Origin of the sequence: Corynebacterium pseudogenitalium, assembly GCF_024453815.1 — a bacterium.
Classification (GTDB): domain Bacteria; phylum Actinomycetota; class Actinomycetes; order Mycobacteriales; family Mycobacteriaceae; genus Corynebacterium; species Corynebacterium pseudogenitalium.
The window spans coordinates 573,472-631,142 of record NZ_CP072934.1 but is presented as its reverse complement, the minus strand read 5'-3'; the positions used below and the strand labels follow the sequence as shown (position 1 = coordinate 631,142).

Sequence of the window (57,671 nt, the reverse complement as noted above, 5' to 3'; positions counted from 1 at the left end):
GGATGCCTACTTCACGAACACCACGAAGGCCGGACGTACTCGAAAGCGTAAAGCAGCTAAAGCTGGCTCAAAATTGGGCCGCAGCTACTCGCTAGAGGGTGTGACCGAACGCGTTAACGAGGCCCAATCAGCCCTTCTTGCGCGGCAGCTTGCAGCACTTCAAGCCAATTCAACCGATGACGACCTGGAGGCGAAATACGGCTCCAGCCTTCTCGATGACGAGGAGGAAGAAAACTATAACAACCAGGAGGTATTCAATCATGGTGTCAGTGACCGAGATGACGAAGCTAGCCCAAGCAGCGGCGAAAGGCAAGATGGACAGCGTCTTGAAGGTTCTCAGCCCACGCCTGGACAAGGCGGAGAAGGCTATCAAGACGCTGCAGGAGAAACTGAAGAGTCTGCCGGAGAATACAGGGGACATTCTCAGTTCTCTGCCCAGCGACTTCTCGACGAGGTTGACGCAAGCGGAAAGCGAATTAAGGAACGTAAAAAGCAATCTCGCCGCAAACAAGAACTACGTGAGCAGCAGTCACTTCCAAGTAACGATGATGGAAGTGCAGCAGATGATCACCGGGCTGATAAGGAACATCGAGGATCTGCCCAACGGCCTGGAGGGGGTAAAAGGGTACCTAATCGAGATAAGCGAGCAGATGTCGCGTCTGACAAGGATGCAACAGCTGGTACTCAAAGCAGCCGAAAGCCCCATCCATCTCGACAAGGATTCCAGCCAAGCAGTAGCCCAGAGCCTGAACGCTCAGATGACTTCGAGCCTGACTTCTAGCCTGGAACCGCTGGTAGAAGTAGCTGTATCTGAGGCAATGTCGAAAGAGTCCGAAAGCCTGCACAAGGCAGCAGAAGCATCTAAGAAGGCTCGCAGCGCCCTGCTCCAGGAGAAGGAGTCCAACGAAAAGCTGCTGGAGAAGATACGTGCAGAGCGCAAAAAGTACAACGACGACATGGAAAAGTCGAACACGAACTTTATTAAGGCCTGCATGTCTGCCTCGTGGATTGCAGCCAGTGTTCTCTTCGTTGCTATCGCACTCGTTGCTGTCGGAGCCTTGGGGAACGGGCTGCTAAGTATGCTCGGCATACCCGACGGCGTGTCTGCCTTGTGGGGTCACGTCCAGGAGGCCAACGGCATCGGCCCAACACTGGGCTGGTTGGCGTTAACACTTATCGTCATAGGGGTTCTTATAGCGCTTATGACCTGGATGTTGTCCCAGGCTGCGCCGGGTATTGCTCACTTAGTCGAGGAATACCGTCGCAATCACCCGAGGAAAGAAACGAACCACTAACTAGAACACGTGCACCGTAAAAAGTAAAAATCCCCACAACACAGCGTAGCGGTTAACCGCTACGCTTCTTTTATGCTCTTCCTATGCCCCAACTTTGCAACAGCACCAATAAACTGGCGCCCCGGTTATAAGTTGGGGCGCCAAGTCGATGTGCTCGAGTCGGGGGATGTTAGTGGCCGGTGCCAAGCCGGCCAGACAGGCGGTTCAGCCGGTCCTGACTGGGACCGTCGAGCCCGATAATGGACACGGTTTTGCCTCTGTCCTGGAACTTCTGCGTAATCGCGTCAAAGGTCGCGACCGTGGAGGCATCCCAGATCTCCGCCTCAGTGAGATCAATAGTGATATGACGGGCAGAATCGGTGTAATCAAAGCGATAAACCAGGTCATTGCTTGATGCCCAAAACAACTGGCCATGCACCCGGTAGGTACGAGTATCAATCTCGCCATCGCCGTCGCCGTCGATCTCGGAGACCTTTTCAATGGAAGCGATATGTGCCATCCGACGGGCGAACATGATCATCGCGGTGACCACACCCAACACCACACCAATGGCCAGGTTGCTGGTGGCTAGGGTGGCAATAATCGTCACGGCCATAACAATGGTCTCAGAGACCGGCATGAGTTTAAGGGTGCGTGGATGCACCGAGTGCCAGTCGATGGTGCCGACCGAGACCATGATCATGATTGCCACCAGCGCAGCCATCGGGATCATGCCAACGATGTCGCCCAGTGCCAGGACCAGGACCAGCAGGAACACACCGGCTAACAGGGTGGATAGGCGGGTACGTGCCCCGGATTCGCGGACGTTGATCATGGTTTGACCGATCATCGCGCAGCCACCCATGCCGCCGAAGAAACCGGAGGCAATATTAGCCACCCCCTGTCCCCAGGATTCACGAGTTTTATCGGAATGAGTGTCGGTGATGTCATCGACGAGCTTGGCGGTCATCAACGATTCCATGAGACCGACCACGGCCATGGCCAGGGCATAAGGCGCGATGATCTGCAGGGTCTCCAACGTCCACGGCACGTTCGGAATAAACAGGGACGGTAAGGTCTCCGGCATCTTGCCCATGTCCGAGACCGTCGGGACAGTCAAACCGGCGGCAATGACCAAACCGGTGAGCACGATAATCGTGACCAGCGGGGCGGGGATCACACTGGTGAGCTTGGGGAAGAAAATCATGATCACCACACCCAAGCCGACGAGTGGGTAGACTATCCAAGGCACATCAATGAGGTGTTCGAGTTGGGCGGTGAAAATCATAATGCCCAGTGCATTGACGAAACCCAGCATCACCGATCGGGGGATAAAACGCTGAAGTTTCGCCACACCGAGGGCGCCGAGCACGATTTGTAGGACACCGCCCAACAGGACGGTGGCGATGAAATAATCCATCCCGTAACCACGCGCCACAGGAGCAATGACTAGGGCAATAGCCCCGGTGGCGCCGGTGATCATTGCCGGGCGGCCACCGGTAAAGGCGATCGCAATGGCCATGACTACCGAGGAAAACAGACCCATGGCTGGGTCAACACCGGCAAGGATGGAAAAGGCAATGGCCTCAGGGATCAGCGCCAGGGATACCGCCAGTCCGGCCAGAATCTCTATACGGATACGGGCGGGGGAAGAAAATGCGTAACGGAAGGATGCGATGATCCCGGTAGGGGCATCAGCGCCGTCTGGACTCAGGAGGGGGCGGGGGGCCGCCGTGCTAGTTTCAGTCATAGATGTCCAATCTTTGAGGGGATAGGTAACTGGGCGAACGCCCGAAAGGAATCCAACCCTCTAGTAACTTTAGGTTTGGTGATGGTGGTCATGGTAGCGGGAGTTTTACTCAACCGCCAACCCAGGCACAGGAACCCGTGGGCAACATCACCGTGAAGGAGAACAGGCAATGCAAAACAGTAATTTCAAGATCGGCGAGGTCGTTGACCGGACGGGGTTGTCGATTCCCACCTTGCGTTATTATGACAACGTCGGCCTGATTACCCCATCGGGGCGTAGCCCTGGTGGGTTCAGGCTTTATAGTGAGGCTGATGTACGTCGTGTTTTGCTGGTGCGACGGATGAAACCGCTGGGGTTTACTCTGGATCAGATGCGGGAGTTCCTGGAAGCTGCGGAGATTCTTCATAGTTCAGATGGCGGGCAGGACAGTGATACCGCACAGCAGGCACGGAGTAATGCCAAGGCCACCCTTGCCGACATTCGTGAGGAGACGCGCACCCGCTACGAAAAGCTACGCAAGCAAATTGCCTACGCTGAGGAATTCCTCGATCTGGTCAACACCCTGGCACCCTAAACCGCCCCCATCCTTCGCAGGGAGAAAAAGACCATCGTATTGAATGCGCTCTGTCGAATCGCGTTCCAGATGAAGTGGACGAACGCCCGCGGCCTCTCCGGAGTGGATGGCGATAGTACAGAGGACTTCTGAAATCCGTGCAGACGACTCCTCAAAACGACACAGTCATCCAAGGTCACAAAATCGAAAATTGTCACTTAACCCCATCACTTCCAAACCGGCTTAAGTGACAAAATGCCATCGCTAAAGTCCCGATTTGAGTCCCAGGACGTGCGCCTTAAGAGAAATAACTAAAGCCCCTACCAGTGTTTCTCCTGGTAGGGGCTTGGAAGTTGGTAGCGGGGGCAGGATTCGAACCTACGACCTCTGGGTTATGAGCCCAGCGAGCTACCGAGCTGCTCCACCCCGCGTCGGGTGATGTTGAATTTTCACCTGCTGCCTTAACGGGCAACGAGTGATAACTATACGCATACCCCTTTGAAACGCCAAATCCCCTGCGCATCTCACGGATTCGCAGGGGATTCAGGCGGTCATACGGGAAGGGTTACATGCTCTGGTATTCCTTCACGGCGCGGTCCAGCTCGTCGAGCGCCTTGCCGTACTCCTCGAAGGAGCCGTTGCGTGCGCCTTCCAGGTTGCGCAGCGCGTCATTGATGTTGTTGAGGGCCTCATCCTTGTTACCGGCAGCCGCTGGTGCTGGGGTTTCGGCCTTCTCGCCATCGGCTGGTGCTTCCTCGGCAGGCTTCGTGTTGCCCTTGTCGTCGACGATGTCGATGTCCTGGGCAGCCTCAGAGTGAATGCCAACCTGCTTCAGCGCCTGGGAGATCGTCGGCGCGTAGCCAACCTGGCCGCGGTAGAACACGAGCACGCGCAGCAGCTTCGGGAAGGCCGATGCCTGGTCCTTGCGCTGCGAGTAAATCGGCTCCACGTAAAGGATCTCTCCTCCGCCGACCGGCAGGGTGAGCAGGTTACCGTTCTTCAGGTCGTTGGTGCCCTGCCACAGGGTGCGGTCGCGCGCCACCTGGTCAGAGGACATTAAGGCATCCTGCGCCTGCTTCGGGCCCTGAGTCTGCGTGTTGGTTGGCAGCACGCGGACGGTGATCTGGCCGTAGTTCTCCGGGTCGGAGGACACGGACATGTGCGCGGAGAGGAACTCGCGGTTCAGGCCACGGAACGGCGTGATCAGCTGGAAGGAAGGCTGGTTGGTCTCCGGGTCGCCAGCGACGACGTAGTACGGAGGCTGGTTGAGCTCCTTGCGGCCTTCCGGCGCGGTCGGGTCGTTCGGCACGGACCAGAAGGCGTCGTTGTTGAAGAACACGCCTGGGTCGTTCACGTGGTAGCGGGCCAGCAGTTCGCGCTGCACCTTGAACAGGTCCTCCGGATAACGCAGGTGGTCGCGCAGCGAATCGGAGATGTCGCTTGCCGGGCGCACGGTGTCCGGGAACGCACCCATCCACGCCTTGAGCACAGGGTCGTTCTCGTCGAATGCGTAGAGGTCCACCGTGCCGTCGTAGGCATCAACGGTGGCCTTGACGGAGTTGCGAATGTAGCCGACGTTGTTGTTCAGCAGACGCTGCGTAGTGCCGTCCGGGTTCAGTGCGTCCTGCGTCGTATCGGTCAGGGATTCGCGCGTTGCGTACGGCAGCTGGGACAGCGTGGTGTAGCCGTCCACGATCCACTTGATCTTGCCGTCGATCACGGCTGGGTAGGTCTTGGAGTCCGTGGTCAGCCACGGCGCGACCTTCTCAACGCGCTCGCGTGGGTCGCGGTCGTAGAGAATCTTGGACTCGGAACCAACGCGGTCGGACAGCAGGAACTTCAGCTCCTGGTACTTCGCGGAGTACGCGATGCGGTTGACCCAGTTGCCGATGTTGACGCCACCTTCGCCCTGGTAGGTGTAGGTGGAGCTGTCCGTGTCGTACTCGACGGGGCCCTGGCCGTTATCACCGACGATAGCGTAGTCTAGCCCGTCGTTCGCGGAAGCGATCACCGGGCCGTAGTAGACGCGGGGCTCGTCGACCTGGATGCCCAGCTCGTCCGCCTGGTCCTTCTCAGCAGCGATCGCGTTAGTCTGCAAATCGGAAACGGTGAAGATCGGCAGGCCACCACGGGTGGAGCCTGCGTCCTGCGCGGCCTCGTCAACGCGGTTCGCCTGCGCTGCAATGAAGCCGTTGCCGTGGGTGTACACGGTGTGGCGGTTGATCCAGTCACGCTGGTTTTCGCGCAGCGCGTTCGGGTCCATCTCACGGGCGGCGACGACGAAGTCGCGCATCTTGCCCTCAACCTCGTAACGGTCCATCGCCAGCTGGTCAGGGAAGCCGTAGAAGTTACGCAGCTGCTGGTTCTGGGTAAAGGTCGGGGAAATGATCTCCGGGTCCAGCAGGCGAATGTTGCTGATCGTGGCGGCGTCGTCCGCAACCTTATCGTTGGAGACCTTTTCCGCGCCCCAGTTGTCCTGGTACTTCACCTGCTCGTCGGTCAAGCCGAACGCGTAGCGGGTGGCCTCAATGTTGCGGGCGATGTACTCGGCTTCCTTCGACTGGCGGTTCGGCTTGACCGAGAACTGCTCCAGCAGCGCCGGCCACACACCGCCGACCACGAGGGAGGAAACGAGCATCAGCACCGCGGCCAGCACAGGAACGCGGAAGTCCTTATATACAACGGACGCGAAGAACGCCGCCGCGACAAGCACCGCGATGACCGTCAAAATCACCTTGGCCGGCAGCGAGGCGTTGACCGTGGTGTAGGACGCACCGGTGAAGATGTCGTTCTGGGAGTACAAGAGGGTGTAGCGCTCCAGCCAGTAGCTGACTGCCTTGAGCACCATCCACAGGCCGGCGGTCACGGCGAGCTGCACGCGAGCGGACGTCGAAATGTGGCCCGGCACCCCGCTGACCTTATTGCCGATGCGGATGCCGCCCAGCAAGTAGTGGCCCACCGCGCCGACGATGAAGGCGACGAGCAGCAGGAGCGAGAGGCCGTCGATAATCGCGGTGATACCCGGCAGTGCGAAGGCGTAGAACCCGAGGTCCTTGCCAAACTGCGGATCATTCACGCCGAAGGATTCCCCGTTGAACCACAGCATGAACGTGCGCCACAGGCGCTGCCCTGCCAGGCCGGAGAAGACCGCGATGACCACCGGAACCCACACCAAGAGCGTGCGAACGCCCTGCTGCAGGTTCACCTGGGTCCGCGTGTCGCCGACAACGGCTTCAAAGCTCAAGGCTTCTTTTGTACGGCCGCGCCACGCAAGCCACGCGGCGAGGTAGGTGATCAGCGCGCCGACGGCGGCGAAAATAACAAACAACACCACTCGCGCCACGATGACGCGGTTGAAGACCCCACGGAAATCAAGCTCCCCGAACCAAAGAAAATCGGTGTAGAGACCGATCAGGATCGGGATGCAAAACAGCAATACACCGAGGACACCAATGGTGATGGCAAGTCCGGAGTTCTGTTTCTTCGCGTGGGGCTGTGGTTGGCTGAGGCGGGTGGCCAAATCCTGCTCCTTCGAAATAGTCTTAGTACGCGTATTAAGGTTCTACCTTAAAAAGTGTAACGCCTGAACTGACAGAAGGGTTCCCGTGCTCAACCAACAAGCATTAAATAAGGCCATGTCCGAAGCCGTCGAGTTCGTGCACGCGGAAGGCTGGGATCAGGGCCCGACCCTCTTCGCACTCGTGCCCTCCTCCCTGCTTGTCGACGAGCTCGCCCAACTCGAGGTTGACGACGCCACTTCGCCGCTGACCCTCGTTGTCCAGGACAACCTGCCGGAAAACATTCGCCCCGGCTCGGAGGAGCTCGCGGAGTACGTGGCGCGTATCGCCTGGCCACACGCGGTGGAGGGTGCCGTGCTGGCGCAGGAGATTATGTTCCGGGACACCAGTAGCGATGACCCCTCGCCACGCCCGGCGCGCCTCTTCTCCGGTGTGCTGCGTGAGGAAGGCATCGAGCAAACCCTGCTCCAGATGCGGCTGACCGAGGAGGAGCTGGAGGAGCGCGGTATGTTCGCCCAGGACGATATCGAGCTTCGCGGTGGGCCAAACGTAGCGCCGAACGTGATTGCTGCGTTACGCTACGGGTTGGAACAAGACCCAGATGAGCTGTCCTAAGAGGGTAAAGGAGCACAACGTGGCTACATTTTCGAACGTTTGGCGTCGGCGCGTCGGTACGCCAGCGGTGCTGGCGATGGCGCTGGTGGTAGCCACCGCGTGCGGTGGCAAGGACGAGCCGTCGGAAGATCCGACCACGACGGAGGCACCGGCCTCCTCCACCACTGAGACCACGGAGTCGCCTTCGCCGTCGGAGTCTGCGTCTGAGGCTGAGTCCGCGGAGGCTACGACGGAGGGGACGACGGAGGGGACGTCAACAAGCACTACGAGCACTGCGAAGAAAGACGATAACGGCGTTGCTGAGGTCGCCAAGCAGTTCTCGACGCTCGCTCCGCCCGAGTTCTTCGAGAAGCTGGACAGCTGCACCCCGACCGGCCTCCCGGACGCGTTCGATTGCAGCAGCTCTGAGATGGGCCAGTTCCAGTTCATGGAGTCCGAGTCCGTCGCCACCACGAGTACGCAGGTGCTCACCGAGCTGCGCTCGAGCGAAGTCGTGGAAGACACCGGCCGTTTCGTGGTCGGCTGGTCCACGGTTGGCTCCTCTGCCGTGGTGACCGTCATTGATAATGACAAAGGCCAGATTATGAAGCAGCTGCTCACCATGGACCGCGAAGGCCCGCGCGAACACATCTACAAGCTCGGGCTGGCGAAGCGCCCGGAGGGCGCCACCACCCCTGCGGAGGCAACCACCTCCACCGAGTCTGAGTCCTAGCTGCAGCTGCGCACCGGCTGGCCGTGGGCGAACGCGTCCATGGCCTTCACGGCGTCATCAAGCGTTTTGACTGCCGCGACCTGCATCTCCCCGCTGTCCGTGCGCATGACTTCCGCGCAGTTGCCCTCGGGCGCGAGGAAAAGCTCGGCGCCTGCGTCGCGGGCACCGGCGATCTTGTGGGAGATGCCACCGATCGGGCCGACCTCCCCTGACTCATCAATCGTGCCGGTTCCGGCCACGAACTTCCCGCCGTTGAGCAGACCCGGCGACAACTTATCGATCACCGCCAGCGAGAACATCATCCCGGCACTCGGCCCGCCCACATCGTTGAGGTTGTAGGTCACCTGCACGCCATCGGCCGGAGCGGACGTCATCAAGATCCCCAACATGGGCACCTTCTTATCCTCCGGATTCGCGCCGAGGGTGATCTCCTCCGTGTGCGGCGCGCCGTCACGCAACACGTCGACGCTGAGCCGATCGCCAGGGGCGTGCTCGCGCACGATGCGCTGCACCTCCCGCGGCTGCGCCACGTCCTTCCCCCCGACCCTCGTGATGATGTCTGCCGCCTGCAGCGCACCGCCTGCGGCGCTGCCGTCCATCACCTCGTGAACCACCACTGTCGTCGGGCGGCCGAGGTAGTTCATCGCGGCGATCGTCGCCGCCGACTCCGAAGCAACGAATGCCTCCTGGTTGCGCTGCTTCATCTCCTCCCGGTTCGTATTCGGAGGCATGATCTGCTCCAGCGGCACAATCGTGTCATCCGTGGTGATCCAGCGGGTCAGCGCCTGCACCAGCGTCATATTGGTGCGCACAGACACCGTGGTCATGTTGAGGTTGCCCTCCGTTTTGTCGGAGTCCGCGCCCTCGATCTCAACAACGGGCACGCCCTCAACATCGCCGAGCGTGTTAAACGTCGGCCCCGGCCCCTGCGCCGCGTACGGCACGGCCAGGGAGATATCGGTGCCAGGAATATGGTCGAGGCTCAGCGCCGCGGCCAGCACCGCAAGGGGGATGGCGCCCCACACAATCGTGGCGAGGCGGCGGCTGCGCGGCTGTGCCTGTGCTTGTTCTTGCTCGGCGTTCATCACGCCCACAAATCTTAGATGTTCGCCCACAGCGTTGCGATTTTCCCGCTTGCACCCAACACAACCTGCGCACACGACTGTAGGGTGGTGCCTATGAGCAATGGATTCGGATTTACCTTCCCCAACAACGACAACGACGGTGACAACGGTGACGACGAGCGTCGCAACCAGCAGAACAACCCGTTCGCCGCGTTCGGGTTCGGGGGCAACGTTGGCGGTGGCCAAGATGGCTTGGGCGATATTTTGAACCAGTTCGGGCAGATGCTCTCCGGCATGGGCTCGACGATGAACGCCCGCACAGAGGGCGAGTCCGTGAACTTCGAAATGGCACTGCGCATGGCACGCCAGCACGTCGGCGACAAGGCTGCGGTCTCCGCGGGGGATCGCACCGCGGTTGAGGAGTCAGTACGCCTCGCCGACCTCTGGCTTGACGACGCCACTACGCTTCCTTCCGCGAACGCCCAGCCGCGCACGTGGAACGCGGACGACTGGCTGGTTGAAACCATGCCGATGTGGAAGCGCCTGGTCAACCCCGTTGCGGAGCAGATGAACCGCGCACAGCGAGACACCATGCCCGCCGAGGCCCGCGAGATGATGGGCCCGATGGTCGGCATGATGGAGCAGATGAACGCCATGAACTTCGGCGTCAAGCTCGGCCACGCCCTCGGCGACCTTGCCGAGCAAGCCCTGACCGGCTCCGACTTCGGCCTGCCCGTCGCACCCGCAGGCGTGACGGCCATTTTGCCGAAGAACGTCACCGCCGCCGCCAAGGGCCTCGAGATCCCCAGCCAGGAGGTTCTGGTCTACATTGTGGCCCGCGAGGCGGCGCGCCAGCGCCTGTTCAAGCATGTGCCGTGGCTCGTCGAGCGCCTCGTCTCCTCCGTTGAGGAGTACGCGGCAGGCCTGGAGATCGATACCTCGCAGCTCGAGGAGATGGCCCGCGGGCTGAACCTGGAAAGCGGCGACCCGCAGGCCATCCAGGAGGCGCTGCAGCAGTTGGAGGGCGCGGACCTCTCCCCGCGCGTGACCTCCCGCAACGCATCCGCCACTGCCCGCCTGGAGACGCTGCTCGCGCTCGTCGAGGGCTGGGTCGACGTTGTCACCGACGCTTCCCTGGCAGACCGTATCCCGTCGACGCCGCAGCTCGCCGAGGCGTGGAACCGTCGCCGCGCAACGGGTGGCTCCGCCGAGCGCGCGTTTGCGAACGTCGTCGGCATCGAGCTGGGCGCCCCGAAGGTCCGCGAGGCCGCCGAGCTGTGGCGCCGCGTCGAAACCGCCGTGGGCCAGGCCCGCCGCGACCAGATCTGGGACCACCCGGACTTCCTGCCGGCCCCTGAGCACCTGTCCAACCCGGCGGCGTTCATCGACACCCTGCTGGACGATTCCTCCGACGACAACTTCGACGAAGAGCTCGCGCGCCTGGAAGAGGAGCTGCGCAAGAACGACGAGGACTAGCCTTCCCCGCCGAACCGCTGGTAGGCCTCAAGGTAGCCCTTCGCGCGTTCCGCGAGGGGCGCTTTGTCTGCCCACTCCCAGAACTTCGGGCCGTGCCCCGGGATGAAGGTGTGCGTCAGCTCGTGCACGATCACCGCGTCGAGGACGTAGCCCGGCACGTGCTGCAGCCTGTCACTAATCCGAATCGTGCCCGTTGACGGGGTGCAGCTTCCCCACCGCTTCGTCTGGTTCGACACCCACCGTATCGAGCCCACCTTCGCCCGCCCCTCAAGCACCTGCGCGTTGAGCGCCTCCGCGCGGGCTTGAAGGTCGGCGTCGCTGACGTGTTGGTGGCGGGTCTTCCTCCGGATCTTCCGCAGCATCTCGGCCACCGCTTCGCGCTCCTCGCGCTCGCTGAACCGGGCTGGGATGCGTACTTCCACGACGCCGTCGATAAGCCGGGCCTGCACTGTGCGCGTGCGCCGCGGCGAGCGAATCACCCGATACTCAAACTCCGACTCCTGCATGCCGAAGATTGTATGCTGTACAACCGACACAGCTTAAGGGGCACGAGGGGGAAGCATGTGTAACCAGTCGGATACTGTCATTGCGCTGGCCATGGGGGTACAGGTACTCAGCAGGGGCCCTCACGCGCTGCAATTCGGACTCGACGCCACACGCAGCGGCATCATCGAAGTCGGCGACGCCCGCGCAGTCGCCGCGGTGCTCGACTCGCTGTCCACACCGCGGCCACTGCCCGAGGTGGTTCGGCGGCTGGCGGTTTCCATGGACGCGGATGCCGCGCGCAGCCTCATCCAGGACCTCATTGCCTACCGCGTCCTCGTCGAAGTTTCGCGCCGCGAGGTCCTCCTGCTCGGCACCTCAACGCTTGCGAACACGCTGGTAGAAACACTGCGTGCCAGCGGCATCCACGTGCGCTCCCCCGAGCCCACCCAGCCGCTCTCCCGCTTTCTTTTCGACGCCCCCTCGGCCCTCCCACTCATCATCGTCGACCAGGCACACCGCACCCGGGCGCTTGCCGCGTACACCCGGCACCGCACGGGACCTGTGATTCCGGTGCTGCAAATCGACTCCCGCGTTCTCGTCGGCCCCTACGCAATCGGTGTGGAGGGCCCGTGCCTGATCTGTCGCGAGCACTACCTCCTCGAGCGCGACCCCCAGTGGGCAGCGATCGCCGCCGCGGCCCCAGCCGGGGTGCGCAACCCGGACCCGGTCGTGGTCCAGGCAGGCGTGGTCGCCGCAGCAACGATGGCTCGGCGGGTCTGCCAACTGCCGGACCCGCCGGGCGTGTCCGCCCCGGACCCCCGCACCGGCGACACCCTGCTTGTGGACCCCTTCAACCGCACCCCACTCAAGACGCTTCGCCTGCAGCCGCACCCCGACTGCCCGCTGTGCTACTAGGTTGCCAGGCGTCTAGCGGAACTCCGCGAGTGTCTCCAGGACCTCGGCGCCGTAGCGCTCCACCTTGACTGGCCCCACCCCCGACACGGCGAGCAGCCCCTGCTCGTCCTCCGGCATGGTCTCCGCGATGGCGAGCAGGGTGGCGTCGGAAAACACCATGTAGGCGGGCTGCTTCGCCGCGCGCGACGTTTTGAGCCGCCAGCGCTTCAGCGCCTGGTAGACGTCCTCGTCGATGTCGGCGTCGCAATCCTGGTGCCGGCCGAGCGCCTTGTCCGCCGGGGCGAACAGCACGTTGCCGCACACCCGGCAGCGGCGGGTCTGCTTCAACCGCTGCGGGGTTTCCTCCGACTCAAGCTCGGGCACCAGCCCGTCCAGGAAGCGCGAGCGCGAGCGCGACTTCCTGCCGCCCTCCTGCCTGGCCAGCGCCCACGACAGCTGCAGGTGCTCCCGGGCGCGCGTCACGCCGACGTAGAAGAGCCTGCGCTCCTCCTCGATGTTCTCGTCGCCCGCCTTGATCGCGTGCGAGATCGGCAGCGTGTTTTCCACCAGGCCAACGAGGAAAACCGCGTCCCACTCCAGGCCCTTCGCCGCGTGCAAGCTGGCGAGCGTGACCCCATCAATCGCCGGTGGTTGCTTCGCCTCCGCGCGCTGACGCAGCGAACGCAGTACGTCTTCCAGGCTCGAGGCCTCCTTGGTGTGCACGATCTCCTCGATGAGGTCCACGAGTGCGCGCAGCCCCTGCCAACGCTCCCGTGCCTGGGCGCCCTCCGGCTCCGTCGGCGTCAACCCGAGCGGCGCGAACGCCGCCTTCGCCACCACCACCGGGTCATCCGGCAAGTCGTGGCGCCTGGTTGCCGCCACGAGCGCCTGCAACGCCTCGCGGATCTCGCCGCGCTGGAAGAAGCCCTCCCCACCGCGCACCTGGTAGACGATGCCCGCGTCCGCGAGCGCGGCTTCAAACGCCGCCGACTGCGCATTAATCCGGTACAGCACCGCGATCTCCTTGGCAGGTACCCCGGAATCAATCAGGCGCTGTACCGCCGCGGCGACCTCGCGGGCCTCCGTCGGCTCGTCGTCGTAGGCGTGGAACGTCGGCTGCGGTCCGGACTCCCGCATACCGATAAGCTCAAGCCTGGTGCCCGCGGCCCGGCCCGTCGCGCGCGAGATGACCGCGTTGGCCAGCTCGGTGATTTCGGGCGTCGAGCGGTAGTCGCGCTGCAACTTCACCACAGTGCCGTGCTCATAGGTGCGCGAGAAGTTCAGCAGGTAGTCCGGGGTCGCGCCGGTAAAGGAGTAAATCGTCTGGTTCGCGTCCCCCACCACCGTCAGGTCATCGCGCTGCCCCAGCCAGCCCTCCAACACGCGCTGCTGCAACGGGGTCACGTCCTGGTACTCGTCCACCACGAAGGACTGGTACTGGGAGCGGAACTCCTCCGCCACCGCGGGCGCATTCTCCAGGGCACCCGCGACGTGCAGGAGCAGGTCGTCGAAGTCGATGAGCATGCCCTCCGGGCTCGTCTTCGCCTCCTCGTACAGCCGGTAGACCTCCGCGACCTTCTTCGGATCCGTCGGCGGAGTCCGGTTCGTATCCGCGATGCGGTCCACGTAGTCCTCCGCGCCGATCACGCTCGCCTTCGCCCACTCAATCTCGCTCAGCAGATCGCGGACCATCTCCTTATCCGACTCCAGCCCGGCCGCGCGAGCTGCCCGCCCCACCAGCGGGAACTTGTTGTCCAGCAGCCGCCACGGCAGATCCCCCGCAATCTGCGGCCAGAAGTAGCGCAGCTGCCGCATCGCCGCCGAGTGGAACGTGCGCGCCTGCACGCCGCCAATGCCCATCGTGCGCAGGCGATCGCGCATCTCCCCTGCCGCACGCTGCGTAAACGTCACCGCCAGCACCCGGTTCGGGCTCACCGTGCCCTGATCAATCATGTGCGCGATGCGGTACGTAATCGTGCGCGTCTTACCCGTCCCGGCACCGGCCAGGATGCACACCGGGCCACGCGGAGCGGTCGCCGCGATCCGCTGATCCTCATCCAGCAAGCTCAGATCTACAGCCACTTACGCTCCACTCCCGTTCTCGTTGAACTCTCCTCGAGCCCATTGGTCAATCATCCGCCGCGCAATCGTCCCCGGCACCGCCAGCGTGACAGTGCCCAGCTCGTCGCGGCGCAGCCAGCGCAGCTGCGTCAGCTCCCCATCCAAGGGGCCCACAGCATCAACATCACTTGTCGACGCCACCATCCCCAACATCAGCGCACCCGACAGCGCCCACGGCTGCGACCCAACATAGCGCACCACCCCGACACGACGCCCCGTTTCCTCCCACACCTCACGCGCGAAGGCATCCTCGATGGTCTCGCCGACATCGATGTATCCCGCGATCAGCGTGAAGTAGCCCGGGCGGCGCGCATTTTCCCCCAGCAAAATCCGCTCCCCATCCGTCGACTGCACCACCCCGATCACCGACGGGTCAATGCGAGGAAACAACGGTTTCCCGCTGGCGCCACGCGCGACAACGCCGCCCTCACCCCAGGCGACTTCGCTGCCATCGCGCGGGTCGAAGCGCAGCTGGCGCTGATTGCGCAGCAGACCGAACCCGCGTGCAACCAGATAGTCGCTTGCGTGGCTGCGGCAAGTGCCGAAGCGCTCGCCCATTGCTTCAAGCTGCGCCTCGCTGACCAGCACCGCCCACACATCGTCGCCGACGTGCACCGTGTTCTCTGCGTGGGGTTGGGCGGAGTGGGCGTCGAAAAGTGTGGGCGTGTCATCAGCTCCAAGCACAAACCTGCCGGCGGCATCGAAGGCAATGAACCGCTTCATAGGCCGCCTACTCCGTCGGGCGCGTGCGCTCAGTCAGCGGGGTCGGCTGCGTCATCTGCACGAACAGCAGGCGGTCGCCGGGCTCAACCGTCTCGGCCTCCGGGGCGTCAATGCGGTAGAGCTCACCGGAGCGCACCACACCCAGCACAATGTCGGCGAGGTGACGCGGGTTCGCTCCGACCTCGTCGTCCGCGATCGGACGCTCCGCAACCGCGAAGCCCTCGTCCGGGCTGAGCAGGTCCTCCATCATCTCCACCACCGGCGGCGTGACCGTCGCAATGCCCAGCAGGCGGCCCGCCGTTTCAGAGGAGACCACCACCGAGTCCGCGCCCGACTGCATCAGCAAGTGCTGGTTCTCACTCTCACGGACGCTGGCAACGATCATGGCGCTCGGCGCCAACTCACGGACAGACAGCGTGACCAACACCGCGGTATCGTCCGAGGACGGCGCCACCACAACTGAGCGCGCACGCGCCACACCAGCGACCTTCAGCACGCTCGAGCGAGTGCCGTTGCCGTGGACGGTGACCAGGCCGCGCTTCTCGGCGTTCGACAGCACCACGGCGTCATCATCAACAACAACGATGTTGCCCGGGGCGGTACCGCCCGCGAGCAGCGCATCCACCGCGGACCTGCCCTTCGTGCCGTAGCCGATAACGATGGTGTGATTGCGCACTGTTCTCCTCCATTGCTGAATCTGTAGCGTCTTGCGGGAATCCTCCGTCAACACCGACAACGTCGTACCGACCAAGAGCATCAGGAATGCCACACGGCACGGCGTGATGACCAAGATATTCATCAGGCGCGCGCTTTGCGTCACCGGCGTGATATCGCCGTAGCCGGTCGTTGAGAGCGAAACCGCCGAATAGTACAGGGCGTCGATAAAGGTCAGTGGCTCGGTGTACCCCTCTTTGTCGAAGTAGACCACCGTCGCCACGGCCAACACCAACATGGCCGCGTAGCCGAAGCGCCTCGCCATCAACGCCCATGGAGTGGTGCGTTCCGCCGACGGAATCCGAACGACATCCAGCAGGGTGTGCACCGGTATTTCCGACGGATCCGCATCCGCACGGAACCGGTCACTCCATGACAACGCAAACGGCAGTTTCACTCCGCTATCCTTCCTCGCTACTACGGCGTGAAACTGTACCGGAAGTTGCGCCGTTTGCTGCATCTTCCAACAACTTCGTCAGCTGCTGCGCATCCGGAAGCTCCGTCGCGGTGAAGTCCTTTCCGTCGCGGACATAGAAGAACACGGCCTTCACTGGGCAGCCGTCGTTAGCGATTCGCTTCCACGCCTCCGTGTACACGGCAAGCTGCAGCTTCGCTGCCTCCATCGCCGCACCCACCGGGCGGTTGCCGGTCTTCCAGTCCACCACGACCCAGCCGTCGCCGTCTGCAAAGACCGCGTCCATGCGGCCACGCACCACCGCCTTGCCGAGCGCCAGTTCAAACGGGCACTCCACGTGCGTCGGCGTCTTCGACGCCCAGTGACTGTTCTCGAAGTTGGCTTTCAGCTTCTGCAGCGTCGACGGATCCACCTCAAACTCGCCCATGCCCGGCAGCTCGTCCTCAGTGAGCAGCGGGTGCGCACCGTAGAAATCCTCGATCCACTCGTGGAATGCGGTGCCGCGCTTCGCGTACTGGTTCGGCTTGAACGGCACCGGGCGACGTGCCCGGCGCGCGAACTGTTCCACGTCCGCCTGCATGGCCACCACGTCCGAGGCGGTCAGCTCACCGGGCAGCATGACGGGCACGTCCGGCGACTGCGCCGCCTTGTGTTCCTCGATGAGCGCGGTGGCGTCGCGCTCCCACAGCTCGTAGAGCTCGCCGGCAGCGGGCGCGATTTCGGTCTCGAGCGCATCCCTGACCAGCTCACTCGGGCGAGTGGCCTGGCTACTCGCGGCGTGCGCGGCTTCGTAAGACTGCACAGGCCACGTGCCGACGGCCACCTCCGGCTGCTGTACCGTTTTCTCTGCATCCTCGTCCTCGACCTGCTCCGGCAGCTCGAGGCCCTCGAACGCCGCGAAGTGCTCGTACGGCCCGTTCGTATTCTTTTTGCCTCCCAGAGAGATGTTCGACCCGGTAAGCAACAGCCTGTTTTCCGTACGTGTGATAGCCACGTAGAACAGGCGCGCCTGCTCCTCAGCGAGATCCTCGCCGATGTGCTTGCGCCACGCATTGGCAGCGTTCTTAAACTGCGTGCGGTGCTCTACCTCTGCGAACTCCTCGTAGATGTCTGGGTCGCCGAACGTCTCAGGCTGCAGGAATGGGATCTGGGCAAGGAAGGTCTCAATCTTTGAGCTGTAGGTGTCCTTATCCGCGTGCAACACAGCGACGGTATCCCACTCCAGGCCCTTCGCCTTGTGCACCGTCAGGATCTGCACGCGGTCCCCGCGCACGGTGACGTTACCCGGCGCAAGCCCGTCCTCCTGCTGCTTCGCCAACTCGAAGTAGTCCAGCAGCGCTTCCACGCTCGTGCCCGGGTATTCCTCGACGTAGTGCAGCAGCTGGTCCAAGTGCACCGTGCCCGCCGACGAGCGCCGCGCCAGCACCTCAACGCGAATACCGAAGACCTCGATGATGTCCGCGAACAGGTCACTGAGCCGCTTACCCAGCGAATTGCGCCGCAGCTGTCGCAGCCGTGACGCCAGCAGCTGCAGGCGCTTGTAGCCTTCCTCGCTGTAGCGCTCTGGCTCGCCCAGGTCCGCCACCGCGTCCGCCAGGCCTGCGGGCTTCGCCGACTGTATCTTCAGCGCCTCCGCCTCGAGTGCAAGCTGCGTCAGCTCCTCGATGAGGCGCTCCTCCGGGTCCGCGGGCACCAGCCTGGCTGCTTCCTCCTCCGCGGCCGGACCGTCCGCGCGGGCTTGCAGGTTCTTGGCACGCGCGGCGAGCGCCTCCATATCCGCCAGCCCGAGCCCGACTGACGGCCCACCCAGCACGCGCAGTGCCGCCTCAGAATCCTCAGGGCGGACCAACATCGTGGCCACAGCCAACGTGTCCTGCACCTCCGGGGTATCCAGCAAGCCGCCGAGCCCCACGATCTCATACGGCACACCGCGGGCCTCAAGCGCCTGGGCGATCGGCTGCGCATGCCTGTTCTTCCTGGTCAGCACCGCGGCCGAGAGCTTACCGCCCTGCTCAAACTGCTGCTGCAGCGCGTCGGCAACGAACTCAATTTCTTCCTCCTCCCGCTGGAAGAACTGCATCTCCACGTCGCCTGCCGCAGCGTCTTTGCGTGGTTCCAGGGGCGCGACGGCTCGATCTTCCCCGCTGCCAAGGATCGCGGTGGAGACCTGGTTCGCCATCTCAAGCACCTTGCTCGGGTTACGCCAGGAGATGGTGAGCTGCTTCTTCTGCGCCGGCACACCGCCCGCGGCAGGGAAATCCTCCACGAATGCCGCGAGGTTTTCCGACGTCGCCCCGCGCCAGCCGTAGATTGCCTGCATCGGGTCGCCCACCGCAGTCACCGTCAACGTGGGGTCCTGCCCCTCGCCGAACAGGCTGCGCAGCAACACTCGTTGCGAATGCGAGGTGTCCTGGTACTCGTCGAGCATGACCACGCGGTACCTCTGCCGCTGCGCAGCACCGACGGACGCGTGCTGCTCCGCGAGCGTGGCCGCAATGTTCATTTGCTCGTTGAACGTGACCACACCACGCTCACGCAGCGCCGCGTTAAGCTCCTCAACCAGCGGCAACATCAACTGGCGCTGGCGCTGCTTGTTGCGCCACCCCGTCATGGTCTTGCAGAACTCGGTTTTACTCCGCGGCGACTTCGGTAGCGATTCCGTCTCTTTCAGGAAGATCTCCGCGGCCTCGTAAATATCGTTTGGGTCTGCCAGTGCGTTGCCCATCGCCGTGGTGAGCTTCAGTAGGTCCTCCACCACTGTGCTCATCGCGGGGGCAGGGGCACCTTCCGCGATGAGTGGTTTGTTGTAATTGCTCACGACTTCGACGGCGATCGCGTGCAGCTCAGCCTGCGTAATCAGGCGCGCATCCGGCTCCACCGGGACGAGCAGACCGTAGTCGCGAACGAGCTCGCCCGCGTACGAGTCATACGTAGCAACAGTCGGCGCGATAACCTCCAAGCTTTCCGCCAGCGCGCCCGAAGGATCAAGCTCCCGTACGAGCTCCCGGTGACGAGCCAACGCCTGCAGCCGGTTCCGGATCCGCTGCCCCAGCTCGCGGGCCGCCTTGCGGGTAAACGTCAAGCCGAGGACTTCCTCCGGCCGCACATACCCGTTGGCGACGAGCCACACCACGCGGTCCGCCATCGTCTTCGTCTTGCCCGCACCAGCACCGGCCACGACCAGCATCGGTCCCGGCTCGGCACCAATTACGTCGGCCTGCTGGCTACTAGGGGGAAATGCGTCCCCGAGCGCCTGGAAGAGTTCCTGGGGTGTGAAATCAGCCATTGTAAATCATCGTCCCTTCGATCTGGACCGGGCACAGCGCGCGCACAGCGCAGTAATCGCAGTGCTTGCCCGCCTGCGCTTCGAGTTGCGGCCCTGTTGTCTTGCCGGGCAGCGGTGCAATGAGTTCGGTGAAGTACTCGAGTTCTTCCTCTTCTTTGCGCGGTTGCTCGCGCGTGGTTGCGGCGTTCGTTCCGTGCTTCGAGTACACGAGCGCCGCCCCACCAACGTCCAGGCCCTCCTGCCCATCGGTGGACGTCACAACGCGAAGATCGTCGCCCTCACCGATGAGCTGCCCGTGGCTCAGCGCAAGCTGGTACGCCATGAGCTGCTCGCACTCCTTCGCGCTATCTACGGAAAGCATCGTCGAGCCAGTCTTGAGATCGACGATGTGCACGCTGCCGCTTTCTTCCTTATCCAGCCGGTCGGCTCGCCCACGGATATGGACGTCGTCTGTGACCTGCACGGAGATCGGTACCTCCATGCCCACAACTTCGAACTTCTTAGCGCGGTTTTCCCACCACTTGTTGGTGCGCTCCAGCATCGCCTCGAAGTCGCGGACTTGGGCCTCGGCCTGCCACGCGGGGGCGTCAACAATCGCGCGGTAGGTCGCCAGCGTGTGCATCCGAGCCTGCTCTTCCGGCACGCCTCGGCCGAGGGCCTCGAAGTAGGCGTGCACGATCGATCCGATCACCATCGGCATCGAGCTATCAAAACCGAGAGTGCGCTCGAGCACCGAGCTCATCGGGCACTTCAACAGCGCCTCAATCCTCGACGGCGACAGCGAACGTTGCCCTTCAACGGGCTCATCCGTCGAAGGCTCCGTGGTGGTCCACCACTGCTCCGGGTCCGCGAGCGGCACCCCGGCCTCCACCAGCCGCGCAATCTGGCGCGCGGCCTGGCGCCGGTCTGCCTCCGTACTGTGTTCCTCGTCCGCGAGTGTGCGGCGTAACTCCCCCAGGAAATCATCGCGGGACAGTACGCGCACAACCGTGGCCTCCGCACCGTCATCCCCAGCCGCGGCGTCCTCCGCGGACAGCGTCACCAGCTGCGGGGATATGCCGGTTTCCTCGCAGAGCTCCTCAATGAACCGGGACGGCTCGATGACCTCCTCGCCGTCAGTCTGGTCGACTGCCGTGACCAGGACGCGCTCCGTCGCGCGGGTCAACGCCACGTGGAACAGGCGACGCTCCTCCTCGAGGCGCTCGCGCAAGTGCGACACCGGGGTGGCGGGATCCACGTCGTGGTCAACCAGGTCCACCAGATCCTGCTGGCCGAAAATCGAGCCGGTCTCGCCCAGGCTCGGCCACTCGAGGTCCTGCACACCGGCAACGACAACACGGCTAAACTGCCTGCCCACCGCGCCGTGCGCGGTCAACAGCGCCACTGCGTCCGGCGTGGCCGCTCGGCGATCGCGCACACCGGTGGGCAGTTCCTGCTCCAACATGCTGTTCACGAACAGCTCGAGCCCACCCTGGGTTTTACGCTCGGTGAAGTCACCGGCGGCGTCGAATAGCGCCATGACCGCATCCAGATCCCGGTCAGCCTGCGAGCCCGTCGTGCCGCCCCGAAGCGCAACCGCAGTGAGGTGATCTGCCAAACCCGTGGCGTTCCACAGCGCCCACAACACCTCCTCGACGCTGCCGTCAGCGTCGTAGACCTCCCTGGCGGCATCCAACACCTGGCGGATGCGGTGCAGCATCTGCAGCTCACGGTCAGTGAGTACCTCGCCGAAATCCGGCAGCTCTGCCTTGGAAACAACAAGGTCACGCAGCGTTTCCTCCGCACGCGCCTCTGGTTTCCAACGCCGCAGGCCGCGCAACAGGCGGCGCAGCGTCACCGGGTCCGTACCACCGATGGGCCCAAGCAGCAGGTCACGCCACTGCTCAACCGTCAGCGGTGTGTACAGCGACTGCAACCCAAGCAGCAGCGAGGCAACAATACGTTGCTCGCTGAGCACCACATCCGTCGGATTCAGGGCGACCGGCACGCCCGCGTGCAACAGCGCGCGGCGGAATGGCTGAATCATCCCTGACGAACGCACAATGACCGCCATATCCCGAAACGCGACCTCCTCCTCGAGGTGCGCGCGACGAAGTGCGTCCGCCACCGCCGCGAGCTGCGCCGTCGGCGTCTGCGCTAGCGCCACCGAGACCTCCGGCGCACGCCGCGTCTGCCCCAAGTCAATCACCGTGTGCTCAAGGCCCCCCAGCGTGGCAAAGAACTCCGGGCTTGCCCCGCGGAACTGGTAGACGGACTGATCCAAGTCACCACCCACAACCCCGAGTGTGGCCCCCTGCAGCAGGCGCTGCACGAACTTTGCCGCCGCGGGCGAGAGATGCTGGGCGTCGTCCACAATCACGGTGTGCCACGTCCGTCCCAACGGCACGTCGAGCGCCCTGGCAATCAGCTCGGATGCCGAGTAACGCACCGTCCCGGTCAGCGCCATGACCTGCTGGTATTCCTCCAAAAAGTCGCCGGCCGCGCTCCAAATCCCCTGCCCGTAGCGGGCTCCGAGCACCTTGAGCTGCTCAGCGTCCAGCCCGCGCTCGATCGCGCGCAGCAAAAAGTCACGCAGCTGGCGCGCAAAGCCCACCATCGGCAATGCCGGGCGCAGCTCCGCAGGCCAGCTCCCCCGGCCATCCTCAACATGCCCCTGCAGCAATTGGCGGATGACCGCGTCCTGCTCCGCGCCAGAAATCAGGCGCAGCTGTTCCTGCTGCTCCCGCAGCACGGCAAACGCCAGGGAATGCACAGAGCGCACCATCGGGCCGTCGGCAACAAAGTCAGTATCAGCGAGCCGCTCCGAAATCTCCGCCCTGATCCGCGCGGCGGACTCCTTCGAATCCGTCAAGAACAAGACGCCCTCCGCGTCCGACTGCCGCTTCGCCGACGCCACAAACGTATCGATGAGAAAGCTGGTCACCCCCGAACCCGCCTGGCCGGTTACCTTCCATAACCCCTCGGTGGGAAGTGGCTGCGACCACGTTCTATCGTGCGCTTGGTGTTCGCGCGGGACTAAAAACGCGCGGGGTGTGGTGGACTGCTGGTCATTCATGCCCACCATTGTGGCATGTTAGCGGGACATAAGGAGCTCGGAAACCTCCGAAAATTTCGAACGCGCGTTCGCATTCTGGAACGTTCCGTCGTGCTGCGCCATCCGCATCCGGAAATCCAACGCGCGCCCCGCCAGGAACACAAGGTCCGGAATGTGGGACCAGCGCTCGACGATTCGCGGATCGACAGCCCCGGCGAGCAGGGCGTCGACAATTACGACGGCAGCCGAATACCCCCTCGGGCGAAGCCGCGCCGAAGGTACAAGATCCGTCAGCACAGGCGCGGCGTAGCCCGAAAACAGCGTGTGGGAGAGCACATCCACGTGCGCCACACACAGCCCCTCAGCACTGGCATCCTCGTGCCCCTTCCACGCGCCGCGATCCGCCTCTGCGATCACGTCAGAGCTATCGCGTTCGGGCAGCTCCTGCACCACCTCGGCCTGCTGCAGCGCGCGCTCCAGCGCAAGCGCCGCCGCCACGGCCTCATCCACGCGGGCCGCCGGCGCACCCGGCGAGAACTCGTTGGCCACGAAGCCAGCCACCACGAAGCGCCCGTCCGTCGCACGCACCGGACGCGCAACGTGCACCCCCTCAAGGTGGTCAGCGATGCGCTCACGCACCTTGCCCGACCACGCCGCCGTCGGCGCAGCCTGCGAAATCACAATGCGCCCAAATCTCTTCGCCTCACCCCAGGCAGCATCAGGTGTCGACGCCGCCTCCCCATCAACCTGAAACGCCGACAACACATGCTCGGGAATAGTCACAGCGCAGCTCGCCTTCCTCTCGTCGCCTGTTTATAACTACAACAACTACAGCACTTACAACACTGCCGGGCGCGGGTACGGCCACGGGTTCGACCTGCAGGTGTCCTGGTTATCCGGGTACACCTCTTCCTTATCAAAGGAGTACAGCTGCGCATTGTTCAAGCTCAGCGTCTGCTGCATCATCACCGGCGCCAGCACGCCATTTTCCGGGCACGGCTCGTGGTGCGCGAAGCCGAGCGCATGGCCAACCTCGTGATTGATCAGGTACTGGCGGTAGCGGCCCAGATCCCCCTCGTAGGGCGCAGCACCCCGGACCCAGCGGGCCTCGTTCAAAATGACCGTGTCCTCACCGGTCACGCGGGTGCGGCAGCTGGTCTCCATTTCAAGGTGCACGCCGCACAGCTCCCGCGTTGTCGCCGCGGACGCGAGCCGAATCTTCAGCGATGGCTCATCGGCCGCCGTGACGTGTTCAAACCGGAAGCGCGGGTCGTTGGTCCAGCCACGGGGGTCGCTCAAGGTGGCGTCGACAAGCGCGGCGACAGCCTCATTGCCCCCGTACAGTGCCGTGTCGAGCCCATGCTCCACCTCAACAACAAAGCGGACCGTGAGCTCATCCCCCTTGCCAGCCTGCATCCCAGGGTGGCCAACCTCGTAGAAGGTGCCCTCGCCAGTCTCCGTGAACGGACCTCCCGGCGGCAACTGCAGTACGTCCTGTTGGCCCTCCGGCAGCACACTCACCGTGCGCGAGGCTTCGTCACCGTCAGGCTGCTCGACCGCGCTGTCACCAGCGCTTCCCGCAAACACCTCCCCGTCGGGGTTTTGCAGCATGTTCACAATCACGAACACCGTCAGCACAGCCAACACCGGAATCGCGTAGGCGCGCCACCCGTACTCGCGGGCGAAGCGCACAAGCCGACCCTCCGCTTCCGGGTCTACCGCGGTGAACTCACCGTCGTCCTCAAAGTCCCAATCCTCGAAAACGTCGGTGTCGTGATTGTTCTTCATGGTCGTAAATGTAGCGGGTTTTAACGCATGAACCCAACGGAACGAGCCTGCGCAGAGCCAAGCTCAACGTACGCAATCTTCTCGGTGCGCACCAAGTACTTCTTTCCCTTGTCATCCTCCAGCGTCACCGTCGGAGTTTGGTCCTCAATCGCCTGCTTCACCGTATTGAGCACATTCTCGTGCCCCTCAGCAATCGCGATGGAGAGCTCACGTGCGGTGTCTGCAAGACCGATCTTGATATCCATATGTTCGTTTCCGTCCTTATCGTTGTTCATCTTCACGGATGTCAATCCATTGTAACGGCCTACAGCTAAGATGAGGGCGTGTCCAAATCAGCTGCTAGAGAACAGTCACCCGATTTTCATGAGCTAGGGGTCGCCGCCGAACTCATCGATGCCCTCGAGGAGCTCGATATCCATCGCACATTTTCCATCCAGGAACTTGCGATCCCCCTCGCGCTCGACGGCCGCGACATCATCGGCCAAGCCCGCACGGGAATGGGCAAAACCTACGGCTTCGGCATCCCGTTGCTCGACCGAGTATTTGACGACGCCACCATCGCCGAACTCGACGGCACACCCCGCGCCCTCGTGGTCGTCCCCACCCGCGAGCTCGCCGTGCAGGTCGGCGACGACCTGGAGCGGGCAGCGAAGTACACCCCGGTGCGCGTCGCCACCATCTACGGCGGGCGGCCCTACCAGGAGCAGATCGACGCGCTGCACAAGGGCGTCGACGTCGTCGTGGGCACGCCCGGCCGCCTCATCGACCTCTACCACCAGGGCGAGCTGCAGCTCAGCCACGTGGCGATCCTCGTCCTCGACGAAGCCGACGAGATGCTCGACATGGGCTTTTTGCCCGACATCGAAACGCTGTGGTCCGCCCTACCTGACCAACTGCAAACGATGCTGTTCTCCGCGACCATGCCCGGCCAGATCCTGCAGCTGGCGCGCTCCAAGATGAACACGCCGATCCACATCCGCGCCGAGCAAGGCGAGGAAGCCGCCTCCACCCACGAAAGCACCAAACAGGTCGTGTTCTACGCCCACCACATGGACAAACCCGAGGTGCTCGCGCGCGTCCTGCAGGCCAACGGCCGCGGCAAAACCATCATCTTTACCCGCACGAAGCGCTCCGCCGCGCGCGTCGCCGACGACCTCGGCCAGCGTGGCTTCTCCGTCGGTGCCGTCCACGGCGACCTTGGGCAGGGTGCGCGCGAGGCCTCCCTGAACGCCTTCCGCGAAGGGGACGTCGAAATCCTTGTCGCCACCGATGTTGCAGCACGCGGCATCGACGTCGACGACGTCACCCACGTGATCAACTACCAAGTCCCCGACGACCCAATGACCTACGTCCACCGCATCGGCCGCACCGGGCGCGCAGGGCACTCCGGCACCGCCGTGACCATGGCCGACCTCGACGAAACAGCGAAATGGGAAGCAATCAACGAGGAACTTTCCCTCGACAAGCCCCAGCCCCCAACGTGGTTTTCCACCTCCGAAGAGCTCTTCGAGGCCCTGGACATTCCGGACTCGGCTTTATCCACGGTGGGCAAACCGCGTAAAGTGCTCGGAGCACGCCCGCAACGCTCGGGCGAGAGAACACCCTCCACGAGACGTGGAACGAACCGCTCAGGAAGGAAACGGCGTTGAGTCAGCCCCTACGTCGCACCCGCAACGACTTGATCGCGACCGCAGTCATCACCGCGATCGCGATCATCCTCCTTGCCATCGCGTTTTTCACCGCACCGATCCGCAGCTCTCACCTGGAGCCGGCGGCGGAGGAATATGAGAACGCGGGACGCCTCGCCGTCGTCCCCTCGAAGGTCGAGGAAGCCTTCCGCCTTCCGGACACCTCCCCCGGCGTCCAACCCGTTATCGCTGCAGGCATGATCATCACCTACAACGACGGCACCATCACCGCAACCACCCCAACCGGCGACACCGCTTGGACCTACAAGCGCCCGAACGAGCTATGCCTGCTCGGCCATGCGTGGGACAAGGTCGTCGCCGCATACCGCGACAATGCTGGCTGTGGGGACGTCGTCACGATTAACGCGCTCACCGGCGAGTACGCGGGCACACGCTCCGCCATCGCACCCGAGGTAATTACGCGAGTGCAGTCGAACGACCGCGTCGGCTACGTCAGCTCCCACCGCGTCGAGCTGTGGCGCTCCGACATGGTCAAGACCGTCGAGTACGGCTACAACGAGGCCCCGCAGGAGCCGGACATGCAGCCCGAATCCTGCACCATCAACTCCGCGCTGACCCGCACCGACATTATGGCGACCACGGAGTACTGCGACGACGGCCCCAAGCTCAAGTTCCAGAACACCACTCCCGAGGACTCCCGTGAGCCCGAGATGTACGAAAGCGTCGACATCTCCGAGAACGCCTACCTCGTCGCGGTGTCCCAGGACGCGGCCGCGATCTACGACCCAGACAGCCACAAAGTCCGCACCTACGACAAGGACGGCAACGACCTCGCCGCCTCCGAAATCCCGCCACTGGACGGCCCGCAGAAGATCGACCAAATTGTCGACGTCCTCCCCGTCGCCGACCTGCCCCACCACATGACGTACCACGAAGGCGACACCCTGCTGCTCATGGAGCCCTCCCGCCTGAGCGTTACCGGCGTGTTCCAGGGCGCGCTTGGCACCGGCTTCCCCGCCGGCGAGCGCCTGCTCTACGCCTCCGACACCGGCATCGCCGTCGCCAACTGGGACGACAACAAGGTGGAGAAGATCATCCCCGTCGATCGTGGCGGATACACCGGCCCCGTTTACATCGACTCCGCCGGCACCACGATCGTAGAAAAGCGCGGCGAGGAGATCGTCGTTCTCAACACGAACCTCTCCTAACGCCGCGCACCCCGATCCCCCGCGCCCGTCGCTTGGTAGCTTTGGTAGCTCTGCTAGCGGCGGGCCTTTTTCAGCTCATACATCGCCTCTTGGTACGCCGCTGACGCCGGGTGGAACACCGTAATCAACACGAGCACCGCCGACAGCGCCGTCGCCGCACTGAGTAGGTGTGCGCCCCCGAGGAACATATAAAACGCCACACCGAGCAGGATCGCCTCGATGAGCACGATCGCGCCCGAGCCTCTTGGCCGCCCCCGCAGCGTCGAGATAGCCACAAACGCAACAAAACCGAAGACGATGGCAAGGAACACCGCCGTGCCCAACGCCACGTAGTGGCTTGCTTCGGCGCTCGATTCGATGCTGCTATCGCTAATGCCTTCAATCTGGGCGTAGATCAGCATGATGATGTAGCCGAGCATCGCCAAGCACTGCAGCAACACGACGACCGCTCCGAACCGCAGCATGCCCGGAACGCCAGGGTGGTCCAATGAGTTTTCTTTGCTGTTCACACAACGGAGTCTAATGATCAGGGCCAGATTCCGACACCAGTTGCGGTGCAGACGATTGCCGATTTGACCTTAGCGAACACATATGTCAGCTAATTATTTTCTTATATATGCAGCTCAAGAGCGTACAGCTCATTGGTTCCACGTTTTTGCCGTGCGTTATGAGCGGTAACCATGAATACAATTCTTATGATTCCAGTCACATTTTTGGCCAGAACCCTAGCGGAACGGCGAAATACATGCCATCATTTTCGAGTAGCAAAAATTACGGGCTGGTGTCACAGCCCTTAACCCTAAGTCACCACAGGGTTAACGCCAGGTCTGGAAGTGGAGTCCCGCACAATGCGGAGCACTCGCCCGGGCAATGGAATCAAACTTAGTTTGCAACACGCCCCAAAAGGGTTGTGAATGTGGTGCGCAAAAAATACATAGTCACGACACATTCTGAACTTGAAGGAGTACTTATTATGGATTGGCGCCACGAAGCCGTTTGCCGCGACGAGGACCCAGAACTCTTCTTCCCTGTCGGCAACTCCGGCCCTGCACTCGCTCAGATCGCCGAAGCCAAGCTTGTTTGCAACCGCTGCCCAGTCACTTCCCACTGCATGAAGTGGGCACTGGAGACCGGCCAAGACGCCGGCGTCTGGGGTGGCCTTTCTGAGGAAGAGCGTCGCGCACTGAAGCGCCGCAACAAGGCCCGCGCGCGCAACCGCGCACGCCTGTCGGCCTAAGCTCTACGGCTTTTGCCGGTGCCTCTCACAGAATTTCCTCGGGGGATTTCACCGCACTGCGGCAACAACGATAAACTGAATACTTCGTAACTAGGTTTGCACCTAATTCATCGCATTTTAAAGGAGGCACCATGAGCAAGCGTGGCCGTAAGCGTAAGGACCGTCGCAAGAAGAGCGCGAACCGCGGTAAGCGTCCAAACGCATAAGAACGCGAACACTCCCCATCGGCAAGGACCATGAGTCCACGCCGGTGGGGAGTTTTTCGTGCCATGAGCTCGTGTTGCTAGCTGCAGTAGTTGCCTGTGTGTTGGCTGGGCACCACATTCCTATCACGGGCACGCGCGACCAGGGGATTCCGATTGCCAGCCAGAGCAAAACCCGGAATCTGGTGCGCCGCCCTCACACCTCCCCACGCTCCTGAAAAATAGTTCCCACCCCCGGGAACTATCTCGTTCTTCAGCCCCACTCCGGTCGACCAACACCTATGTTTCCCCAGCTCACGACGAGTGACCATAAAGATCGTTCCCGGCACCACAGACCTGCAGGGAACAATCCCAACCCCCAACCACAACGAAAAGGGCCCATGCCACCAGGAACACTCCCGGTATCACAAGCCCCACGGCCCACTACCCTTTGTTTAGAAGTGCAGACCACCAGACATCGCAGCAGCAACACCACCACCAATTAACAGCAGCAGCACCACAATCGGAGCAACAATCGCCGCGATATTCGTCTCACCAGCAGGCGCACCACTTACATCACCAGCACTCGGTGCTGGACGCTGCGTGGTCAACTGCGAAGACTCATGCTTACCAGCCTTCGCCGTCGTCGTCGGCGCAGTCTGCGCATTGTGCTGCGGTTTACGCGGCGCACCAGCCATCGCATCACCATCAACATCAGCATCCATGACCGCGGCAACATCAAACCGGCCAGCAAAGGCCTGCGAGCCATCCTCATTGACCACACGCACATCCAACGGCAACGACGACGTCTTAACCACACCAACACTGATTGGCAGCGCAACCGTTGCCTCGCCTTGGCCTGCAACCGTCACAGTCTGCTCAGCCTTCCCAGACGGGTAGATAACCTCAACACGCATCCGGGCCGCATCCAACCCAGGATTTGCAACCTTCAAGCTCACCATATTCTCACCACGGTGAAGCTGCGGGGAACCTGCAACAGCAACCTTCGCACTACCCTGCGCGGCCTCAGCTTGCTGCATCGCTTCCTGCTGGGCAGCCAATGCCTTGGCATCAACCTTGCCACCGGCGGCACCGATGGTGGAGTTGTAATCCTTGCCGATCTTGCCGGTGTTGATCATCAGGTTGTCCCAGTCGGCTGGCACACGGTAGTCACCTTTGTAGCAGTCCATGCCCGGCTGGTTGCACACCTCCGGCAGTGGCCCACCGGAGACGGATTCTTCATCCGAGTAGTTAAAGTGGGTGAACTGGTAGAGGTAGTTCATCACCGAGTAGTAGTTCGGCAGGTAATCCGACTGCGGGACCTCGTTGGCGAACTTCATCGAACCATTATGGTTTAACCCCAACGTATGCCCCAGCTCGTGCATGATCGTGTTGCGCAGCTGATCATCGGTGCGCATGCGTTCATGCTTGGCAACATAAAACGAGTTATCCGCAACCAGGGCCAACCCGGTACCCCAGTGGCCACGCTGCATCTGGTCCCCAATGACACCAACCCGGAAGACTGCCGCACGCGCACCCAAAATGGTATCGATATTATCGACCAGCTTCATACCCGGGATGGTGCCCTCAAAGTAGTACGGGGCATACGGCTCAGTCTGCCCACCATGACGCGTCGGATAGTTTGCAATGTTGGTGTAGGTATCACCGGCATCGATGTGCAGGTTGACCCCGTACTGGTCGAAGCGATCCACCAACTGCTGCAAAATATCGCGGTGTGGGCGGTAGCTTGCCACCGACATCTGCGCACACATGGCAGCATCCGCACCAGGTGTGTCGCAGCCAGCCTGCTGCCACTGCGAGTTCATCCAATTAAGCTGCAGGAACAAATCCGGGCGCTCAGGATCAGCACCCCACTGATTCAGTGGCATGGCCGTACCGTCGCTTAGGGTAACGCCTTCGCGTTCCCACATATCCGGCAGACCGTCACCATCAGAATCAACAGCACTGTCCTGGGTTGCAACCTCCATGTGCATGGCAGCAGTCAACGTGTTGCCTGCATCAATGCGCTCAAACCAACGACCACGCTGGAAGCTTGCCCCTGCTGGATCCACAAACCCAACCTCACCGGAAGCCGTGGTGCGCTGGAACGCATCGGCTACACCAGACGAGGTTGCATTATCGAACGACACCGAGGTCTCATAGCCAAGCTGTGCCGGGGCAACAACAAACTTCCCATCATCATAGGAGCCGGAAAGCCCGACCTGGGAGTTAATCTGGTTCGTCAGATCCGCCTGCACAAACGCCGAGGAATCCTTGTTGTTGGTCACCCGCACAATGACATCGACACGGTTGCCATCAAAGCGGTATTCACGCTCCACCGACACACCAGCGCCTTGATCTGCACCACGGTAGACAACCACCTGGGTGTCCCCATCACGGTAGGTATCCACGTTAAGGTCAGACTCTAAATCCACTAGCGCACCATCGGCACGCAAGTCCACATACAGTGAGGACTCCTGGCTGCCAGCAATGGAGCGGGCATCCGTAAACTTCAACGTCGAAATACGACCCGGCTGTGTTACCGAGTTGTGAAAGACCGCACCCGGCCCGTCAGCGGTCACTGTGACCGACGAGTCAGCAACAGCCATCTCCGCGTGAGCAACCTGTGCACCATTAGCCGCAACGGCCAACACACACGCTGCTACACATACCTTCCGCGCAATGCTGTTCATCATCGTTGTCACAATCCTTATACCTTCCATCACGCACCACCCAACCGGTGGAACATGAAACCCTTCGTTGTTCTGACCCCAAGTTTATGCACCGCAACTATACATGGCCAATCCACCCAAAACACGACAACAAAACAGGCAAAAACACGCCCACAAAACCCGGATTGTTCAACACATCTAGCCCCACAACCTGCACACATAGCTTAAAAAACACTCAGAAACCATCGCAGCAAACCCAACATGTTCAACAAACCCACCGACACCTGTCGATGGGTGTTCAACAATCAACCCACCCGTATATTATGCGCTCTAGTACAACAGTGGGTAAGAGAATACTTAACAAATCAGGATTACCAGGCACGACATGTGTCACTCGACACGTGTCGCCGACACTATTAATGCACAACCTTTTTATACCCAAAACCTTTCGTGGTCTGGTGTAGCCAAACTTAGGCCCTATGAATGCGTGAGGCAGACCTTTTCGCGATCGTTGAACAGTTGGTACCCCCGTGTTTTACCCCCGTTGGGTTGGGTCGAAAGTATGAAAGGCCCGAACCAGCATGATGCTTGTACTGGTTCGGGCCCGGCAACCAACGCCAACACGCGGCAGTTAACGCCGCTGAATACGGACCTCTGTGTAGGAAATTGAGGTGATAATCCGCTCCCTCAATACCCGTGGCGCGTGGGCCTGCCCGCAACAGTCGCGCACAAGGCCACGGATCGCTTCCTCCGATTCAAGCTGGCGGAGGCAGTCAGGGCAGCTCGCCAATTCTTTTCGGATGGCGGCCACGCGCTCGGGTGGCGTGTCCGGCTGGAACAGCTCGCACAGCAGCTGGTGCATGCCGCGGCAGTCAGCTTCACTTGCGTGGTTATGTTCTGTTGCCATTACTTCTCCTCCACCTTCTGCTGCTTCAACTCCGCCATATCCGCATGGTCGAGCCCGATGCCCTGTTCATGTGCCACGTCTTTCAACATCTCGCGCAGTTGTTTTCTTCCACGGTGCAGTCGGCTCATGACGGTCCCCAGTGGAATGTCCATCACTTCGGCGATTTCCTTGTACGCCATGCCTTCGACGTCCGCGTAGTAGACCACCATGCGGTAGTCCTCATTCAGCGCGTTGAGCGCTTCGCTGATCCGCGAGTTCGGCATCGCCTTGAGCGCCTCAACCTCCGCTGATTCGAGGCCGGTCGAGTCGTGCGAGCTTGTGGTGTACAGCTGATGGTCGGTCACGTCCTCGGCCGAGGTTTCCAGTGGTCGGCGCTTCTTCTTCCTGTAGGAGTTGATGTACGTGTTCGTCATGATTCGGTACATCCACGCCTTCAGGTTAGTGCCTGGTTTGAAGCTGTCGAATGCGTTGTACGCCTTCAAGAAGGTCTCTTGCACGAGGTCTTCGGCGTCTTGGGGGTTGCGGGTCATCCGCAGCGCGCCGCCGTAGAGCTGGTCTAGCAGTGGCATCGCTTCCTCAGTAAAGCGTGTTTTGAGGTCTGTTTCGGCCATAGGGGCCATTGTAGCCAGCCGGGCGCGCGACGTAGCATCGTCTGTATGCAACGAACTCGCGCTTTGAAAGTTGTGGCGAAGACTCCTCATAAGGTGTTGGAGTACGCCGCGAGCCAGGATAATTTCGGTGAGCATTCGGCCCATGAGCTGGGGCTTGATCCTACGACGGTGCTCAAGACGCTGGTGGTGTCGAATGTGCAGGACCCGAAGAAGCTCGCCCTGTGCTGCGTGCCGGTCTCTGGGCACCTGAGTTTGAAGGCAGCAGCGAAGGCGCTGGGGTGGAAGAAGGCTGCGATGGCGGAGCTCGCACAGGCTGAGCACGCCACGGGCTATGTCGTGGGTGGCATCTCGCCGCTGGGCACGCTCAAGAGGCTCCCAGTGCTTCTCGACGCCACCATCGAATCCCTCGACGCCATCACCGTCTCCGCCGGTCAGCGGGGGCTATCCGTGCAACTGGCCCCGGGTGACCTGGCGAAACTGACGTCCGGGAAGTTCGCGCCGATCGGCGCCTAGATCGGTTGGATGAGCTCGGGCGAATCGTTTCGGACGTTGCCCACCTCGCGCCCAACCGCATGCCACTGCAGCTGCGGTGCCACGCGCGAGGGAGAGATGAGCTCTTGAGCCTCTTCTGCTGTGCCTTGTGTCCACTGCTCGATTTCCTCAGGCAAGAGGAACAGCGGGAGCCGGTGGTGTAACCACGCGATACGTTCGGCGGCGTCGGTGGTGACCATGGTCGTCGAAAGCCGGTTAGCGCCGGTGTCCCACAGTGCGGCGGCGACGAGCATCCCGGACTCCGGGGTGACGTAGTAGGGCTGTTTTTCGTGCCATTCGTAGTAGCCGTCGAGAAGCATGATGCCGCGCTGCGAGCGCATTGCGCTACGGAACGACGGCTTTACCGCGACGGTCTCCCCGCGCGCGTTGAACAGTGGCGGGCCGGAGTCGTCGCGCTTCCAGCTCGGGAGAAGGCCCCAGCGCGCGGCTTGGACGAGCGCCTCGTGTTCGTGGAAGCGCACGATGGGTACTTGGTGCGTCGGCGCGACGTTGTAGCGGGCGGGTGGCGTGCCGTCGGGCGCTACAACGTCGCGCACGCCTGGGAGAGAGCCGACGAATCCGAGGAGTTGCTCGCCGGTGCTAAACAAAACGAAACGGCCACACATTCCTCCATTATGATGTACGTCATGACTGACTTGTGGCCAGCCCCCTCCATTGCCGACCCCGTCCGCGCCACACTCGCGCTGCCGGGGTCGAAATCGATGACGAACCGCGCCTATGTTCTCGCGGCGCTGGCCTCTGGCCCGTCGACGCTGGTCGGGGCGCTGCGCTCCCGCGACACCGACCTCATGGAGGCGGCCCTGGCTGCCCTCGGCGTACAGTTCACCCACGACGGCGACACCGTCCACGTCCAGCCAGCACCGCTGCGCGGCGGCGACATCAACTGCGGCCTGGCAGGCACCGTGATGCGCTTCGTGCCACCAGTGGCGGCGTTCGCGCACGGCACCACCCGCTTCGACGGCGACCCGCACGCTCGCACCCGGCCGATGGGCACCATCCTGGATGCGCTGCGCCAGCTCGGCGCCGATATCGACGGGGAGCGCCTCCCCTTCACTGTCCACGGCACCGGCACTGTCGCAGGCGGGGACGTCAGCATTGACGCCTCCGGGTCTTCCCAGTTCGTCTCCGGACTGCTGCTTGCCGCGGCGCGCTTCGAGCAAGGCGTCACCATCACCCACACGGGCGACTCGCTGCCGTCCATGCCGCATATTGATATGACGGTGGCAATGCTGCGCGAAGCCGGCGTCGAGACGCAGTGCGAGGACGCGACCTGGCACGTTGCCCCGCAGGAGATCCGCGGGAGGCGCTGGGAGATTGAGCCGGACCTGTCGAACGCGACGCCGTTTTTGGCCGCCGCGGCCATCACCGGTGGCGAAGTGCGCATCGAGCACTGGCCAACGCAGACGACGCAGGCGGGCGACGTAATCCGCGACATCCTGGCACAAATGGGCTGCGAGGTCGAACTATCCGGCAACTCACTGCGCGTGCAGGGCCCGACCCCGGGCACCCTGCAGGGCATCAGCTTGGACATGGAAGACATCGGCGAGCTCACCCCGACCGTCGCGGCGCTGGCCACGCAGGCGGCGACCCCATCGGAGCTGACCGGCATCGCGCACCTGCGCGGGCATGAAACGGACCGGCTGGCGGCGCTCACCACCGAAATCAACAGGCTTGGCGGCGCTTGCAAAGAGCTTGACGACGGCCTCCGTATCCACCCACAGCCCCTCCACGGCGGCACGTGGCACTCCTACGACGACCACCGCATGGCCACCGCCGGCGCCATCATCGGCCTGACCACCCCGGGTGTGCAGGTGGAAAACATCGCAACGACGGCAAAGACCCTGCCCGACTTCCCCACGATGTGGCACACCGCACTCCAGCACGAAGAAGCATAGAAAGAACCCCATGGCACGCCGCAAGTTCAGCGATTACGACGAATCCGACGTCCGCGTCCGGCCCGGCCGCGGCTCGCGCCCCCGCACCAAGGACCGCCCCTCCTACGAGGACGCGCTCACCGGGATGGTGGTCACGAAGGATAGGGGGCGCTGGGGTGTCATGCTGGATAACGGCACGCTGGTTGCCTGCATGCGAGCGCGCCACCTGAAGCGCACCAGCATCGAGGTCGGCGACCGAGTCAGCGTCGTGGGTGATACCAGCGGGCGCAAGGACACGCTCGCCCGCATCGTGCTGCGCGCCGACCGCACCTCGGTCCTGCGCCGCACCGCGGACGACACCGACCCCTTCGAGCGTGTCGTCGTCGCCAACGCGGAGCTGTTGCTCATCGTGGTCGCCGCCGCCGACCCGCCGCCACGCACCGGGCTTGTGGAGCGCGCGCTCATCGCCGCATTCGTCGGCGGGGTGCGCCCCATTGTCTGCATGACAAAAACGGACCTCGCGCGCCCCGACGAGTTCATCGCAGAAATCAAGGACCTCAACGTCGAAGTCCTCACCGTAGGTATCGACGACCCCCTCGACCAACTCACACAACGCCTCAACGACCACGTATCGGCCTGCGTCGGCCACTCCGGCGTGGGCAAGTCGACACTGGTCAACCGCCTCGTCCCGGACGCGCAACGCGAAACCGGCGACGTCTCCGGCGTGGGCAAAGGCCGCCACACCTCAACGCAGTCCGTGGCGCTCGATCTTCCGGGCGGCGGCTGGATCATCGACACACCGGGCATCCGCTCGTTCGGCCTGGCGCACGTCTCCCCCGACCAAGTAATCGACGTCTTCCCCGAGCTCGCCGAGGCAGCCCAGGATTGCCCGCGCGGCTGCACGCACGCCGGCCCGCCCACGGACCCGGAGTGCGCCTGGGACGCCTTCGAGGGAGGGGCGCTGTCGCGCCGCGTCGCCGCCGTGCGACGCCTACTCAGCGCGCTGCGCTCCAACAACGAGTGGGATCTAAAGCAGCTCGACGAGGAACGGTAACTCGCTGACGTCGTAAAACGCCAGGTAATTGTCCTGCGCGTCCCCGACGGCCAGCTCCGCGTCCTCGTCCCCGAGGTCTGCGGCGTCGATGTGTTCGATGGCCTTCGCCGTCGCCGCTTCTGCCTCCGCCAGGTCGATATGGATCGCCGCAACGTCCTCCAGCGCCACCGGCCCAGACACCCGCACGACGGAGTCCCCCATGTCATCGGCTTCCTCGGCGTCCACGTCCGCGGAGATCACCACGCGGCGGTGCGGGAACCGATCCTGGTCACCAATCGCCAGCAGACGGATGGAGGCCAGCGCGGCGTCGTCAAACGCTACTGCTTCGATCTCCTCCTCATCGCCGGAGGTGAAGAACTCGCGCAGCGCCGTCGTCGCGGCGAAGCCCCACCCGTTGCGCGGGTGCAGCACCTTGTCTGCGGCGAGTCCCTCTACCATGGAGAACGTCGCGGGGATGTAGACACGCATTAAAACTCTCCCTCGATATTGAACAGCGTCTGGATCTCTACCGCGGTGCGGTCAAACGCCGTGTGCAAAATCGCGATCATGCCGCACTCGACGGCCGAGCGGACGTTCATGATGTCGTCGTCGATCATGACGCAGTCATTGAGCGGAATATCCAGCGCATCCGCCGCGGCCTGGAATGCTGCCGGGGACGGCTTCTCCGCACCAATGTCGCCGGAGAGCACCACCGCATCCACGACACCGCGGAACTCCCAGTCCCGCACCGCGTCCGCCATTTGGCCCTCGGATTCCTCGTTGGACAAAATGCCTACGGCCTTGTCTTTCTCCTTCACAGCCTCAATCAGCTGCTGCCAGCGGCGCTGGTCCTCCGGGTCCTGGTCCAACACACCTGCGTAGTCAATAATGAGTCCCTGCATTTGGACGCCTCAATTCCTGTACTTCGTTTTCGGTTCTTCTGCAGTGCACACCAAAGTGCGCAAATTCTCCTAGCGCCCTCACGGCGCGAACGTGCACAATACTACCTACCAGCACCCCGCACCGTGCACAACGATACGAAAGGACCCCGCCGTGACCTACTACCCCGCCCCTGGCCACCAGCACGTTCAACTGCTCGTTCCCTCCCCGAAGCGCTCCGGACGCGCAGCGGAAACGCGCCGCCGCCAAGCACGGTACTCACCCAGCGACCCTCGCCGCACCGGATCCAACGTCGCCCCGCTCGTGCGCACAGCGCTCGCAGCAAGCTTCGGAGCCACAAACCTCCGTGCACTGCGCGCCGACCGCTTTTCCACGGCCGCCCGCACCAACGTCCGCGCCTACCGTCGCTTCCAGCAACAACACGCGGGCCCGCCGCGCATCGTCACCTGCCACGCCCGCGACGGCGGCGAGTTCTTCGGCACCGTCGCTACAGGGCAAAAGCGCTTCGGGTTCGTGGCAAAAATGGACAACGGCCGACTGGTGTCCTTCAAGATTCTCTAAGGAACACCAACCGGCCGGGGCGTGCAGGACGAGGTTAGGCCTGCGCCGTCTCGTCTTCTGCCGACTCGAACTGCTTGCGCATCATGAAGAGTTGACGCACCGTCTCCTCCTGGATGGCCTCATTCATCGCGTTGAACATGTCGCCACCCTCCTTCTGGTACTCAACCAGCGGGTCGCGCTGCGCCATCGCACGCAGGCCGATGCCCTCCTTGAGGTAATCCATCTCGTAGAGGTGCTCACGCCACTTCGTATCGATGATCGGCAGGATCACCATACGCTCCACGTTGCGCATCTGCTCCTCGCCGCCGATCTCGGCAACGTTCGCCTCGAGCTGATCGTACTGCGCCTGGGCGTCGTCGATGAGTGCCTCGCGAAGCTGCTCAGCGGTGAGCTCGCCCGGCTTGCCGTACTCGTCGCCGTCGATAAGCTCCTGTGCCGTCTTCGACGGGCCGTACAGGGACTCGAGTGCGTGCCAGAGTTCCTGCAGGTCCCAGTCCTCGACGTAGCCCTCCATCGTCGCGCCATCCACGTACGCGCCGACAGTCGAGCTGATCATGCGGCGGACCTGATCCTTGATGTCCTTCGACGCCAAGATCTCCTGGCGCTCACCGTAGACCACCTTGCGCTGCTCGTTGAGCACCTCGTCGTACTTCAGGACGTTCTTACGCATCTCGAAGTTCTGGTTCTCAACCTGCGACTGCGCGCCCTTAATCGCATTCGACACCATCTTCGCCTCAATCGGAACATCGTCCGGAACGTTGAGGCGGTTCATCATGTTTTCCATCGACTGGCCAACGAAGCGGACCATGAGCTCGTCGCGCATCGACAGGTAGAAACGGGTCTCACCCGGGTCACCCTGACGGCCAGAACGGCCACGCAGCTGGTTATCAATGCGACGAGACTCGTGGCGCTCCGTACCGATAACGTACAGGCCACCGGCCTCACGCACCTCGTCGCCGAGCTGCTTCGAGCGCTCCTTCGCCTTCGGCAGCTGCTCGTTCCACGCCTCCTGGTAGCGCTCCTCGTCCTCGAACGGGTCGAGGCCCTGCTCCTGCAGCTTCGCGTCCAACAGAATTTCCGGGTTGCCACCCAGCACGATATCCGTACCGCGACCAGCCATGTTCGTAGAGACCGTCACCTTCGCCGGCAGACCAGCCTCCGCAATAATGCGGCCTTCTTCCTCGTGGTGCTTCGCGTTGAGCACGTTGTGCTTAATGCCCTTACGCGTCAGCAGCTGCGAGAGGTACTCCGAGCGCTCCACCGAGGTGGTACCGACCAGCACCGGCTGGCCCTTCTCGACGTGCTCCGCAATATCCTCCGCAACAGCGGCGAACTTCGCTTCCTGCGTCTTGTAGATCAGGTCGTCGCGGTCCACACGCTGGTTCGGGCGGTTCGGTGGAATCTGCACAACGTCCATCTTGTAGATCTGGTGCAGCTCCGCCGCCTCAGTCTCAGCGGTACCGGTCATGCCAGCCAGCTTGTCGTAGAGACGGAAGTAGTTCTGCAGCGTCACCGTCGCCAGCGTCTGGTTCTCGTTCTTGATCTCGACGTTTTCCTTCGCCTCGATCGCCTGGTGCATACCCTCGTTGTAGCGACGGCCCGCCAGCACGCGGCCCGTGAAGCTATCGACGATCATGACCTCACCCTGGCGGATGATGTAGTCCTTATCGCGCTCGAAGAGCTCCTTCGCCTTAATAGCGTTATTCAGGTAGCTCACCAGCTGCGAGTGCTCAGGCGCGTACAGGTTGTCAATGCCCAGCTGGTCCTCGACGAACTCCACGCCTTCCTCGGAGATACCAATGGTGCGCTTACGGTGGTCCACCTCGTAGTGGATGCCCTCGCGCATACGCGGTGCGAGCTGCGCGAACACGGTGTAGAACTGGCTGGAGCCATCAACCGGGCCGGAAATAATCAGCGGAGTACGGGCTTCGTCGATAAGAATCGAGTCAACCTCGTCCACGATGGCGAAGTTGTGGCCGCGCTGCACCATGTCGTTGACCGAACGGGTCATGTTGTCACGCAGGTAGTCGAAGCCGAGTTCGTTGTTGGTGCCGTACGTAATCGCCGCGTCGTACGCCTTCTTGCGCTCCTGCGGGCGCATGTCGGACAGGATCACACCAACGTCGAGCCCCAGGAAGTGGTGGACACGACCCATCATCTCGGCGTCACGCTTTGCCAAGTAGTCGTTGACGGTAACAATGTGCACGCCCTTGCCGCTCAAACCATTGAGGTAGGCAGGCAGCACCGAGGTCAGGGTCTTACCTTCACCAGTTTTCATCTCGGCGACGGAACCGAAGTGCAGCGCGGCACCGCCCATGATCTGCACCTTGTAGTGCTTCTGCCCCAGCACGCGCCAGGATGCCTCGCGGGCTGTCGCGAACGCATCGAGCAAAATGTCGTCGAGCGAAGCGCCGTCGGCAATCTTTTGCTTAAACTCTTCCGTTTTGGCCTTCAACTCGTCATCTGTGAGTGCCGCGTACTCCTCATCGAGATCCATGACTTGATCAGCGATCTTCGAGAGGCGTTTTACCATACGCCCTTCACCCGCACGCAGCAGTTTCGACAGTCCAAACACGTTTCTAGAATCCTTCAAAAGTTAGAAAAACAAAGCGATCACGCCAGCTCTACGCGCTGCTTTTATGTACCAATCGGCCATTGTACGCACGCGTCAACGAAAACAGGCAATCACAACTGGTGGAATCAATAAGAAAAGAATGTGAAAACGCCGCCCGCCCGTACAAGCTTTTTGCTTACACAAGCAGGCGACGAATCATATAGTGGCGACGCTACTTCTCGTCGTTTGCCTTGACTTCATCTTCTGGAGCCAGGGTGATCAGACCGTAGTCGTATGCGTGGCGGCGGTAGACCACTGCTGGACGCTTCGACTCTTCATCGATGAAGAGGTAGAAGTCGTGGCCAACCAGCTCCATCTCGGAGAGCGCCTCATCGACGCTGATCGGGGTATCCGGGTGCAGCTTGCGACGCACAACCTGGCCGAGCGGCGCATCCTCAAAGGTGCCCGCGTACGGGTCAGTGTCATACTGGCCCTCCGCCTGCTTTGCGCGAGCATCCTCTGCCTCGTGCGCAAGCTCAGCTGCGATTTCGCCGGTGGACTTCGGTGCACGGTGGCCGGAACGAGCAATCTCGCGGCGGACCTTCACCTTACGCAAGGAACGCTCCAGCTTACCCAGCGCGGATTCAAGCGCTGCGTAGAAGCTGTCTTCCTTGGCTTCCGCACGTGCCAGGTGGCCCTTGCCGGTCGCAGTAATCTGCACGCGCTGTGCCTGTGCCTCACGACGAGGGTTCGGCTCGTGCTGCAGCTCAACATGGAAGAACGTCAACGTTGGATCAAGCTTCTCAATCTTGGCGAGCTTGGCGTTGACGCGCTCTTGGAAATGCTCTGGGACCTCGACGTTACGGCCAGTAATCGTAACCTGGGCTGCTGGTGCGAATCCGTCGGTGTGCTCTGCAGAAGTCATCTGCTTCCTCCCTAGCGTTGTTGGAACTGGGTCTATCACCACTATACAACTGGTAATAACCAATGGCTACGTATCTGTGTAAAACTCCCTGCCAGTTTGCTACCAGCGAACACCATGCGTGCTGCGCGGCTAGGCGGCGCACACGGCAATGCAGCTGACCACGTCAAACCCGTGCGCGAGCAGCACTTCCACGCTGGTCTGAAGCGTGGCGCCGGTGGTCACGACATCGTCAACAACAATGACGGGGCCAGCGCCCGTGCCCGTGTGCAGCGCCTCCCACCCGCGGCGCATCCGCACCGCGCCGGCCAAGTTGGACCGGCGGTGCGCCGCGTCCAACTCCGACTGGTCAGTCGTTGATTCCGCGAGCTCCAACACGTCCACCACCTTGCGCCCCGAACGCTTACAGATCACGCTCACCGGGTCCCCGCCGCGCTCCCTTGCCGAGACCGCGCGCGTCGGCGCAGGGACCAGCAGCGCGTCCGGGTGAATCTCACCGCGAACCTCAAGAAAGGTCAGCGCCGCGTCCAGCACCGCCCCGACATGCTTGCGCACAGCCAAATTCCTACGCTCCTTCATCGCGAGCACTACCCCACGGTGCGCGCCGCCGTACGGCCCGAGCGCGAACACCGGCACGTGCGGCAAGTGCTGCGGCGACACCCGGCGCGGCAGTGCCGACAGTTCAGTGCGGCAGGCTGGGCACAACACGGAGCCTGGGGTCCCGCACCCAGCGCAGTGGCGCGGTAGGAAGAGTTCACCAACCTCTGCGAGCGCCACGCCGCCTACCTCGCGATGATCGGCAGTGAGCGCACACCCTGGAGGCCAGGCACCTCGCGCCAGATCGGGGTGTCAGCACCACTGACGGGCATTTGCAAAATGGCGTTTGCGTCGGTCGCGTACAGCATGTTTGGCGACGCCGCCACGGCCACCACCGGCGCGGAGATGTTCCCGAGCGACAGCGCGGTGGTCGAAGATCCGTCCTGCTCCACACGCATCACGGGCGACGCCGGGTTCGAGGTGCCAACGATGAGCGAGCCGTCGGGGTGCCAGTCCGCGGAGACCACACTGCCACCGAGCTCGTAGCTGTACTCGAGAACGTTGACGATGGTGCCGGCGCCTGCGGCGCGCTGCTCGATGATGCCGGTGTACAGGCGGCCGTCAATCACCATGACGACGCGCGAGCCCGATCGGGAAAGACGCAGCACGGAAATGTTGCCGTCGACATCTTCGGGAAGATCAACGTGCACTTCCTCGGTGGTGACCTCCCCTGTCGCCGAGGATTGCGTGGAGCGCAGGATGTGCTTGCCGTCCGAAACGGTCCACACCGCCTTGCTGTTTGGCTCGAACGATGGGCGCGAGAAGGTCTCCGCCTTCACCACGTCCACGCTACCGCCGGTGAGCTGCCCGAGGCGCAGCTCGGCGCCTTCGGGGCCGTCGCCGACGTTGAACACCGCGGCCCACTGCCCCTCACCGGAAATGTCGGCGGTGACCACGCTGTGCGTGTTGCCCAGCACATCGGCAACAGGCTGCGGGCCGCCGCCGGTGATTTGGGAGACGTGGCCGTCGGCAAGCGAGTACAGGGTGCTCTCCCCGACTTGCTCGACGACGGGGCTGACGTCGATGAAGTCGTCGGTGGTCAGTTCGCGGGCGCCGGTGATGAGCGGCTCGCCGTCGGCGAGGAGCGAAAACGGGCCGGTCACGCCTGCGGAGGCGAGCGTCCACACCACCTGTGCGGCGAAACGGCTGCGCGCGGCCTCGTCCATATTGCCGAGGCCCGCAAAGTGGTAGACACCGCCCTCGAAACCGGTGTAGCGCACCGTCGATGGCAGCGTCCCCATGATCGCGGGGCGCAAGCGGCTAGCCGGCCCTTCGAGCAGCAGCGAGATCAGCGTACTGGGTAGGAAATCGCGCGGCGCGTAGACCCAGCGCCGGTCGGTGACCAGCTCCTTGCCGGTCGGATCAAAGAAGTACAGGTTGTAAGGCTGGTATTGGTTGCGCAGCTCGGTGCGCTCCATGACCACGCCGGGCGGCAACGAGGAAATGCGCCACTGGCCGTCGACCTGCTCGAGCTCCAGCGTGGCCTCGTAGGTACCGCGCTCCGGAGTGAACACGCCACCACTGCCGAGCGCGCCGACCACGTTGCCATGCACCGCAAAACTGCGCTTGCTCCCCGAGCTGCCGGACACCGTATTCAACCCGATCCGGTCGACGATGAGCGTCTGCTCGTTGGCGCTCCACGTGGGCTTCGCGGCCTCAGTGAGGAAGGCGCGCGCCGCTTCGTAGTCGCCGGTTGGGATCGCGGAGGCCGCGTAGAAGTCACGCAGCAAAAGGTCCGGCTCGCGGTCCTTGATCGGGCCGATAATCTCCGACTCCGGCGCTTCCTCCTGGTAGGGCCGGAGCACATGCGGGTCAGTATTCGACGGCAGCGTCGCGCACCCGCCCAAGAGCAGCGTCGTGCTCATCGCTATAGCAAGGTACCTACGCTTCATGCACTTCATCTGGCTGCCTTTCCTCGTCCTGCGTTTCGACGTCCACTTCGACGCTGTCCGCGTCCGCCCCGGGTTCCAGCTCGAGGGGCAGAGGGGACGTCGAAAAGCCTGCCTCCGGATCCAGCGGCAGGACCAGACGGAACAGCGCACCGACGCCCTCTTCCCCGACGGCTTCCAGCGTGCCGTGATGCAGCTGCGCGTCCTCGCGGGCAATGGCCAGGCCAAGACCGGTGCCACCAGAGTGGCGCTTGCGGGACTTGTCGGCGCGCCAGAAACGGTTGAACACCAGTTCCTCCTGCCCAGGCTTGAGCCCGATGCCGTGGTCCCTGACCGTCACCGCGACGGCACTCTCGTTGGCGCGCAGTGTCACGGTAACCGGCCTGCCCTCCGAGTGGTCAATCGCGTTCGCAATGAGGTTACGCACGATGCGCTCGATCCGGCGGGACTCGCCCAGCATCATCACTGGTTCCTCCGGCATATCGAAGGAAACTTCCACGCCGAGCTCGTCCGCGAGGTGCTGCGTCTGCTGCCACGCCGACATGATCGGCGACTTCATATCCATCTGGGTGACGGACAAGTCGGCGACACCGGCGTCGTGGCGGGAAATCTCCAACAGGTCATTGAGCAGGGCCTCGAAGCGGTCCAGCTCGCGAGTCATCAGCTGGGAAGCGCGGCGGGTACCAGGCTCCAGGGAGTCCTCGTCGGCGGCGATCATATCCGCCGCCATCCGCACCGTGGTCAGCGGCGTACGCAGCTCGTGGGACACGTCGGACGTGAACTGACGCTGCAGGTCGCCGTAGCGCTCAAGGTGATCAATCTGCTGCGACAGCTTGTCCGCCATGTTGTTGAAGGACAGCGCCAGCACCGCCATCTCGTCCTCGCCGTCGACAGGCATGCGCTCACGCAAGTGGCCTTCAGCAAACCGGCGCGCAGTACGCGACGCCGAGCGCACCGGTGCAACAATCTGTTGCGACGCCAGCCACGCAATGCCCACCAGCAGGACGCTGACGATCACCGTGGCCGTCGCTAAGATGCCCCGCATCAGCGCAAGCGTCGAGGCCTCATTGTCCATGTTCATCACAAGGTAGAGCTGCAGGTGCGGCACATCCGAAGTCGTCGGGGTGCCAATAATCAGGGCATTGTACGACGAGTGGTCGCCGCGCTGCACCGAGGAAAACTGGTAGGCGATATTGCCCTCAGCGACGTATTCCTCCAGCTTGTCAGGGATCTGGTACGACTCCGGCGAGGACGTAACAACCCCGTTCGGGTTCTTTACCACCAGCACAGGCTCATACACAGCAGACGCCTCCGAGTTTTGCTGCGCACGCTGCGTCAGCCCGGCGCGCGCCGAATTCAAGCGGCTCTGCAGTGAGGTCGCGGACCCCGAGTTATTAATCTGCTCCTCGACGGTCACACGCGCACGGTCTATCTCCGCGCTCGCCGCCTCAATCTTGGATGCAGCGATACGTTGGCTCACTACCGACGCCAGCGCAAACCCCAGCACCATCATCACCACGGCGGAGACGATCAGCACTGTGCCGACGAAGCGCACCTGCAGCGAAGTGCGCCACGCCTCTACGATCCGGTCCCTGCTACGTTTCAGTACGGCGAACAGGAGCGCCACCTCCCACTCTTACTTCACGGACTTGTAGCCCACACCACGCACGGTCTGGATGATCTCCGGGTGTTCCGGGTCGTGCTCAATCTTGGAGCGCAGGCGCTGCACATGCACGTTGACCAGGCGGGTATCGGAGTTGTTGCGGTAGCCCCACACCGATTCCAGTAGCTCGTCGCGGGAGTGCACCTGGTTCGGCTTCTTCGCCATCTCCAACAGGAGATCGAACTCGAGCGGGGTCAGCGCGATCTCTTCCCCGTTGCGGGTCACCATGTGCTGGGGGACGTCGATTACTAAATCGGCGATCTCGATGACGTCACCCGGCTCCTCATCCGTCCGGCGCAGACGCGCCCGAATGCGGGCGACGAGCTCCTTCGGTTTGAAGGGCTTCGTGATGTAGTCGTCCGCGCCGGACTCGAGGCCGAGCACCACGTCGACGGTGTCCGTCTTCGCGGTGAGCATGACGATCGGTACGGAGGATTCGCGGCGAATCGCCTTGCAAATGTCGATGCCGTTCATTCCCGGAAGCATAAGATCCAGCAGGATCAGGTCGGGCTCGTACTCATGGAAGGCCTGGACGGCTTCGGCGCCATCGGTGACGGGGCGGGAGTCAAAGCCTTCGGCCTCCAGCACGATGGTGAGCATCTCGTTGATAGCTGGGTCGTCGTCAACGACCAGGATTTTCGACATGGACATTGGCAGCTCCTCTTAACGCGCGTTTTGTATTGCTTGGATAATAGCCGTGGCATCCGACGTGGAAATCCACCGACTCGCCCAGTCAGTCTCCGCGAGGCGGTTGTACTGGGCAAACGTCGCGTCCTGCAGCCCGCCGTCGCGCTCGTAGTGGTCGCGGGTGCGCGTCGCGTCCTGAGCTTCTCTGCGCTGCGCGCGCTCCCGCGCAACGCTCGGGGAGGTAGCGACGAGCACCTGCAGGTCGGGCTTCGGCAGCCCAAGCTTTCCGAACTCGAGCTCAGCAACCCACTCCGCCGCGGCATCATCCCCGGTGCGCGCCGCCGTGTAGGCGGCGTTGGAGGCAACGTAGCGGTCAAGCAACAAGATCCGATCTTGTGTGTCCTGGTACTGCTCAAGCTGCGCCTTGGCACCAAAACGGTCGAGCGCGAACATCGTCGCCATCCCGTAAGCGGAATCCACCAGGTCACCCATCTTGCCGTACAAGGCGTCCTGCGCCAGCTGCGCGTGCAGCGAGTCCTCGTAGCGTGGGAAGGACAGCGTGTCCGCGCCGTATTCCTCCACAATGCGCTTCACGATGGTGTTCTTCCCCGCCCCATCAATGCCTTCGATGGCGATGATCATGCCACAGACCTCCCAACGGCCCTCTTACGCGAGCGCTTCCAAGAACTGTTCGACGTCCTCGTCCTCTTCATCGCCAACAGCCTCAAGAAGCTCGGCTGCGCTCTCGATGAGCTGCTCGTCGAGCTCACCGCTGTTGCCGCGGATGAAGGGGAAACGCTCCGCGATCTCACCGGCGGAAAACGGCGCGCCGGCCCAGATCGCGGTGATGGTCGCCGCAGCGAGCCCGTTGGTGCGTTCTTCATCTGAGGCGCTGTCCTGGTCAGCGGCTAGCAAGACGGCGTCACGGACAGCTTCCAGAATGTCTTCTTCGTCCAAATCCGCGATTTCGTCGAGAAAATCAATGTTGTCGTCGTTGGAGAAAATCTTCTGGTCCCAGCTGCTCATCAGTGTTTCCTTTCAGGTGGGGGCTGTATATACCCTGCAATCTACACGGCACGGCACGCATTGCGAACTTCCCTGCTTCCCACCTGATAACCGCGTGGACACACTCTTTTCAATGTCCGACTTCCGTGCTATAAACATTTCAAGCAACGAAATTGTTATCGTTTTGTAATTCTGGAAATTCTGCGGCGAAGGGCAACGTATGAATCAGACGCAAAGGAGAGTCGCCACGTTCATGGCGCTCGGCATCTGCGTTGCCATCGCAGTGGGAGTCGTGGTCTGGAACGCGTCCTCGCCGGGGCGCTCGAACGCCACCACACAAGCAGGCTTCATTGAGACAACCTCCACCACAACAACTTCTTCCTTATCGACGACCCCTCCGAGCTCTGCACGCTCTTCCCGGGGCGACTCCGCAGCGCTTCACACCGCCGATGCGTACATTGCCACGACTGCGCCGTCTGCCTACAACCTATCCGCGGACCCGCTGGCCCCTGCGCACGCGTTTTCCGGTGCGCCAGCCGTAACGGAGCCGACGAAGCAGTACCGCCCGTCGAACGTGGCCCCGGCCGCGCCTGCGTCGCGCCCAGCTGGTCCCGCCCCAACAGCAGAGCCGCAGCGCCCGAAGCAGCGCTCCCCTCGCCCCGACACGCCGGACGCACCGAACGTTCCAAGTACCACGTCGAGCACCTCGCGGCCACGGGCGACGCAGCAGGCGCCAACCACCATTTCGACGCCAACCACCATTGGCTCGACGCAGCCGGCATCCCCGACGGTGCTGCCATCTGAGCCGACGCAGAAGCTTCCCACCCCCACGACGTCAGCGCTACACCCCGGCGCCGCAGCGACGACATCGCTGCCAGTTAACACACCAACACCAACGAGCGAAGAGTCGGCTCAAGCCTCACAGGAAGACGCATCAACTACTTCCGAAGAGCCAGCCTCCCCAGAAGACGCAGTACCCCCCGCCGCAACTGACGGGCAGGGGCCTGCCTAGACCCGCGCGTAGAAGCACTGCGCGGAGGTACCCTCCGCAACCTCGAAGGTCACAGCCGGGTCGGCGGCTGGGATCCACGCGGCCTGACCAGGCTTCATTACGAAGTCACCCGCGCGCACCGTTCCCTCGGTACACAGGACGATGGCGGGGCCATCGGTGTCCACGAGCAGCGGATGCTCGGCGTCGATACGGTGGGCACTCATAATGAAGTCATCCACCGGCAGATGGAAACTCACTTCGTTGTCGCGCTCGGTGGTGTTCGCGAACGGGTCCTCCAACGTGGAGAAGTCCAGCACCTTGACCAGCTCAGGCACGTCCACGTGCTTCGACGTCAGTCCACCTCGAAGCACGTTGTCCGAGTTCGCCATGATCTCCACGCCGAGCCCGGACAGGTACGCGTGCAACTGCCCGGCTTGCAGGAAGAGCGCCTCCCCCGGACGCATCTGTACATAGTTCAGCAGGAGTGCTGCGAGGACGCCGACGTCGTTCGGGTACTTGTCGTGGACCCGCAGGAACATCGCAGCCAGCGGACCAGCCGCGCCAGCTCCGACGTCATCCGCGACGCGCTCGGCGGCCGGAACGATCGCGTCAATCAGAGTCTTACGCACGTCCTCGGGCAGGGAGATGAACGTCGTGAATACCGCACGGAGTCCGGCTTCCTCCGAAGTGGCGTCGAGAAGCGAGGCGTAGTGGTCAAGCTCCTCGCAGTTGAGCGCGGCGAAGAACTCGCGAGTCTGCGCAAGCGGGCGGAAACCGGCGAGGGCCTCGAACGGGGTGAGCGCCACGATGAGCTCGGGCTTCGGGTTCGGGTCCTTGTAGTTGCGCGTCGGATCGTCCAGGCGGATGCCTTCTTCTTCCTCGCGCGCGAACCCCGCCTTCGCCTGCGAGCGCGACGGGTGCGCCTGGATACTCAGCGGCTCATCGGCGGCGAGTAGCTTCAGCAGGAACGGCAAATGCGAGCCATAACGGTCCGCGACGCGCTTGCCCAGCGTGCCTTCGGGGTCCGCGGCAATCACGGCGTCGAGGCCCCGGCCTGCGACTTGGGAAGGTGCGGCACTATGGGCGCCGAACCAGAGCTCAGCCTCCGGCGCCTCGCTGGGCACCTGGGTGCCACGCAGCTGTGCAAGCAACGTGTGCGACCCCCACGGGTAGTTCCGCAGAGCCCCCTGTAGGTGCTCCATAAGTGTCTCCTTCGCAAGTTCCGTCAGTTCCGTCAGTTCCGTCGGCATTGAAACGGTTGAAACAACAGCGTTCCAGGATACCAGCGAGGCGCCGTTTCACGGAACAGCGACGAAGACCACCTGCACTATTGGCGAATCACAGCCAAGACTTCCCGCACAATCTCGTCGACCTTCGCCTTCGTTGGGGCCTCGACGTTGAGTCGCAGCAGTGGCTCCGTGTTCGACGCACGCAGGTTCAGCCAGACCGGTCCGGGGGCACTGTCTTCGTCGCGAAGTGTGACCGTAACCCCGTCAAGACGGTCGATGTCCGCGACGCGGTCACCAAGTGCCTCAAGAACACGCCCGGTGGCAGCCTCTTGGTCATCGACGGTGGAGTTGATTTCCCCGGACGCCTCGTAGCGTTCGTACTGGGCCATCATCTCACTCAACGGCTTGTCCTGCTCCGCCAATGCCGCGAGCACATGCAGCGCCGCGACCAGGCCAGAGTCCGCGTTGAAGAATTCCGTGAAGTAGTAGTGCGCGGAGTGCTCCCCACCGAACATGGCACCTGTCCGCGCCATCTCAGCCTTGATGTACGAGTGCCCCACTCGGGTGCGCACGGGGTTTCCGCCCTGCTCACGGATAATTTCCGGCACTGCACGCGAGGTGATCAGGTTGTGGATAATGGTCGCGCCCGGGTGCGTCGCGAGCGTGCGAGTAGCCACCAGCGCCGTAATCGCCGATGGAGATACCGCCTCCCCGCGCTCGTCCACGACGAAGCAGCGGTCCGCGTCACCGTCGAATGCCAGGCCAATGTCCGCCTTCTCTTCGACAACGAATCGCTGTAGATCCACAAGGTTCTTCGGGTCGAGCGGGTTAGCCTCGTGGTTCGGGAACGTGCCATCGAGCTCGAAGTAGAGCGACCGAATATCCAGGTCTCCGAGCACCGCCGGGACAGTCAGCCCGGCCATGCCGTTCGCAGCATCGACTGCGACCTTTAACGCCTTGCCCTGCGGCAGCGGCACAAGCTGCCGGAGGAAACGCGCATAGGAGTCGAGCACATCCCGCTTCTCGACGCTCCCAGCTTCGCCCTCAAACGCCGGAACCCCCTCGATGAGCATGCGGCTGATCTCGGACAGGCCCGTATCAGTACTGACCGGCGTAGCGCCCGCGCGGCACAGCTTGATTCCGTTGTACTGGGCAGGGTTATGGGAGGCGGTAAACATCGCGCCGGCACACTCGAAGGTGCCTGCTGCGTAGTAGAGCTCGTCGGTCGAGGTCAGTCCGAGGTCAAGAACGTGCAGCCCCTGCGAGGTCGCACCCTCTGCGAACGCGGCGGAAAGCTCCGGCGAGGATGGCCGCATGTCGTGTCCGACGGCGATAGTTCGCTCGCCCTCGCTGTAAAGAATGTGGGCGAATGCTGCGCCTACTGTGCGGACTGTGTCTGCATCAATGGTGGAGCCAACAACGCCGCGAATGTCATACGCCTTAATAAGGTCCTTCAAGGACTCATAGGTGTGCTCAATAGCCATACAGGCAATCTTAGTTGCTGTGCTCCTCGCCGGTATCTTCGGCGTCTTCAGCGGCTTCGGCTGGGTCAGGGACCACGTGGAGGTGGGAACGCCGCGCATCTTTCTCCGCGGCGAGGTGCTCCTCGATCCGCTTCGTGCGGTGCACCGGGTGGTTCGAAGTCGACGGGTCGTTAAAGTCCTTGGTGGCCTCGTACTCGATTGGATCTCCGCCGTTGTCCACCAGCCCCGTGGTCACACGGCCAGCCTCCCGGACGGCCTGCGCCAGCGCCGTGAGCTCCTCGTCCTCGAGGGCGTGGGCTTCGTCGTCAAAGATATCGACGGCCTCTACTCGCACGAGCTCCCAACCAACGGGGGCCGTGATGTGCGCCGAGTGGCGCTCACAAAGGTCCCACGCATGGGGTTCGGGGTTCGGCGAGAGCGGGCTGATTACTGCTGTCGATTCCGAGTAGGCATAAATCAGCGTGGCCACAGCAGGCCTGCCACAACCAGGACGACAACACCGACGGAAAGTACTCACGCCGTCTAAGCCTAAACCCCAACTTGAGATTTTGGTAGTACGGCCCCGGCGCGCCATGCCCGGTGCAGCGGCAACATCTCTAGAATCTGGGTGCATGAACGCGCCAACTCACCACCTTCGGACCGCGCGGGACCGCCACGGTCGTGGGGCCCGCGGCCCGTTGCTGCCCGTTGGGGTTCCGCGTTATCGGACCCGCTCCGCACAGTTCGATCAGCTAGTACTGGACACGTACGCACCGCTGCACAACGCGTACTTTGAGCAGCTGGCAACGGTGGACTTGGCCGTCGATACGATCCCCCGGATGCGCCTGAGCCCCGACGTCGCGCGCTTCAGCGATGAGATTGTTGCCGACGGTCCCGTCCCACTCGGCCGAATCTTGCAGGCGGGCGTGGACCGTTACGGGGTGCCCACCCGGGCGCGCTTTGTGCTGTTTCGCCGCCCGATTGAGCAGCGCACTGAGACAGCAGAAGAGCGGTCAGCCCTCATTCATTGGGTACTGACCGCCCTTGTTGCTTCGTATATCAACCTGGACCCGCGGGATATCGATTCAGATTTTCCCTGGTAGTGCAGGCGTTTAGCCGATCTGCTTCTTCAAGCGGCGGCGCTCACGGTCCGAGAGGCCACCCCAGATGCCAAAGCGCTCGTCGTGCTCGAGCGCAAACTCGAGGCACTCATCGCGCACGGCGCACGCTTTGCAAATTCGCTTTGCCTCGCGAGTCGAGCCACCCTTTTCCGGAAAGAACGCCTCGGGATCGGTTTGAGCACACAGCGCTTGATCTTGCCATTCCTGCTCGACGGCACCGAACAGCTCATCGAAGCTCATGCCGACCGCGGCTACGCCACGGATGTCAGCACCATTCGCCATGTCTTCCACGCCGTCCCCTTTCTCCGTCGTTCTTCGTTTCGGCCAGCTGCGTCGTCTACCCGCTCGAGGGGTGCGACGAGTGACCCTTGCACTCATGCGATTACACACCGAACCACTAAATAGGTGCAAGCTATCGGGGTGAAACCTTGACCTTTCCCGCAAGAATTGCACGCCATCAGTCACACGAGTCACAATAGTCACAGAGGGCTAGAAACGGGGGTGCAGCACGGGGGTACTACATGTGGTAGGCGAATTGGCTACCCCTTACTAACCAGCCAGAAATTCCAGCCATACGGCGTGTCGCTTACGCATCTGGGGAAAAGCGCACTCCCGAATCCGGAATCGTCACACCAGGCCACACTCGCATGCCGCCCTGCAGCTCGCAGCGCGCCCCAATCTGTGCGCCCTCTCCGATCACGCAGCCGTCGATACGCGAGTTCGCGCCAATCGTGGCACCCGAGGCGATGATGGAATCGCGGATCACGGCACCGGGCTCAATGGTGACCCCATCGAAGATGACGCTGTCATCCACGCGGCACCCGGCGCCGATCTCCGTGCCGCGTCCAACCGCGGTGCCGCCCATCAAGATGACACCACCCGCGACGCCAGCGGATTCGTCGATAAGCGCCTCACCGGTCTGGCCCTCCAGCAGCGGCGAGTACGCAATACCGCGCACCACGTCCGAGGAGCCCTGCACGAAATCCGACGGCCTACCCATGTCCCTCCAGTACGAGGTATCCACGTAGCCGACCATCTTCGCGCCCGACTCAAGCAAACCAGGGAACGTCTCGCGCTCGACAGAGACCACGCGACCAGCCGGGATCTGCTCGATGACTTCGCGGCGGAACACGTAGCACCCAGCGTTAATCTGATCTGTCGGCGGATCCTCCGTCTTCTCCAAGAACGCAAGCACATTGCCGTCCTCGTCGGTTGGGACGGAGCCGAACGCGCGAGGATCGGGCACGCGGACCAGGTGCAAGGTCGCGTCGGCGTCCTTCTCCGCGTGGTAGTCCAAAATCTTGCTCAGGTCAGCACCGGACAGCACGTCCCCATTGAACACCATCGCGTTATCGAAGCGCAGCTTGTCGGCAACGTTTCGGATCGCGCCCCCGGTACCCAGCGCCTCCTCTTCGACAACGTACTCAATCTCAAGACCGAAGTCGGACCCGTCGCCGAAGTACTCCTCGAACACCTCAGCGCGGTACGACGTCCCCAGCACCACGTGGCGCATCCCCGCCTGGCGGATCCGCGCAAGCAGGTGCGAGAGGAACGGGTGCCCTGCGGTCGGCAACATCGGCTTCGGGGTACTCACCGTCAACGGACGCAGGCGCGTGCCGCGACCACCAACCAAAATGACCGCGTCGGTATTCTCCGGGGTCACGGTGCGGGATGCATTCACGTGGAATCCTTTCAAAGCGTTCTTCTTATTTACTGCGCGAAACAAACAGTGCCGCCCGCACTTTCAAACCGACCCACAGCAGCGCGCGCAGCGGGGCCTGCCACCAGTGCGGGTGACGGTCAGACTGGAAACGATATGCGGAAGTGTGGTGCGCCGGCACCGTGACTCGCTGGAACTTGCTAGCAACATGGCCCTGGTCATGCACGATGACCGAGGAAGGGCAGTACACGTTCTCCCATCCGGCGCGGCGCAGGCGGTCTCCGAAGTCAACGTCCTCGAGGTACATGAAGTAGCGCTCGTCGAACCCGCCAATGGCGTCGAAGGCGTCCCACCGCACGAGCAGGCACGCCCCGGAGAGCCAGCCCGCACTGCGCTGGTGATCCATGTGTTGCTCCGCCTTGTACGAGGCAGAAAATGGGTTGGACGGCCACACCTCATATAACAAGGCGTGCCCCACGCCGGTAATGATGCCCGGCACCTCTCGCGCACTTGGGTACAGGTTGCCCTCGCAGTCCTCAATGCGCGGCCCTACGGCGCCCGCCTCCGGTAGCGCGTCCATGCAGGCGCGCAGCGTGTCCACGCTCCCCGGCTGGAACACCACGTCCGGGTTGGAGATCAAGAAGTAGTCACCGTTGATCTCTCCCCGCTCGCGACGTGGCCGCAACTCCCGGACCGCGGCGTTGATCGCAGCGCCGTACCCGATGTTGCCGCGGGTGCGCAGCAGTTCGACGTTGTCGTGTTCACGTGCGGCAGCCTCCGGGGCACCGTCGGTAGAGCCGTTATCTGCACAGATAAGCAGTGTTTGACCCTCGGTGGCGTCGTCAAGCGAAGCGATGAGCTGCGCCAAGTGCTTGCCTGGCGAGTACGTCACCGCCACCACGGCGAGTGGAGCTGTCATAGCTGCCTGCCCCTCCTATCGGTCCTCTCGGCCAGCCTTCATGTACACAATGCGAATCAGCTTACCCATCCAAAAGTGTGAGAAGCATCTTGAACTCGCCCACGCACGTGTCTTTTGTTGTTTTCGCACCCTGTATAATTGCGCCCTGTGACTGACTCCTTGAGGCCTGCGCGCGACATCCAGCCCGCCCCATCGCAGATGCGTGACATCTCGCAGTTGGGGCACCCGGTTGTGAAGACAACCCTTGCGGTGCTGTCTGCCGTTGCGTTGACAGTGTCGGCCGTCGGCTACTTCACTGTCGGCCGGGTCAGCAATCAGCTCAGTGCCTCTGAGCTGCGGATCAACGCGGGACGCGGGCAGAGCGACAAGGACCAGCTCGACGGCGCGATGGACATCCTGCTGGTCGGTTCGGACTCCCGCACCGACGCCCAAGGAAATCCGTTAAGCGAGTCCGAGTTGGCGCACCTCAACGCGGGTGTCGCCGACGGTGAGATCAACACGGACACCATCATGATTATCCGTGTGCCCGACGACGGTTCGCGGGCCACGGCAGTTTCCATCCCGCGCGATACGTACGTACACACCGACGACTACGGAAACATGAAGATCAATGGTGTCTACGGTGCGCACGCCGCCGCCAAACGCGAGGAGCTCATCGCCGCGGGCAAGCCGGAGGGCCCGGCACTCGAGCAAGAGGTTGCACGCGCAGGCCAGCTCGGGCTTATCGACGCCATCAATGACCTCACCGGCGTGGAAGTAGACCACTACGCGCAGGTTGGCCTGCTCGGCTTCGTCCTGCTTACGGACGCGGTTGGCGGGGTGGACGTCTGCCTCAACGCCGCGGTCGACGAGCCACTCTCCGGCGCGCACTTCCCTGCCGGGCAGCAAACGCTCGACGGCGCTCAGGCGCTGTCCTTCGTGCGGCAGCGCCACGACCTGCCGCGCGGCGACCTCGACCGCATCGTGCGCCAGCAGGCGTACATGGCGTCGTTGGTGCAGAAGGTGCTCTCCGCAGGCACGCTGACAAGCCCAGCGAAACTGCGCGACTTGGCAACCGCGGCGGAGCGCTCGGTCACTCTTGACCAGAGCCTCGACGTGATGCGTTTTGCCCAGCAGATGTCCGGCCTGGCCGGCGGCAACGTCACCTTCACCACCATCCCTGTGACCTCGGTCAACGGTGTCGGCGACTTCGGCGAATCCATCGTGACCGTGGACATCAACGAGGTCCACAGCTTTATGGAGTCCGCAGCCAAGGAACAGGTCCCCGAGGACAGCCAACTGGAGCAAGCTCCCCAGCAGGCCGAAGACTTTGCAGGTGCGCAGGTCTCCGTCCTCAACGCGGGCTCCGTTCCAGGCCAAGCCCGCGCCACCGGCGAGTGGTTGGCCGACGCAGGCATTACGGTCTCCGATGTATCCAACGCAATGGACGGAATCTACTGGGAATCCCAGGTGGTCGCCGCCGACCCCGAAGACCCACGCGCACGCAAGCTCGCCGAGATGCTTGGCGGCGTCCCAGTCACGGCGAACAATGCTCTCGAACCGGGCAGCATCATCGCGGTTGTCGCGGAAGACTACAACGGGCCTGCGAAGGTCGATCCGGAAGATGCCCAGCAGCATGTGCCCGTCGGCACACCTGGCGACGATATCAGCGGCATGAGTCTGGGCCCGGAGATCGACGCTGGCGGCCAGGGGCCTCGCTGCGTGAACTAGCTTGGCCACCTATGCTTGGCTGCCATGAGTATGCTGGCACGCTTATTGCAGGAAGACCCCGCCACACCACGCCTGACCGTCTACGACGAGTCACAGGGCAGCCGCGTGGAATTTTCTGCGCTGACTCTGGACAACTGGCTAAGCAAAGTGGGCAACTTGCTGGACGAGGAGTTCGAGCTCGAGGGCTCTGACCCCATTGTGATCGACCTTCCGGTGTCCTGGCAGGCTGCGGTGATCGCGCTTGGCGCCTACAACATTGGGCGTCGCCCGATCTTCGCGAGCACAGGCGACGATGTCCCGCTCGTGTTTACCGTGGCGGAGCGCGTCGACACCTGGGCTGATGCGGACGAGTGCGTCGTTGTCTCAAGGGACCCCTTCGGACGCGGCGTCGTCGAATCAGGCGGCACGTTGCCGCTTGGAACCGTGGACTTCAGTCCGACGGTGCGCAGCTACGGCGACCAGTACTTTGGACAGACTGCAGACATCGCGCAGTGGTCTCAAGCGGCTGAGCAGCCCGCCTGCCCCGAACGGGTGCTGATTGCCGGTTGGAACAGCGCCGACGAATTCGAACAGCGCGTGCTTGCCCCGCTGGCTGGGGGCGGTTCGGTCGTCGTGGTGACAGGCGGAACGGAAACACCTGGTAAAGACAGGATCGCAGCCATCGCCCAGGCGGAACACGTAAACCACATACAACCGGACATTTAACCCCGTTTTCTCCCCCGTTCGTAGGTAATTCGGCAGATTTCTGCGCGCCCGGGTCCAGTTTTTCACTAGATTGAAGACACCGAATTCACACGAGTCACACATGACCCAACGAAAGGCGGATGAATGAAACTCCGTACGACTGGTGCAACCCTCTGTGCAATTGCGCTCGCTGGCGCAGCTCTGACCGGTTGCTCTTCTGACAACGAGGCAGCGGACACCAACAAGGACTCCGGCACCTCCGCTTCCGAGGGCGGCGCGGAGCGCGGCCCGATCACGTTCGCCATGGGCCGCAATGACACGGACAAGCTCAAGCCGATCATCGAGAAGTGGAACGAGGCTCACCCAGATGAGCAGGTCACCCTCTCTGAGCTCGCCGGCGAGGCCGACGACCAGCGCGATACGCTCGTGCAGTCCCTCCAGGCGGGTAACGCCGACTACGACGTGATGGCCCTCGACGTTGTGTGGACGGCCGACTTCGCAGCGAACCAGTGGCTCGAGCCACTCGAGGGCGATTACGCCATCGACACCTCCGGCTTGCTGCAGTCCACCGTCGACTCCGCGACCTACGGCGGCAAGCTCTACGCCCTGCCGCAGAACACGAACGGCCAGCTGTTGTTCCGCAACGTCGACAAGGTCCCAAGCGCGCCTGACACCTTCGAAGACGTCATCGCCGCCTGCAAGGAGGTCGAGGGAGACTGCCTGACCACCCAGCTCAAGCAGTACGAGGGCCTGACCGTAAACACGCTCGGCTTCATCAACGGCTGGGGCGGCAGCGTCCTTGACGACGCCGGCGAGCCAACCGTCGAG

The 57,671-nt window shown here is 62.8% G+C and carries 53 protein-coding genes and 1 tRNA gene (2 of these 54 only partly in view); 20 read left to right on the top strand and 34 right to left on the bottom strand.

All coding sequences use genetic code 11. From position 1 onward, the window contains the following. Together KBP54_RS02985 and KBP54_RS02980 are read left to right on the top strand one after the other, a co-directional pair. Positions 1-781: the 3' portion of a relaxase/mobilization nuclease domain-containing protein gene (locus KBP54_RS02985; protein WP_255365784.1), read on the top strand. Its footprint begins 698 nt before the window's first position; 781 of the gene's 1,479 nt are visible here — the last part of the coding sequence; its start codon lies off the left edge, out of view; the stop codon is at positions 779-781. 37 nt (positions 782-818) lie between these two features. Beyond that, positions 819-1,295: a hypothetical protein gene (locus KBP54_RS02980; protein ID WP_012359769.1), complete on the top strand. Its 477-nt coding sequence runs from the start codon at positions 819-821 to the stop codon at positions 1,293-1,295. 169 nt (positions 1,296-1,464) lie between these two features. Here the strand turns inward: KBP54_RS02980 and KBP54_RS02975 are convergent, their stop codons facing one another. Further along, positions 1,465-3,024, bottom strand: a complete 1,560-nt coding sequence (locus tag KBP54_RS02975; protein WP_034664651.1) for a SulP family inorganic anion transporter — start codon at positions 3,022-3,024, stop codon at positions 1,465-1,467. Between the two features lie 169 nt (positions 3,025-3,193). On the opposite strand from KBP54_RS02975, the gene KBP54_RS02970 reads away from it, so the two are divergent. After that, positions 3,194-3,598, top strand: coding sequence for a MerR family transcriptional regulator (locus KBP54_RS02970; RefSeq protein WP_034986068.1), 405 nt, complete (start codon positions 3,194-3,196; stop codon positions 3,596-3,598). Positions 3,599-3,931: 333 nt separating this feature from the next. Here KBP54_RS02970 and KBP54_RS02965 read toward each other — a convergent pair. Then, a tRNA-Met gene (locus KBP54_RS02965) sits at positions 3,932-4,008 on the bottom strand. 134 nt (positions 4,009-4,142) lie between these two features. Next, positions 4,143-7,037 (bottom strand): UPF0182 family protein, encoded by a 2,895-nt coding sequence (locus KBP54_RS02960; protein ID WP_418904465.1) that lies wholly within the window; start codon positions 7,035-7,037, stop codon positions 4,143-4,145. 175 nt (positions 7,038-7,212) lie between these two features. Here KBP54_RS02960 and KBP54_RS02955 point away from each other — a divergent pair, with 175 nt between their 5' ends. Both KBP54_RS02955 and KBP54_RS02950 read left to right on the top strand, forming a co-directional pair. After that, positions 7,213-7,710, top strand: a complete 498-nt coding sequence (locus KBP54_RS02955; RefSeq protein ID WP_070975945.1) for a PPA1309 family protein — start codon at positions 7,213-7,215, stop codon at positions 7,708-7,710. Between the two features lie 19 nt (positions 7,711-7,729). Beyond that, positions 7,730-8,422, top strand: a complete 693-nt coding sequence (locus tag KBP54_RS02950; RefSeq protein WP_256006242.1) for a hypothetical protein — start codon at positions 7,730-7,732, stop codon at positions 8,420-8,422. Here KBP54_RS02950 and KBP54_RS02945 read toward each other — a convergent pair. Continuing rightward, complete coding sequence (locus KBP54_RS02945) at positions 8,419-9,507, bottom strand: YlbL family protein (RefSeq protein ID WP_070975943.1); 1,089 nt, start codon at positions 9,505-9,507, stop codon at positions 8,419-8,421. The genes KBP54_RS02950 and KBP54_RS02945 overlap by 4 nt on opposite strands. Before the next feature lie 93 nt (positions 9,508-9,600). Between KBP54_RS02945 and KBP54_RS02940 the strand changes: the two genes are divergently transcribed. Next, on the top strand, positions 9,601-10,962 hold the full coding sequence (locus KBP54_RS02940) for a zinc-dependent metalloprotease (RefSeq protein WP_256006239.1): 1,362 nt from the start codon (positions 9,601-9,603) through the stop codon (positions 10,960-10,962). On the opposite strand, the gene KBP54_RS02935 is transcribed toward KBP54_RS02940, so the two are convergent. Further along, complete coding sequence (locus tag KBP54_RS02935) at positions 10,959-11,468, bottom strand: M48 metallopeptidase family protein (RefSeq protein WP_070976055.1); 510 nt, start codon at positions 11,466-11,468, stop codon at positions 10,959-10,961. The two genes, KBP54_RS02940 and KBP54_RS02935, sit on opposite strands and share 4 nt — an antisense overlap. A gap of 55 nt (positions 11,469-11,523) precedes the next feature. On the opposite strand from KBP54_RS02935, the gene KBP54_RS02930 reads away from it, so the two are divergent. After that, positions 11,524-12,363, top strand: coding sequence for a hypothetical protein (locus KBP54_RS02930; protein WP_256006237.1), 840 nt, complete (start codon positions 11,524-11,526; stop codon positions 12,361-12,363). A 12-nt stretch (positions 12,364-12,375) separates the two neighbouring features. Here the strand turns inward: KBP54_RS02930 and KBP54_RS02925 are convergent, their stop codons facing one another. The 8 genes from KBP54_RS02925 to KBP54_RS02890 are packed head-to-tail and all read right to left on the bottom strand — an operon-like array spanning position 12,376 to position 24,698. After that, a complete protein-coding gene (locus KBP54_RS02925; RefSeq protein ID WP_070975938.1) occupies positions 12,376-14,424 on the bottom strand; it encodes an ATP-dependent DNA helicase UvrD2 in 2,049 nt (682 codons plus the stop codon). Further along, positions 14,425-15,186, bottom strand: a complete 762-nt coding sequence (locus KBP54_RS02920; RefSeq protein ID WP_256006235.1) for an NAD(+) diphosphatase — start codon at positions 15,184-15,186, stop codon at positions 14,425-14,427. A 7-nt stretch (positions 15,187-15,193) separates the two neighbouring features. Next, the gene (locus KBP54_RS02915) at positions 15,194-16,291 is read right to left on the bottom strand and encodes a potassium channel family protein (RefSeq protein ID WP_176754828.1); all 1,098 of its coding nucleotides are present in this window, start codon (positions 16,289-16,291) and stop codon (positions 15,194-15,196) included. 10 nt (positions 16,292-16,301) lie between these two features. Next, positions 16,302-19,601, bottom strand: coding sequence for an ATP-dependent helicase (locus KBP54_RS02910; RefSeq protein WP_256006234.1), 3,300 nt, complete (start codon positions 19,599-19,601; stop codon positions 16,302-16,304). Next, positions 19,594-22,656, bottom strand: a complete 3,063-nt coding sequence (locus tag KBP54_RS02905; RefSeq protein WP_256006232.1) for an ATP-dependent DNA helicase — start codon at positions 22,654-22,656, stop codon at positions 19,594-19,596. The genes KBP54_RS02910 and KBP54_RS02905 overlap by 8 nt, the downstream gene beginning before the upstream one ends. A gap of 18 nt (positions 22,657-22,674) precedes the next feature. Next, a complete protein-coding gene (locus KBP54_RS02900) occupies positions 22,675-23,418 on the bottom strand; it encodes a hypothetical protein (RefSeq protein WP_256006230.1) in 744 nt (247 codons plus the stop codon). A 54-nt stretch (positions 23,419-23,472) separates the two neighbouring features. Then, positions 23,473-24,423, bottom strand: coding sequence for a DUF3152 domain-containing protein (locus KBP54_RS02895; RefSeq protein ID WP_083329465.1), 951 nt, complete (start codon positions 24,421-24,423; stop codon positions 23,473-23,475). A 20-nt stretch (positions 24,424-24,443) separates the two neighbouring features. After that, positions 24,444-24,698 (bottom strand): DUF3107 domain-containing protein, encoded by a 255-nt coding sequence (locus tag KBP54_RS02890; protein ID WP_240492734.1) that lies wholly within the window; start codon positions 24,696-24,698, stop codon positions 24,444-24,446. Positions 24,699-24,746: 48 nt separating this feature from the next. Between KBP54_RS02890 and KBP54_RS02885 the strand changes: the two genes are divergently transcribed. Then, on the top strand, positions 24,747-26,072 hold the full coding sequence (locus tag KBP54_RS02885; RefSeq protein WP_256006229.1) for a DEAD/DEAH box helicase: 1,326 nt from the start codon (positions 24,747-24,749) through the stop codon (positions 26,070-26,072). Then, on the top strand, positions 26,069-27,280 hold the full coding sequence (locus KBP54_RS02880) for an Rv3212 family protein (RefSeq protein ID WP_256006227.1): 1,212 nt from the start codon (positions 26,069-26,071) through the stop codon (positions 27,278-27,280). The genes KBP54_RS02885 and KBP54_RS02880 overlap by 4 nt, the downstream gene beginning before the upstream one ends. Before the next feature lie 53 nt (positions 27,281-27,333). Here KBP54_RS02880 and KBP54_RS02875 read toward each other — a convergent pair whose 3' ends face one another. After that, positions 27,334-27,789, bottom strand: coding sequence for a hypothetical protein (locus KBP54_RS02875; RefSeq protein WP_240492735.1), 456 nt, complete (start codon positions 27,787-27,789; stop codon positions 27,334-27,336). Positions 27,790-28,253: 464 nt separating this feature from the next. On the opposite strand from KBP54_RS02875, the gene KBP54_RS02870 reads away from it, so the two are divergent. Next, the gene (locus KBP54_RS02870) at positions 28,254-28,517 is read left to right on the top strand and encodes a WhiB family transcriptional regulator (protein ID WP_070362936.1); all 264 of its coding nucleotides are present in this window, start codon (positions 28,254-28,256) and stop codon (positions 28,515-28,517) included. A 131-nt stretch (positions 28,518-28,648) separates the two neighbouring features. Next, positions 28,649-28,723, top strand: a complete 75-nt coding sequence (locus tag KBP54_RS11250; RefSeq protein ID WP_100227335.1) for a 50S ribosomal protein bL37 — start codon at positions 28,649-28,651, stop codon at positions 28,721-28,723. A 431-nt stretch (positions 28,724-29,154) separates the two neighbouring features. Here the strand turns inward: KBP54_RS11250 and KBP54_RS02865 are convergent, their stop codons facing one another. The 3 genes from KBP54_RS02865 to KBP54_RS02855 form a co-directional block, all read right to left on the bottom strand. After that, complete coding sequence (locus KBP54_RS02865) at positions 29,155-31,395, bottom strand: hypothetical protein (protein ID WP_256006225.1); 2,241 nt, start codon at positions 31,393-31,395, stop codon at positions 29,155-29,157. 607 nt (positions 31,396-32,002) lie between these two features. Next, positions 32,003-32,278, bottom strand: a complete 276-nt coding sequence (locus KBP54_RS02860; protein WP_070362937.1) for a hypothetical protein — start codon at positions 32,276-32,278, stop codon at positions 32,003-32,005. Then, positions 32,278-32,898, bottom strand: a complete 621-nt coding sequence (locus KBP54_RS02855) for a sigma-70 family RNA polymerase sigma factor (protein WP_070362938.1) — start codon at positions 32,896-32,898, stop codon at positions 32,278-32,280. The genes KBP54_RS02860 and KBP54_RS02855 overlap by 1 nt, the downstream gene beginning before the upstream one ends. A 36-nt stretch (positions 32,899-32,934) precedes the next feature. Between KBP54_RS02855 and ybaK the strand changes: the two genes are divergently transcribed. Further along, positions 32,935-33,402 (top strand): Cys-tRNA(Pro) deacylase, encoded by a 468-nt coding sequence (gene ybaK / locus KBP54_RS02850; RefSeq protein ID WP_070477729.1) that lies wholly within the window; start codon positions 32,935-32,937, stop codon positions 33,400-33,402. On the opposite strand, the gene KBP54_RS02845 is transcribed toward ybaK, so the two are convergent. Further along, positions 33,399-34,046, bottom strand: coding sequence for an SOS response-associated peptidase (locus KBP54_RS02845; RefSeq protein WP_256006223.1), 648 nt, complete (start codon positions 34,044-34,046; stop codon positions 33,399-33,401). The two genes, ybaK and KBP54_RS02845, sit on opposite strands and share 4 nt — an antisense overlap. A gap of 21 nt (positions 34,047-34,067) precedes the next feature. On the opposite strand from KBP54_RS02845, the gene aroA reads away from it, so the two are divergent. Beyond that, on the top strand, positions 34,068-35,336 hold the full coding sequence (gene aroA, locus KBP54_RS02840; protein ID WP_256006222.1) for a 3-phosphoshikimate 1-carboxyvinyltransferase: 1,269 nt from the start codon (positions 34,068-34,070) through the stop codon (positions 35,334-35,336). Between the two features lie 10 nt (positions 35,337-35,346). After that, entirely contained in the window at positions 35,347-36,369 is a 1,023-nt protein-coding gene (gene rsgA / locus KBP54_RS02835) for a ribosome small subunit-dependent GTPase A (RefSeq protein WP_256006220.1), read from the top strand. On the opposite strand, the gene KBP54_RS02830 is transcribed toward rsgA, so the two are convergent. Both KBP54_RS02830 and KBP54_RS02825 read right to left on the bottom strand, forming a co-directional pair. Continuing rightward, positions 36,343-36,837 carry a DUF6912 family protein gene (locus tag KBP54_RS02830; protein WP_070362942.1) on the bottom strand — a complete coding sequence of 165 codons (495 nt, stop codon included), beginning with the start codon at positions 36,835-36,837 and terminating at the stop codon, positions 36,343-36,345. The genes rsgA and KBP54_RS02830 overlap by 27 nt on opposite strands. Then, positions 36,837-37,250, bottom strand: a complete 414-nt coding sequence (locus KBP54_RS02825) for an HAD family hydrolase (protein ID WP_070975921.1) — start codon at positions 37,248-37,250, stop codon at positions 36,837-36,839. Before KBP54_RS02825 ends, KBP54_RS02830 begins: the two co-directional genes overlap by 1 nt. Positions 37,251-37,401: 151 nt before the next feature. Between KBP54_RS02825 and KBP54_RS02820 the strand changes: the two genes are divergently transcribed. Then, complete coding sequence (locus KBP54_RS02820) at positions 37,402-37,809, top strand: hypothetical protein (RefSeq protein ID WP_071572687.1); 408 nt, start codon at positions 37,402-37,404, stop codon at positions 37,807-37,809. Positions 37,810-37,843: 34 nt separating this feature from the next. Here KBP54_RS02820 and secA read toward each other — a convergent pair whose 3' ends face one another. From secA to KBP54_RS02780, 8 genes are all read right to left on the bottom strand, one after another. Further along, the gene (gene secA / locus KBP54_RS02815) at positions 37,844-40,384 is read right to left on the bottom strand and encodes a preprotein translocase subunit SecA (RefSeq protein ID WP_256000589.1); all 2,541 of its coding nucleotides are present in this window, start codon (positions 40,382-40,384) and stop codon (positions 37,844-37,846) included. Positions 40,385-40,595: 211 nt separating this feature from the next. Then, positions 40,596-41,288, bottom strand: a complete 693-nt coding sequence (gene hpf, locus KBP54_RS02810; protein WP_070362946.1) for a ribosome hibernation-promoting factor, HPF/YfiA family — start codon at positions 41,286-41,288, stop codon at positions 40,596-40,598. Positions 41,289-41,417: 129 nt separating this feature from the next. Continuing rightward, positions 41,418-42,062, bottom strand: a complete 645-nt coding sequence (locus KBP54_RS02805; protein WP_070362947.1) for a ComF family protein — start codon at positions 42,060-42,062, stop codon at positions 41,418-41,420. A 5-nt stretch (positions 42,063-42,067) separates the two neighbouring features. After that, positions 42,068-43,774: an MtrAB system accessory lipoprotein LpqB gene (lpqB, locus tag KBP54_RS02800; protein ID WP_256006218.1), complete on the bottom strand. Its 1,707-nt coding sequence runs from the start codon at positions 43,772-43,774 to the stop codon at positions 42,068-42,070. Further along, positions 43,764-45,398 (bottom strand): MtrAB system histidine kinase MtrB, encoded by a 1,635-nt coding sequence (gene mtrB, locus KBP54_RS02795; protein ID WP_270049410.1) that lies wholly within the window; start codon positions 45,396-45,398, stop codon positions 43,764-43,766. The genes lpqB and mtrB overlap by 11 nt, the downstream gene beginning before the upstream one ends. A 9-nt stretch (positions 45,399-45,407) precedes the next feature. Further along, the gene (gene mtrA, locus KBP54_RS02790) at positions 45,408-46,079 is read right to left on the bottom strand and encodes an MtrAB system response regulator MtrA (RefSeq protein WP_070477811.1); all 672 of its coding nucleotides are present in this window, start codon (positions 46,077-46,079) and stop codon (positions 45,408-45,410) included. Positions 46,080-46,097: 18 nt separating this feature from the next. Next, positions 46,098-46,703 (bottom strand): dTMP kinase, encoded by a 606-nt coding sequence (locus KBP54_RS02785; RefSeq protein WP_070362949.1) that lies wholly within the window; start codon positions 46,701-46,703, stop codon positions 46,098-46,100. Positions 46,704-46,727: 24 nt separating this feature from the next. After that, entirely contained in the window at positions 46,728-47,087 is a 360-nt protein-coding gene (locus KBP54_RS02780; protein WP_070362950.1) for a DUF4259 domain-containing protein, read from the bottom strand. A 199-nt stretch (positions 47,088-47,286) separates the two neighbouring features. Between KBP54_RS02780 and KBP54_RS02775 the strand changes: the two genes are divergently transcribed. Next, on the top strand, positions 47,287-48,078 hold the full coding sequence (locus tag KBP54_RS02775) for a hypothetical protein (RefSeq protein WP_143000832.1): 792 nt from the start codon (positions 47,287-47,289) through the stop codon (positions 48,076-48,078). Here the strand turns inward: KBP54_RS02775 and manA are convergent. From manA to KBP54_RS02760, 3 genes are all read right to left on the bottom strand, one after another. Continuing rightward, a complete protein-coding gene (gene manA / locus KBP54_RS02770) occupies positions 48,075-49,259 on the bottom strand; it encodes a mannose-6-phosphate isomerase, class I (protein ID WP_070363576.1) in 1,185 nt (394 codons plus the stop codon). The two genes, KBP54_RS02775 and manA, sit on opposite strands and share 4 nt — an antisense overlap. A gap of 125 nt (positions 49,260-49,384) precedes the next feature. Then, positions 49,385-50,770 carry a phosphomannomutase/phosphoglucomutase gene (locus tag KBP54_RS02765; protein ID WP_252930914.1) on the bottom strand — a complete coding sequence of 462 codons (1,386 nt, stop codon included), beginning with the start codon at positions 50,768-50,770 and terminating at the stop codon, positions 49,385-49,387. A gap of 10 nt (positions 50,771-50,780) precedes the next feature. After that, positions 50,781-51,287 (bottom strand): DUF3499 domain-containing protein, encoded by a 507-nt coding sequence (locus tag KBP54_RS02760; protein WP_252930916.1) that lies wholly within the window; start codon positions 51,285-51,287, stop codon positions 50,781-50,783. 94 nt (positions 51,288-51,381) lie between these two features. Between KBP54_RS02760 and KBP54_RS02755 the strand changes: the two genes are divergently transcribed. Beyond that, positions 51,382-51,852, top strand: coding sequence for a metallopeptidase family protein (locus KBP54_RS02755; protein WP_070362954.1), 471 nt, complete (start codon positions 51,382-51,384; stop codon positions 51,850-51,852). A 9-nt stretch (positions 51,853-51,861) separates the two neighbouring features. Here the strand turns inward: KBP54_RS02755 and KBP54_RS02750 are convergent, their stop codons facing one another. From KBP54_RS02750 to KBP54_RS02740, 3 genes are all read right to left on the bottom strand, one after another. After that, positions 51,862-52,152: a WhiB family transcriptional regulator gene (locus KBP54_RS02750; protein ID WP_305083192.1), complete on the bottom strand. Its 291-nt coding sequence runs from the start codon at positions 52,150-52,152 to the stop codon at positions 51,862-51,864. A gap of 304 nt (positions 52,153-52,456) precedes the next feature. Continuing rightward, complete coding sequence (manB, locus tag KBP54_RS02745) at positions 52,457-53,551, bottom strand: mannose-1-phosphate guanylyltransferase (RefSeq protein ID WP_246814900.1); 1,095 nt, start codon at positions 53,549-53,551, stop codon at positions 52,457-52,459. 25 nt (positions 53,552-53,576) lie between these two features. After that, entirely contained in the window at positions 53,577-54,449 is an 873-nt protein-coding gene (locus tag KBP54_RS02740; RefSeq protein WP_070477706.1) for a glycosyltransferase family 2 protein, read from the bottom strand. A 147-nt stretch (positions 54,450-54,596) separates the two neighbouring features. Here KBP54_RS02740 and KBP54_RS02735 point away from each other — a divergent pair, with 147 nt between their 5' ends. From KBP54_RS02735 to KBP54_RS02725, 3 genes are all read left to right on the top strand, one after another. Beyond that, complete coding sequence (locus tag KBP54_RS02735; RefSeq protein WP_256006214.1) at positions 54,597-56,159, top strand: LCP family protein; 1,563 nt, start codon at positions 54,597-54,599, stop codon at positions 56,157-56,159. 24 nt (positions 56,160-56,183) lie between these two features. Then, entirely contained in the window at positions 56,184-56,864 is a 681-nt protein-coding gene (locus tag KBP54_RS02730) for a TIGR03089 family protein (protein ID WP_070362957.1), read from the top strand. A 123-nt stretch (positions 56,865-56,987) separates the two neighbouring features. Then, positions 56,988-57,671, top strand: the 5' portion of a protein-coding gene (locus KBP54_RS02725) for an ABC transporter substrate-binding protein (RefSeq protein ID WP_070362958.1). The gene runs 573 nt beyond the window's last position; the window shows 684 of its 1,257 coding nt (coding positions 1-684); it begins with the start codon at positions 56,988-56,990; its stop codon lies off the right edge, out of view.

What these genes read in the sequence shown, in the direction of transcription:
- KBP54_RS02980 (WP_012359769.1), top strand. Translation starts at nt 819, where the DNA reads ATGTCGAAAGAGTCCGAAAGCCTGCACAAGGCAGCAGAAGCATCTAAG.
- KBP54_RS02975 (WP_034664651.1), bottom strand. Translation starts at nt 3,024, where the DNA reads ATGACTGAAACTAGCACGGCGGCCCCCCGCCCCCTCCTGAGTCCAGAC.
- KBP54_RS02970 (WP_034986068.1), top strand. Translation starts at nt 3,194, where the DNA reads ATGCAAAACAGTAATTTCAAGATCGGCGAGGTCGTTGACCGGACGGGG.
- KBP54_RS02955 (WP_070975945.1), top strand. Translation starts at nt 7,213, where the DNA reads ATGTCCGAAGCCGTCGAGTTCGTGCACGCGGAAGGCTGGGATCAGGGC.
- KBP54_RS02945 (WP_070975943.1), bottom strand. Translation starts at nt 9,507, where the DNA reads ATGAACGCCGAGCAAGAACAAGCACAGGCACAGCCGCGCAGCCGCCGC.
- KBP54_RS02940 (WP_256006239.1), top strand. Translation starts at nt 9,601, where the DNA reads ATGAGCAATGGATTCGGATTTACCTTCCCCAACAACGACAACGACGGT.
- KBP54_RS02935 (WP_070976055.1), bottom strand. Translation starts at nt 11,468, where the DNA reads ATGCAGGAGTCGGAGTTTGAGTATCGGGTGATTCGCTCGCCGCGGCGC.
- KBP54_RS02930 (WP_256006237.1), top strand. Translation starts at nt 11,524, where the DNA reads ATGTGTAACCAGTCGGATACTGTCATTGCGCTGGCCATGGGGGTACAG.
- KBP54_RS02920 (WP_256006235.1), bottom strand. Translation starts at nt 15,186, where the DNA reads ATGAAGCGGTTCATTGCCTTCGATGCCGCCGGCAGGTTTGTGCTTGGA.
- KBP54_RS02910 (WP_256006234.1), bottom strand. Translation starts at nt 19,601, where the DNA reads ATGGCTGATTTCACACCCCAGGAACTCTTCCAGGCGCTCGGGGACGCA.
- KBP54_RS02905 (WP_256006232.1), bottom strand. Translation starts at nt 22,656, where the DNA reads ATGAATGACCAGCAGTCCACCACACCCCGCGCGTTTTTAGTCCCGCGC.
- KBP54_RS02895 (WP_083329465.1), bottom strand. Translation starts at nt 24,423, where the DNA reads ATGAAGAACAATCACGACACCGACGTTTTCGAGGATTGGGACTTTGAG.
- KBP54_RS02890 (WP_240492734.1), bottom strand. Translation starts at nt 24,698, where the DNA reads ATGAACAACGATAAGGACGGAAACGAACATATGGATATCAAGATCGGT.
- KBP54_RS02870 (WP_070362936.1), top strand. Translation starts at nt 28,254, where the DNA reads ATGGATTGGCGCCACGAAGCCGTTTGCCGCGACGAGGACCCAGAACTC.
- KBP54_RS02865 (WP_256006225.1), bottom strand. Translation starts at nt 31,395, where the DNA reads ATGATGAACAGCATTGCGCGGAAGGTATGTGTAGCAGCGTGTGTGTTG.
- KBP54_RS02860 (WP_070362937.1), bottom strand. Translation starts at nt 32,278, where the DNA reads ATGGCAACAGAACATAACCACGCAAGTGAAGCTGACTGCCGCGGCATG.
- KBP54_RS02855 (WP_070362938.1), bottom strand. Translation starts at nt 32,898, where the DNA reads ATGGCCCCTATGGCCGAAACAGACCTCAAAACACGCTTTACTGAGGAA.
- ybaK (WP_070477729.1), top strand. Translation starts at nt 32,935, where the DNA reads ATGCAACGAACTCGCGCTTTGAAAGTTGTGGCGAAGACTCCTCATAAG.
- KBP54_RS02845 (WP_256006223.1), bottom strand. Translation starts at nt 34,046, where the DNA reads ATGTGTGGCCGTTTCGTTTTGTTTAGCACCGGCGAGCAACTCCTCGGA.
- aroA (WP_256006222.1), top strand. Translation starts at nt 34,068, where the DNA reads ATGACTGACTTGTGGCCAGCCCCCTCCATTGCCGACCCCGTCCGCGCC.
- rsgA (WP_256006220.1), top strand. Translation starts at nt 35,347, where the DNA reads ATGGCACGCCGCAAGTTCAGCGATTACGACGAATCCGACGTCCGCGTC.
- KBP54_RS02830 (WP_070362942.1), bottom strand. Translation starts at nt 36,837, where the DNA reads ATGCGTGTCTACATCCCCGCGACGTTCTCCATGGTAGAGGGACTCGCC.
- KBP54_RS02825 (WP_070975921.1), bottom strand. Translation starts at nt 37,250, where the DNA reads ATGCAGGGACTCATTATTGACTACGCAGGTGTGTTGGACCAGGACCCG.
- hpf (WP_070362946.1), bottom strand. Translation starts at nt 41,288, where the DNA reads ATGACTTCTGCAGAGCACACCGACGGATTCGCACCAGCAGCCCAGGTT.
- lpqB (WP_256006218.1), bottom strand. Translation starts at nt 43,774, where the DNA reads ATGAAGCGTAGGTACCTTGCTATAGCGATGAGCACGACGCTGCTCTTG.
- mtrA (WP_070477811.1), bottom strand. Translation starts at nt 46,079, where the DNA reads ATGTCGAAAATCCTGGTCGTTGACGACGACCCAGCTATCAACGAGATG.
- KBP54_RS02785 (WP_070362949.1), bottom strand. Translation starts at nt 46,703, where the DNA reads ATGATCATCGCCATCGAAGGCATTGATGGGGCGGGGAAGAACACCATC.
- KBP54_RS02780 (WP_070362950.1), bottom strand. Translation starts at nt 47,087, where the DNA reads ATGAGCAGCTGGGACCAGAAGATTTTCTCCAACGACGACAACATTGAT.
- KBP54_RS02775 (WP_143000832.1), top strand. Translation starts at nt 47,287, where the DNA reads ATGAATCAGACGCAAAGGAGAGTCGCCACGTTCATGGCGCTCGGCATC.
- manA (WP_070363576.1), bottom strand. Translation starts at nt 49,259, where the DNA reads ATGGAGCACCTACAGGGGGCTCTGCGGAACTACCCGTGGGGGTCGCAC.
- KBP54_RS02765 (WP_252930914.1), bottom strand. Translation starts at nt 50,770, where the DNA reads ATGGCTATTGAGCACACCTATGAGTCCTTGAAGGACCTTATTAAGGCG.
- KBP54_RS02755 (WP_070362954.1), top strand. Translation starts at nt 51,382, where the DNA reads ATGAACGCGCCAACTCACCACCTTCGGACCGCGCGGGACCGCCACGGT.
- KBP54_RS02750 (WP_305083192.1), bottom strand. Translation starts at nt 52,152, where the DNA reads ATGGCGAATGGTGCTGACATCCGTGGCGTAGCCGCGGTCGGCATGAGC.
- KBP54_RS02740 (WP_070477706.1), bottom strand. Translation starts at nt 54,449, where the DNA reads ATGACAGCTCCACTCGCCGTGGTGGCGGTGACGTACTCGCCAGGCAAG.
- KBP54_RS02730 (WP_070362957.1), top strand. Translation starts at nt 56,184, where the DNA reads ATGAGTATGCTGGCACGCTTATTGCAGGAAGACCCCGCCACACCACGC.